Genomic DNA, 57,671 nt, shown 5'->3' on the forward strand with positions numbered 1-57,671 from the left:
TTGCTGCGAAAACAGAAGCACAAACAAAAGTGACAGCGTTACCTGAGGCAGTACAAGCAGAAAAAGATGCGCTACAAGGTCGTTTAAATGACCTGGTTGATATCACTTTACCAACAGTAAATGATCAAAATGAAAATGATATTTCTGATGATATTGATACTTTACTAGCGGGGGTCGAAGCTTTAATAGAAAGTGCTGAAGAAGCTTATACAACGGCTGAAGAGGATTTAGCTGACGCCTTGCAAGACGGTACTGTAACACAGGCAGAGGCTGATAAATTGCAAGAGTCCCTAGAAGCTGCTCAGGCAGCAAAAACTCTTGCACAACAAGCATTAGACAATATTGATCAAACTTCAGACGCGATTGAAGCTGCAAAAGCTCTATTGCAAGAAAGAATAGATGATCTCGTAGATATTGAGGTACCTGAGCCATTTGCAACAGCGAATAATGATGTGCAATTGGTATTGGATATCACACCGACTGTAGATGTTAATGAAACACCAACAGAGCTTAACTCAACAGGATTTACAGTGGGTTCTGTTGGCTTAGGTCCAGTGTTAAATGCAAGTGTGCTTGAAAGCGTATTTAGCTCCTCAGTTTCCCTTTCAGTCGAAGAAGGCACCGAAAGAGATATTAGTTTCTATGCTGATGCTGGTGGTCTTACAGCAGGGACGATGAACTTATTTATGTATAAGTTAAATGAGTCAACTGGTGAATATGAATTAAAAGAAAAAATTGATAATTGGTATCTCGTTGTATTAGGTGGTGTGTCAGAAACGATAAGTCGTTCTTTAGATGAAGGAGAGTGGCTCATTGTATTAGGTAACGGCCAAGGGTTGTCAGCTGCTACGGGGTATACATTAAGATTTGAATCAGATGCTGTACGTGATTTTAATAATCCAGAAGCTGTGACAGGAACAATAAATGGTAATGTGATTACGGATCAGGATTATCAAAATGGTACAGATGTCGTCCCAGAGGGTAGTAAAATCAGCGGAGTTATTCATGGTGAAGATACCATTAATCAATTTACAGATGGTATTGCAACAATTAAAGGGGAGTATGGCACTTTAACTATCTCTGAAAATGGACAATATACATATACAGTAGATCCATTATTTAGAGATTACGGTGAAGTTGATCGTTTTGTATATGAGGTAACGGCACCAAATGGTGAAAAACGCACAGCTGAATTGAATATTGAATTAGTGCGTGTTGCCACAGATGAAAATGCCATCATTGATAATACAGTATTACTTGATGTTACTCCTGATTTAACTGAAACCACAGGCGAAGAATTAGGTATTTCAAATGCAGTCGCATTGAATTTACTTGATCTAGGTATTGCTGGTGATGTGTTGTCTGCAAGTGTAATTGGTACGGAAGGTGTCATGGACTTCACTGTTGAAGACGGTACTTTCCAAGAAATGACCTTTACCGGTTCCGCGGGCGGGGTAACGATACTTTCAACATTTAGTTTGGTTATCTATCGTTTAGATGAGAATACTCAACAGTTGGTTCAAGTACACGAAATTCCAAATTTTGTTCAAGTGCTCATTGGCGGTGGTGTTTCAACCCCGGTAACATTGAGTTTTGGTGAGGGTACTTACGTTGGTATTATCAAGCAAACTAGTGGTGTAAACGTAATTGGAGGAGCTTCAGCTCAAGTTACAGATGTCAATATTTACGATTATGCAAACCCAGAAACGATAACTGGATCAGTTCAAGGTGATGCGACTCAGATTACGACAGATAAATTAATATTGGTAAATAACACTGATGTGGTTGAAGGTGAAGCTTTAGTTGTACAGGGTCAATATGGCTCACTCAATATTAATACTGACGGTACTTATACCTACAATGTTACAGTTCCACAAAGCACAGTGGGTTGGACTCCACCATATGGTGAGATTGATCGTTTTGAGGTTGTAGTGGAACGAGCAGATGGTACAACTTACATTGAAGTTCTCAATATTAAGATTGATACCAATACAGTAGCTAACGATGCAGAAGTTGTAGAAGTTCAAGCTGCAAACTATTCAACGCTCAATGAATCTGTAGAGTCTGGAATTATTGGATCTGCAAGTCGTACACTAGAATTTAAAGTTGAAGAAGGATCTTATATTAGTAGCTTAGATCTCCAAGGGAATATCACTCGTACTTTAACTAATGATAATCCTTCAATGAGTGTTGTGATTAATAAGGTGACTACTCAGCTTGTCAACGGCGTTGAACAACAAGTGCTTGAACAAGTTTATACCGGAAATGTTAGTATTACATGGCCAGCTGGAACAACATTTAATCCTTCGACATCAACGACTTATGCCTCAGAAATTATTTTAGATGATGGCAAAGTGCTCGATGCAGGTGATTATGTTATTTCAATTAACACAACGAGTGGTACATTTAATTCAGTGAATGTATCTAGTGCATCAATTACTGGAATAATGATCAATAATATTACTCCAACTGATACACCATTGCTTGAGGGTGATTTATTTGAAAATGATACAGCTATCGACCAAATTGATATTCTGAAAATTGGATCTAAAGAGCTTTATGTAAATGATCCAGCTAAAGGTGGTCAAGAGTTCACAGTTCAAGGTAAGCACGGTGTCCTTACTGTGTTCAAAGATGGCACCTATGAGTATCAACCATCAGGTTTAAGTGGAGGTCTTGAAACATTCACCTATACAACAGTTTCTAAAGCGGGAACATCACAATCTGCAACACTTGAAATTAATGTTTCGATGACGCTAACTGGAAGTGAGGAGGCAGATACCGTACAAGCATCTGCTTCAATCGATACTTTTACTCTTGGTGAAGGCGCAGATACAGTCCTTTATGATGTGCTCAATCAAGCTCAACATAACGAAAGTCCAGATATTTGGACTGACTTTAATCAAGCTGAAGGTGATCGAGTTGATATTTCTGCTTTATTAAAAGATCAGAATGTTACATCGTCTAACATTGGTGAATTTGTAACGATCAAACAAGATGGTGCAAATACGGTGATTAGTGTTGATACTGATGGGGCTAAAACGAAATATAACCCAACTGAGCTCATTGTTCTGCAAAATACAGATAGCAGTCTTTATGCGATCGATGATCTGTTAAAATATAATCAAATTTAATTAAACAAATGAAAAGAGGTCTTTCGAGACCTCTTTTTATTTTTAAAAAATGTGAAATCAAAAGTAATTGGTATGAAAAAAATAAAATACTAATAATTTGAATAAATTAATTTTTGAAGAACAAAAAATTGTATTTGTTATTTCGTCATTTGAAAAATATTCTAATAAAAAAATTCATTATGGAGACGAGATTGCAACAAAAAAATCATATCTAAGCACCATTTTATAGAGCTTTATGTGTTAGTCATCAGGGGTAGACTTAATCATAAAAAATGTTGTTTAGGATTTATTGATAATAAAAAATGGTAATGATTCAAAAAATTAAATTCCTACTCCAAAGAGATTTTCATCTCTATATTTAGACCTGTTTTTGAACGTTATTAAATAGAATAGAGAAACAAACACTCGCTCCGTTAAAAAAAGTTAACCTTGCTCATTTTTATTTGTGTTTTCAGGTGGCTAGTATGGGGGGAGTAGTAATGTCTAATTTTATAACTCGATATGTGTTGCAGAATTAGGTTATAGAGATCATTTTGCCTGAGTTTGAAGAATAATCCGCTCATTACTCATTATTCACATTGGATTTAAAGGAATGCTTGCATAATTCGATATTCTTAAATTGGTTGAAAACTCAGTGCTTTAACTTTGATTGATTTTGATGCTTAAATAAACATGTGAATATGAAAATTTTAATCTGAAAATTTAACACTGCTATTTGTTTTTATTCTTGAACCATACTAAACCTGCTTGAGTATAAAAAATAAAAGAGCCATATAAGGCTCTTTTATTTTTAGATACAATAGCTTGATCGTCACGCGACACATAAGTTGTCATTTCTCTTTTAATAAATTCAAAAGCTTCGTAATATTTGCGACACATAATGACAATTTTAGCGACACAACCTATGTCATTTTTTGGGATATAGCGACACAACCTGTGTCATTTTACGAAAATAGTTCTTAGACTAAGAAAACTATAACAATTACTTTAATCTATTCATATATCAGGCATTAAGTTAACTACAAAGCTTCCTATAAATATTTTTTATTTCTCGATCATCTATAAAATATGAATTCGAGCATTAAGGAGATACATCTCGTGCATTATTCTCATGGTCAGCTTAGTTATCCAGTCTATGCTTATGCACAGTCGTATGCTCATGGTTATGTAGAAGGGACTCATCAACATGACAGAATCCAGTTACTACATACTCTTTCTGGAGTCATTCATGTTCGAACGTCAGAAGGAATATGGGTCATCCCTCCATCTAAAGGTATTTGGATACCTGAAAACAAAAAACATTCAATCAAGATATTTGGTAATGTGGAAGCCCGAGGAATATTTGTTGATCCCTTTGCCCGTGCTGATTTCAATACGCAATGTAGTGTTGTTGCTATTCCAAAACTTCTGTCAGAACTTATTAATCAGGCTGTACAGATAAAAGAAGAAATCTTACCTCATACTAGAAACGAACGGCTTTTGGAACTCATATTAGATGAGTTACGCTTTTTAGAAGAAATTCCATTTCAGTTGCCAGAAGCAAAGTCAGAGATACTCAAAGAAATTTGTGAAAATATCAAAGCAGATCTCTCCGGAACCAACCATTTAGAGATGGTTGCCGAACAGCATGCTTTTAGCTCTAAAACACTTTCAAGACTTTTCCAGAAAGAACTCAATATGAATTTTAGTGTATGGCTGAAGCAAGCAAAATTGCTGCAAGCCTTGACTGATTTGGAAATGAGAAAGCCAATACTCAATATCGCTTTAGATTTAGGCTATGAGAGTCCTAGTGCTTTCTCCTATATGTTTAAAAGACAAATGGGAATGACGCCTACAGAATATATAAAGAAAAAATCAGATTAGATTTTGTCTTTTTCTAGATGGTATTTGTCTTTAAATCGAAAGAAAGACAAAAAATGATGATTCATGATGATGTGATTAAAGTCATAGGATCACATCATGTTAACTCATCCTCAAAATAAATATCGTCCATTCGATTTTTCCGATTTTACTGATAGAACATGGCCAAGTAAAAAAATTACTCACCCTCCTGTTTGGTGTTCAACCGATTTAAGAGACGGTAATCAGGCATTGGCCAATCCTATGGATCACGATAGGAAACTTAAATTTTTCCAAATGCTTGTTGAATGTGGATTCAAGCAAATTGAGGTTGCGTTCCCTGCGGCATCAGAAACTGATTTTAATTTTGTTCGTTACCTCATCGAACATGATCAGATTCCAAATGATGTTTGTATCCAGGTTATGACTCAAGCCCGACCAGACCTAATTGAAAGAACCTTTGAGTCTCTGATGGGAGCAAAGCAAGCGATTGTTCATGTTTACAATGCCACGGCAGAAGTATTCCGCAGAATTGTCTTTCAAAAGTCTAAACAGGAAATTATTGAACTAGCCGTTGCTTCAACACAACAGGTGAAATCTCTATGTAAGCAATATCCAGCAACTAAATGGACTTATGAATATTCTCCGGAGACTTTTTGCTTTACCGAAATTGAGTTTGCGCTAGAAATTTGTGAAGCCGTAGCTGAAGTTTGGGCTCCAAGTCCTAAAAATCCAATGATTATTAATTTGCCCACTACCGTTGAAGTCAGTACACCTAATATTTTCGCCGATCAGATTGAATTTTTTTGTAAAAATTTTACTAAACGAGAACAGGTTTGTATCAGTGTGCACCCTCATAATGATAGGGGAACAGGCGTTGCAACTGCTGAATTAGCATTACTTGCAGGTGCAGACCGTGTTGAGGGCTGTCTATTTGGTAATGGTGAACGTACAGGGAACGTTGATCTTGTGAATATTGCTTTGAATATGTACACACAAGGCATTTATCCTGAACTTGATTTTTCTGACATCAAGAAAGTGGCAGAGATCGTGAAAGAATGTAATGAACTTCCGATTCACCCAAGGCATCCTTATGTAGGTGAATTAGTATTTACAGCTTTTTCAGGTAGTCATCAGGATGCAATTAAAAAGGGTTTTAAAGCGAGAAATGTTCAAGATCATTCATTTTGGGAAGTTCCATATCTGCCTATAGATCCAGCTGATTTAGGGTGCAGTTATGAGGCTGTAATTCGTGTAAATAGTCAATCTGGTAAAAGTGGTGCCGCTTGGATATTGCAGCAAAATCATGGCATAGATTTACCACTAAAGTTACAAAAAGATTTTAGCCAAATCGTGCAAAAGATGACGGATAACAATAAGAAAGAGTTATCTCATGCTGAAATTTGGACAGTATTTAGAACGGAATATGGTATAAACGCTAATGAAGATAATTTTGAACTTGTAAGTTATCAATCGGATAAAAAAGATGATGTTTATGAAGTCAAACTATCTATTGAGTTACATGGTGAGATTATCAATCTAGTAGGTTGTGGAAATGGATTATTATCTGCCTCAGTCAATGCTTTAAATAAGAAATGGCCTTGTAAAATAACGATTGCTGAGTATTCAGAACATACTTTAGGGAAGCAGAGTAGTAGCCGGTCTATTAGTTATATTCGTTGTATAGACTACAGTGGAAATACGTATTGGGGAATTGCAATTGATACTGATATTGCTTCCGCATCTATCCAAGCACTATTGAATGCATTTTCTAGGTCGTATAAGTTGAATTATTTAGAAAAATTACAATTAATATGACTACAGTGATTAGGCAGGTGACTATATAGTGTTATTTTTTAAAGCAGAGATTTATATTTCTAATCGGTATGTGGTACTAAGGAAAAAAAACATTCACAATAAAATTTTTGAATGATTAAGTTATTGGAAGGAAGTAAGATGATTTAGCATTTTGCTTCCGACCATCCAAAGTCAAAATTGCTTCATGAACTATACTCATCTTACCTAAGAAGAAAGATATCAGATTTATATATTATTACGTGAAGGTTTTTTTAAACATTATATCGCTTGGAGACTCAATCGGTCACCTTCAACTATTTCTAGAGAAATTAAACGTAATCGAGCGAGAAATGGTTACTTCCCTACACATGCTAATACACTCGCTCGAAGACGCCATTGTTCCAATTCTAAAATAATCCCTTGTGAAATATAGGCACAAGTTATCTCTTATCTTCTATGGAGTCCTGAACAGATCACTTCTCGTGTTTCAGTCAGTTTGCATTCAATTTATCGCTTCATTCGGCAGGATAGAAATAAGGGTGGCACACTCTTTCACAACCTACGTTTCAGAAATCAAAGGAAACGAAAGTACGGCTTTCATGAAACCCGTAGATGCATTCATAATAGACCTATTGAGATTGAGCATCGGACTCGCTTTGGTGATCTGGAAATAAACACGATTGTAGGTAAGAACTATCAGCAATCCTTGGTCTCGATTGTAGATCGCAAGACAGGTTATCTATGGCTCAAAAAGTGTAGCTCACGAAAGGCAGAAGAAGTTTGCCAAACAACTATCCGTCTATTTGAGCCGATCAAAGATCATCTCAAAACAATCAACGCAAATAATGGTAAGGAGTTCAGCCTGCATGAGTATACTGCTCAAGAATTAGACATAGACTGGTGTTTTGCTGATCTTTATAATGCTTGGCAACGAGGCACAAATGAAAATACCAATGGTCTAATCAGGCAATACATTAAAAAAGGGAGTGATTTAAATATCTATACGGATGAATACATCTCAGAAATCACTCAACGTTTGAATCATCGGCTAAGAAAAGACTCGGCTTTAAAAGTCCGAGTCAAGTATCATGGCAACAACATGGTGTTGCCCTTCAAATGTTAATCTAAGAATCTTAAAACTTAACCCTGCTATTTATTTTTTTTATTCTTGAACATACTAAACCTGCTTGAGTATAAAGAATAAAAGAGCCATATAAGGCTCTTTTATTTTTAGATACAATAGCGTGATGCATTACCAGCTTAACGCACCACCAGTTTGATAGTCTGTTACGCGAGTTTCGAAGAAATTCTTCTCTTTACGTAAGTCCATCATTTCTGACATCCACTGGAATGGATTGTTCACACCAGCAAATTGCTCAGGTAAACCTAATTGAGCTAAACGACGGTTTGCGATGAACTTCAAGTATTCTTCCATCATTGCAGCATTCATACCCAATACACCGCGTGGCATTGTGTCACGTGCATATTCGATTTCAAGCATCGTACCTTCAAGAATCATTTGAATGATTTCTTCTTGGAACTCAGCAGTCCACAAATGTGGGTTCTCAATCTTGATTTGGTTAATCATATCGATACCAAAGTTCAAGTGCATTGACTCATCACGTAAGATGTACTGGAATTGCTCAGCAACACCATTCATCTTGTTACGACGACCCATTGACAAGATTTGAGAGAAACCACAGTAGAAGAAAATACCTTCAAGAACACAGTAGAATGCGATCAAGTTGCGAAGCAAGATTTGATCTGTTTCAGGGGTGCCAGTTTTGAATGTTGGATCACTTAATTCTTGAGTGTACTTCAAGCCCCATGCAGCTTTACGCGCAACTGATGGAACTTCGCGGTACATGTTGAAGACTTCGCCTTCATCCATACCTAAAGATTCGATGCAATATTGGTAAGCATGCGTGTGAATCGCTTCTTCAAATGATTGACGCAAGATGTATTGACGGCATTCAGGGTTAGTAATGTGTCGGTAAATAGCAAGAACCAAATTATTCGCGACCAACGAATCGGCAGTAGAGAAGAAGCCTAAAGAACGCATCACGATGGTACGCTCATCTTCAGTTAAGCCATCTTCTGACTTCCAAAGTGCGATATCGTGGTTCATGTTAACTTCTTGTGGCATCCAGTGGTTTGCACAACCATCTAGATATTTTTGCCAAGCCCATTCGTATTTGAATGGTACAAGTTGGTTCAAGTCAGCGCGACAGTTGATCATTGCTTTATCATCAACTTGAACACGTTGAGCGCCCATTTCTAACTCTTCAAGACCTGGAGCAACGTCCAAATGTTCTAAGGCGTTAGATGCTCTTGCCAACGGATCGGCTGAATTTGTTGTTCCGTTTGAACTGGTTCGAGCGGGTTGTGCAGCTGCCACACGCGTCGGTTCGTTGCGTGCATCAGATACCACTTGTGGATTAGGCGCTTTTTGCGGTTCGATGGGCGCAGACTGCTGTGCTTGTGCAGTTTGTTTCGGTTCATCATCTTCGAAATCGTCCCAACTGAGGATAGACATATCAATTCTCTCTACGTTGCTTATATCTTTTTATTCAGACATCTCAACGTGAGACATCCTACTATACGCTTATATTGTGTAAGCAAAATTAAGTTTTGCCGATGAATGTACTCAATTTGTTCGTTTGAGTAGATTGAATTTCCGCACTACTTATTTTGCTTACGCTTCTGTTGTTTGCGAATGGCTAAAAATGCATAGACCATCGGCGTGTAAAAGAAAATAAAGGCAAAGATCAATACCGCAAGTCCTAACATATAGTTATGGGTCATATGTGGCATGATGGAATCCTTTTTGTAGATGAATTAGTGTTAATTCTGATAAGCCTAAAAGGTTGATAATTAATATCAACCTTTTAGAGTGTTTTAGTTTTTCATTGCAATAATGATAGCTATAACGATAGGAACAACAATCGTTGAAAAACCTAAAACTATAGACAATATACCTAAAACTAAATCAGGATTAACACTATTCATTATTGACAAGCCTCGCAATCAGGATTGTCAATTGAACATGCCATTGGTACTGGCGCTGCTTGTTCGAAACCTTCTTCTGTCGCGGCTGCTTCAGGCTTAGCTTCTTGAGCAACTGCTGCCACTGGTGCTGCAACTGTCGCAGGTTTAACTGCGTTTAATGCACCTGTGTTAATCGTAGATTTCTCAGCAGATGTCGCACCCAATGCACGAAGGTAATAAGTCGTCTTAAGACCACGTAACCATGCCATCTTATATGTGATGTCCAATTTCTTACCGTTTGCACCAGAGATGTAAAGGTTAAGAGATTGTGCTTGGTCGATCCATTTTTGACGACGTGATGCAGCATCAACAATCCAGCGTGCTTCAACTTCAAATGCTGTCGCGAAAATTGCTTTTAACTCTTCAGGAATACGCGCAATTTTTTGTACTGAACCTTCGAAATGTTTCAGGTCATTGACCATCACAGAATCCCAAAGACCACGTTCTTTTAATGCACGAACGAGGTAAGGGTTGATGACAGTGAACTCGCCAGACAAGTTCGATTTCACATACAAGTTTTGGAATGTTGGCTCAATAGATTGAGATACACCACAAATATTTGAAATGGTTGCAGTCGGTGCAATTGCCATCACGTTCGAGTTACGCATACCATCTTTTTGAACCTTGGCACGTAACGTGTCCCAATCCAAACGTTGTGTGCGATCGACTTCAAACATACGTTCTGGGCGAGATTTCGCAACGAGCTCAAGAGAGTCAATTGGTAAAATACCTTGATCCCACAATGAACCTTTAAATGTTTCATACGTACCACGTTCAACCGCCAAATCGCTTGAAGTTTGAATCGCGTAGTAAGAAATCACTTCCATAGACTCATCTGCAAACTCAACCGCTGCATCAGAACCGTAAGCAATCTTCATTTCGTATAGTGCATCTTGGAAGCCCATGATACCCATACCCACTGGACGGTGTTTCAAGTTTGAATTACGCGCTTGTGGTACTGCATAGTAGTTAATGTCGATGACGTTATCGAGCATACGAACCGCAGTTTTAATCGTGCGAGCAAGTTTCTCACGGTCTAATTGACCACCTTGAACGTGTTGAACAAGGTTGATTGAACCCAAGTTACATACCGCAATTTCATCTTTGCTTGTGTTCAATGTAATTTCAGTACACAAGTTAGAAGAGTGCACCACACCTACGTGTTGTTGCGGTGAACGTAAGTTACATACGTCTTTGAATGTGATCCACGGGTGACCTGTTTCAAATAACATTGATAACATTTTGCGCCATAAGTCTTTCGCACGGACTTTCTTATGAAGCATGTCTGTTTCTTTCGCAATGCTTTCGTAGTAAGCATAACGTTCTGCGAATTCAGCACCCGTTAAATCGTGAAGATCTGGTGTTTCAGACGGGGTGAAGAGTGTCCATTCAGCATCTTCAAATACACGTTGCATGAACAAATCTGGAACCCAGTTTGCAGTGTTCATATCGTGTGTACGACGGCGGTCATCACCCGTGTTTTTACGAAGCTCTAGGAATTCTTCGATATCCAAGTGCCAAGTTTCAAGATATGCACATACCGCACCTTTACGCTTACCACCTTGGTTAACTGCAACGGCTGTATCGTTCGCTACTTTAAGGAATGGAACAACACCTTGCGATTTTCCGTTAGTACCTTTGATGTATGAGTTCAAGGCACGAACTGGTGTCCAGTCATTACCTAAACCGCCTGCCCATTTAGACAACATTGCGTTATCACGCATAGCGCCATAAATATCGAACAAGTCATCATCAATCGTTGTTAAATAACAGCTTGATAACTGAGGACGTAATGTACCTGAGTTAAATAGAGTCGGCGTAGATGCCATGTAATCGAAGCTAGAAAGTAAGTTATAGAATTCGATTGCACGATCTTCACGGTTGTCTTCATTGAGCGACAAGCCCATAGAAACACGCATGAAGAATAATTGTGGTAATTCGAAACGTACGCCATCAGAGTGGATGAAGTAACGATCAAATAATGTTTGAAGACCTAAATATGTAAATTGATTAGAGCGTTCTGGTTTAATCGCAGCCGCTAATTTTACAAGATCAAAATTTAATAATTCTGGAGAAAGAAGCTCTAGCTCAACACCTTTTTTCAAGAAGGTTTCAAGCGCATCATTTTCAAGCGTGTCTTTAGATAGGCCAAGAAACTCAAGACCGGTTGCAACTAAGTTGTCACGCAACAAACGTGCAGTGACATACGTATAGTTTGGTTCTTGTTCAATACGTGTACGTGTCGCCATCATCATCGTTGTAGAGATGTCTGATGCTTTAACACCGTTGTATAGGTTTTTTACAGTTTCATCGATGATCGCTTGAACATCAATGCCTTCTAAGCCTTCGCTAGCTTTTTCAATCTTCGCTTGTAAACGACTCAAATCTAATGGTTGGAGCTGACCATTTTGACCTGTGATCTGAAGAGTAGGGTGATGATGAGCACCTAACTCTTTACGCGCTTCAGCACGTTGTTCACGATAGATCACGTATGCACGTGCCACTTTTTGTTCACCTGTGCGCATTAAAGCTAATTCAACTTGATCTTGAATTTCTTCAATATGAATCGTGCCACCTGAAGGTAAACGACGCTTAAACGTGTTCATCACCATCTCAGTCAGCTGAGTAATACGATCGTGAATTCTGCTCGAATCTGCACTTGGTTGACCTTCAACAGCCAAAAATGCTTTACCAATTGCTACAGAGATTTTATCTGCATCAAAAGTGGCAACATCACCAGTGCGTTTAATCACTTGAAGTTGACCAGGGGTTGTATTAGCGCTCATTTCAGCGTCGCTCCATTCTCATCATTTTTATGCTTATGGACCATTTGAATCGGATACAAACTCAAAAAATGAGCTATCGCGATATTTGAGGGTAAACACAAGACTTAGTGGTTTAATGTAAATTAAGACACAAGATACGGTAAATTTCAGGGTAGATCAATATTGACATTTTGATAATTTTTTTTCTGAGTTTAACACTCAAATTTCCCTATACTTTTTCCATGTTCAGCCATTTTGTTATGTAGTCAGCGTCACAGGGTGCTAAGCATAACAGAGACTTTTTAGAGTGCTTATAGATAAGTTTGTGGATAACTCTGAAAGTGCAAATTGCTTCTCGAAAATAATTTTTTTGAAATATTTTGTTTAAAATATCATCAAATTGATTTGTGTTTGAAAGTTTAAAGTTGATTGAAAATATTGATCGACTTGGCAAAACTATCTATTTATCAATAGTTAATAAAAAGATAACAAAAGACTACGCTCGTGTATCAGTTTCGTGAACAGGCTCTTGTTTACAATGTAAACGTGTGTATATTGCAAAACATATCGATGTAAATCTGTGAAGTTTAATCAGCAGATATCGTAACAATATAGGGGCATTCTATGAGCCAAGAAGAAAAGTTACCAAAGATTTTGATCGTTGAAGATGACGAGCGTCTTGCGCGTTTAACGCAAGAGTATTTAATTCGTAATGGATTAGAAGTTGGGGTAGAACCAGACGGTAATCGTGCAATCCGTCGTATTATCGCAGAGCAACCGGATATGGTGGTGCTGGATGTTATGCTTCCTGGTGCTGATGGTCTAACTGTTTGTCGTGAGGTTCGTCCACATTATCATCAACCGATTTTAATGTTGACTGCTCGTACTGAAGACATGGATCAAGTATTGGGTCTTGAAATGGGTGCAGACGATTATGTTGCGAAACCAGTTCAGCCACGCGTTCTATTAGCGCGTATTCGTGCTTTGCTTCGTCGTACAGACAAAACACCAGAGGATGAAGTTGCTCAACGTATCGAATTTGATGATTTAGTGATTGATAATGGTGGTCGTTCTGTAACCTTAAACGGTGAGCTTGTAGATTTCACAAGTGCAGAATATGACTTATTATGGTTGTTGGCATCTAATGCTGGTCGTATCCTTTCACGTGAAGACATTTTTGAGCGTCTACGTGGTATTGAATATGATGGTCAAGACCGCTCAATTGATGTTCGTATTTCTCGTATCCGTCCAAAAATTGGTGATGATCCTGAAAATCCTAAACGTATTAAAACCGTGCGTAGTAAAGGATATTTATTCGTTAAAGAAACCAACGGGATGTAATCACATCCCCGCGGTAATGCCCTCACTCCTCAGAAGGTCATACCTTAGTGTCTAAACACAGTATATTCCTGCGTATCTACGCAGGTCTCGTCATTTTGGTGGTGCTGGTTGCCATATTTGGTTATTTGCTTGTGCAAATCATCAACTATCAACGCGCGCAGGAATACCGTGAGTCATTGACTGATGGGATTTCGTACGTCATTAGCGAGGGTGTTTCAAGACAACAAACCATGCAACAAAGAATGGATTGGATATCAGATGCATCTGATTTGCTCGAACTTCCAATCTATTATCTAGAATCTGATAAAGTCGAACTTTCACGCACCGAAAAATATCGTTTAGAAAAGCGCAAAGCAGTGGTGCGGTATGACGCCAAAGAAAGTATTGCTTATGTCATTATTGGTTTAATAGATGACCCTGAGCATTTACTTTATGTGAAAGTGGATAATATTGGTGAGCGTCAAATGAAGGCCTTGCCAATCTTTGTATGGGAATACTTGGTTTATTATCCAGGGCAGGAAAGGGAATATCTTGCAAAAATTAAGCAACACTTTTCTTATGATTTAAGCATTCAAAATCTGTCTGATCTCAATTTAGATTCCGAGCAAATTGGTCGTTTACGTGCGGATCAAGGGGTTATCCTGTATCAGGATAGCGCTAGCATTCGTGGTACTACGATTTCTGTCATTTCTCCAATGACGAATTCGTCTGGTGATGTCTTGGTGATGGGACCAGTGCCAATGTTCAATTGGATGCCATTCCAATTGGCGGCAGGGATTACTTTGCTGAGTATGTTTATTTTGTCGCTTGGTGTGTATGGTCTGATTGTCCCAATGCAACGCAAGTTGAAGCAAGTTAACTCAGCCTTAAATGTTATGCAAAAAGGGGATATGTCCGTTCGCGTTCCTGTCGAAGGATATGATGAGTTAGCACATTTGGCAGCCAGCTATAACAGTATGTCAGATCATATACAGCGTTTGATCGAAGCTCAGCGAGAGTTAATGAGAGCTGTATCACATGAGCTGCGAACGCCAGTCGCACGTATTCGCTTTGGTATGGAAATGTTGGTTGATGAAGAGGATTATGAGTATCGTCAGCAACAAGTAGAAATGATTGATAAAGACATTGAGGCTTTAAACACGCTCATTGATGAAATTATGACCTATGCTAAACTTGAGCAAGGCATGCCCTCTATTGATTTTAAGGAAATTCGACTATACGAAGTGCTTGAGCAAGTCGCTATTGAAACTAAAGCATTAAAAACCAATAAAAATATTCAATTACACTTGCCATCACAAGCTTTGGTGGTGGATGCGGAACGCCGTTATTTGCATCGTGTAGTACAAAACTTAGTCGGAAATGCGATCCGATACTGCGATGATACAGTGCTGATCACTGGTGGAATTGATGCTCAGGGAATGGCGTATATTTCAGTTGAAGATGATGGTCCGGGGATTCCAGAAGAGGATCGTAAGCGAGTGTTTGAAGCTTTTGCTCGCTTGGATGATAGTCGTACACGTGCTTCAGGTGGATATGGTTTAGGCTTGTCTATTGTAAGTCGAATCGCTTATTGGTTTGGCGGTACGATTCAAGTAGATCAAAGTCCTAAAATGGGTGGTGCACGATTCACCATGCAGTGGCCAGCCAAAAGATTTAAAAAGAAGAAGATTGTTCAAACCAGTCAAACGTCAGAGTAAAGCGAGAATTAAAAAAAGCGCGATTAAGCGCTTTTCTTATAATTTTTATTGCCTTTTATTGATAATTATTGGCATTGGGTTCAATAATGCGTTTTCCTTCCTTAAGTGCATTTAAGGCATCGGCATTGAAATCGATCAGTAAACTGTTATTGGTTGCATCAACATGATAATTGCTTATCAGTTTTTGATCGCCGTGAAGGGTCTCAACTGTATATTCATCTGCGATGTTGAGAATAGCATCAAGATTAGTGGTTGTAGAGGCGAGGTCTTGGCGGAAAATTTGATAAATATCGCGTAAATCAAAAATAGCATTCGTTGCATCAGGATGTTTTTTGATATAGCTGTCTAAATGATGGACGATCAACTGAGCAAATAAAAAATAGTTAGGTTTGTGTGTGAATTCTAGACTCATAGATCTTCTCCTTATTATTTAATTGAGCATATAACGAAAATCAGCACGATTTGTATAAAGTTAATTAAAACATTGTAAGCAATTAAAATTTAAAACTTTTAAAATAGAATAAATCAAAATTAATTGAGCCATATTGGTGCAAAAAAAGCTGACCTAACACGAATGGTAAAACTAAAAAAGTGATAGTGTGTGGATTGACGCCTCTTGAATTTTTTGAATGATTATTCGGAAAAAATAATCAGTTGTATCACCTTGATAACTTTCTACGATTAAATAAGGTTTTATTGACTTTAATCACCATGAAATCTGGAAAAAGGGCAAAATTCATCCTAAAGACTTAGAGGGATTGGCTAGCAACAGAAATCATAAATCAGGTACAATTGGCGGGATTAATTTTGTGTTTGGTGTATTTGAAGGCCAATACATACATTCTTTGTTAATAAATAGGCCTGCCAGGAGTTATCCCCGCATGAGTGCCATTACTCCATACGATTGGGCAATAATTGCCTTCGTGATCGGCGTTACATTTTTATGCGTCTTTATGCTCACTGTCCCGCTACTCCTAGGGGGTAAATCGTGGGGACGTGCTAAGCAAGAGCAGTTCGAGTCAGGCGTAGTTAGTGCTGGTGGAGCACGAATTCGTCTATCTGCAAAATTCTATTTGGTTGCAATCTTCTTCGTTGTGTTTGACTTAGAAGCGCTCTATCTCTATGCATGGGCTGCGTCAGTTCGTGAAGTGGGTTGGATCGGTTTTGCAGCAGCAGCTGTATTTATTTTAGTTTTACTCGTTGGCTTGATTTATGAGTTGTCTACTGGTGCATTAAATTGGGCGCCATCTGATAAGCGTAAAGCAGCAGGGATTAAACCTAAAATTGGTTCGCCAAATATGGATCTCGCAGAAATTACTCGCTTCAACTCAATTGAGGAGTTGGTGGTTGACCCTACAGGTCAAATTCCAGCGCAATCATCTGGTCGTGTAAAAGCTTCGCCAACGACTACATCATCTGATAAGGAGTAATACGGGATGAAATATACATTAACCCGTGCGAATCCGGATGCTGATCAGTATCCACTTCAAGAGCGTATCGTTGTAGAAGATCCGCTTCTACAAGAAGAAGTGAATAAGAATGTGTTCATGACTCGTTTAGAGGATTTGGCGCATACAGCAGTAAACTGGGGTCGTAAAAACTCAGTTTGGCCGTTCAACTTTGGTACATCTTGCTGCTACGTAGAGTATGCAACGACTTTAACAGGCGTGCATGACTTGTCACGTTTTGGTGCCGAAGTAATTCGTGCTTCACCACGTCAAGCGGACTTGATGATTGTTGCGGGTACATGCTTCGTCAAGATGGCACCTGTAATTCAACGCCTTTATGAGCAAATGTTAGAACCTAAATGGGTGATCTCAATGGGTGCATGCGCAAACTCTGGCGGTATGTATGACATTTACTCGGTTGTACAAGGTGTCGATAAAATCATTCCAGTGGATGTGTATATTCCAGGTTGCCCACCGCGTCCTGAAGCATTAATCCAAGCGTTGATGTTATTGCAAGACCAAATTCAATTAGAGCGTCGTCCGCTTTCTGCGGTGATCGGTGATGATCTTAAGCCAGTTTATAAGCCAAAGATGCAGCCTGAACGTGACCGTAAGAATGCTGAACGTATTGCAGTAAAACACTTACGCTCTATGGATGAAATTAAATAATCTTAACGGCAAATAATATTGATGCACCCGCTTGGGTGTAATTGTCGTTTTGGTTGAATGAATTTGTATTAAATAGGAAGCCAAGCCAATGGCTGAAACTGACATTGCTATGCCAGAATCAACTCCAGTTGATTCACGCCCAGCATTTGCAATTGTAGAAGAGCTCAAAACCAAGTTTGGTGAGAATTTCTACGTGCAAACGACTTTTGAAGACTTTCCAACAGTCTGGGTTGAGCGCTCACGTGTACAAGACGTATTAATGTTCTTGCGTACAGTGTCACGTCCTTACGTGATGTTGTTTGACTTGTCAGCGGTAGATGAGCGTTTACGTACTCACCGCGATGGGTTACCTGCGTCTGACTTCACTGTGTTCTATCACTTGTTGTCACTAGAGCGTAATACGGATATTCGTATTAAAGTTGCGTTGAATGAGTCTGATCTCAATATTCCAACAGCAACCAACATTTGGCCAAATGCCAACTGGTACGAACGTGAAGCTTACGATATGTTCGGCATTAACTTCGAAGGGCATCCAATGCTCCGTCGTATTTTATTGCCAACGTATTGGGAAGGTCATCCGTTGCGTAAAGAATATTCTGCACGTGCGACTGAATACACACCTTATCGTCAGAACCAAGCGAAACAAGATTTCGAACAAGAGCATTTACGTTTTGTACCTGAAGATTGGGGTCTAAAACGCGGTAATGCTGATGAAGACTTCATGTTCTTGAACTTGGGTCCTAACCATCCATCTGCGCATGGTGCATTCCGTGTGATCTTGCAGTTAGATGGCGAAGAAGTGAAAGACTGTGTGCCTGATATCGGTTATCACCACCGTGGTGTGGAAAAGATGGCTGAACGTCAAACTTGGCATTCATTCATTCCGTATACTGACCGTGTTGACTACTTAGGTGGTTGTGCGCAAAACATGCCTTATGTGATGGGTGTGGAGCAGATGGCAGGGATCACTGTGCCAGAACGTGCGCAATGTATTCGTGTCATGATGTCGGAACTATTCCGTATCAATAACCACTTGCTTTATATCGGTACAGCGATTCAGGATGCCGGCGGTATGACCCCAGTATTCTATATGTTCGCCGATCGTCAAAAGATCTATGACGCGATTGAAGCAATCACGGGTTACCGTATGCACCCAGCATGGTTCCGTATCGGTGGTACTGCACACGATCTTCCAAACAACTGGCAACATTTGATCCGTGAAATTTTGGATTGGATGCCTAAACGTTTGAAGGAATATCATACTGCAGCACTTAAAAACTCGGTATTTGAAGGTCGTACCCGTAATGTTGCGCAATACGATGCAAAATCTGCATTGGCATGGGGTGTAACAGGTACAGGTTTACGTGCAACAGGTATTGATTTTGACGTACGTAAATATCGTCCATATAGCGGTTATGAAAATTACGACTTCGAAGTGCCTGTAGAATACGAAGGCGATGCATATGCACGTGTGATCGTTCACTACCGTGAAATCGAACAATCTTTAAAAATCATCAAGCAGTGCTTGGATAACATGCCATCTGGTCCTTATAAAGCGGATCACCCATTGGCTGTTCCACCACCGAAAGATAAGACACTACAAGACATTGAAACTTTGATTACGCACTTCTTAAGCGTGTCATGGGGTCCTGTCATGCCAGCAGGTGAAGCATCTGTTATGGCGGAAGTGGTAAAAGGTGCATCGAACTACTACTTGACTTCAGACAAGTCAACGATGAGTTACCGTACCCGTATTCGTACACCAACCTTCACGCACTTACAGCAAATTCCTTCTGTAATTAACGGCAGTCTTGTATCTGACTTAATCATTTATTTAGCGACGATTGATGTCGTAATGGCTGACGTGGATCGCTAAGGGGTACGCATTATGATGATTTTGACTGATAAAAAGCCACGTGTGAATGTCGAAGGGATTTTAACTGCGGAAGAAATCCACGAAATCGAGCATCACATTGGTCATTACCCATACCCACGTGCGGCATGTTTAGATGCACTTAAATGTGTTCAACGTCGTAATGGTTGGGTGGATGATGCGCAAATGAATGCGATTGCGCAGATGTTGTCAATGAGCCTTGCTGATTTGGAAGGTGTGGCAACATTCTATAACCGTATTTACCGCCAGCCAGTAGGTCGCAACGTAATTTTGCTTTGTGATTCTATTGCTTGCTTCTTGATGGGTGCGGAAACTTTAGCAGAAGCATTCCAACGCGAACTCGGGATTTCATTTGGTCAAACGACAGCTGATGGTCGTTTTACTTTGCTCCCGATTTGCTGTTTAGGAAACTGTGATAAGGGTCCAACCTTGATGATTAATGAAGATACTCACGGTCTAGTAGAAGTTTCTTCAGTGAAACAGTTATTGGAGAAGTATGTATGAATACTGAACCAAAACCGATTTATGGCGACGGTAACCCAGAAACTCACCCATTAACATGGCGTTTGAGCAAGCAAGAATTTGTTCATAGTGTAGAAGACTATGAGTCTCTTGAAGGGTATGAAGGCTTTAAAAAAGCACTCACAATGCCGCCTAAAGATGTATTGGAAATCATTAAAGCAGCGACTGTGAAAGGTCGTGGTGGTGCTGGTTTCCCTGCAGGGATTAAATGGTCACTCATGGCGCCAAATGACAATTCAGGTCCTCGTTACTTGATTTGTAATGCCGATGAGATGGAACCAGGTACATTCAAAGACCGTTTGTTGATGGAAAAACTTCCTCATCAATTGATCGAAGGGATGTTAATTGCAGGTTATACACTTGAAGCAACCCATGGTTATATTTTTATCCGTGGTGAATACATCGAAGCTGCGAAATATTTGAACCAAGCTTTAGAGCAAATTCGTGCCAAAGGTTACTTGGGTGAAAACATCCTTGGTTCTGGCTGGAACTTTGAACTACATGTGCACACTGGTGCGGGTCGTTATATCTGTGGTGAAGAAACTGCATTGATCAACTCGCTTGAAGGTCGCCGTGCAAATCCACGTACAAAACCACCATTCCCACAAGTTGCAGGTGCTTGGGGTCGTCCTACGATTGTTAACAACGTAGAGACCTACAATAACTTACCTGCAATTATGCTGCGTGGTCCTGAGTGGTATATCAATTTATCTGCAGGTAAGTCGAAAGATCCAGGCACTAAAATTTATGGTGCATCAGGTAAAGTGAAATTCCCTGGTCTTTGGGAGCTTCCATTCGGTACAACTGCACGTGAAGTGATTGAAGAACATGCGGGTGGTATGCGTGATGGCTTAAAGCTTAAAGCATGGTTACCAGGTGGTGCATCAACTGACTTTTTGGCAGCTGAACACATCGATCTTCCAATGGATGCGGAAAGCATCATGAAAGCAGGTTCGCGTTTAGGTACGTGTTTGCTCATGGTGGTTGATGAAACTCAATGTATGGTTTCAGCAACACGTAACTTAGAAGAATTCTTTGCGCGTGAATCATGTGGTTTCTGTACACCATGTCGTGATGGTTTACCTTGGGCAGTGAAAGCGCTTAAAGCACTTGAAGATGGTACAGGCAAGAAAGAAGACATCGATCATTTGCAAGAGCTTACACGTAAGCTTTGGATTGGTAAGACTTTCTGTGCTCACGCTCCTGGTGCTATGGAACCACTCATGGGTGCACTCAAATATTTCCGTGGCGAATTTGAAGCAAAAGTGGTGAATGCCGCTGCTCAAGTTAGCAACGTAGAACAAGCTTAAGGAATTCGACTATGGCTACAATTCATGTCGATGGCAAATCGTATGAAGTCAATGGCTCAGAGAACTTGCTACAAGCATGCTTGTCTTTGGGTATTGATATCCCGTACTTTTGTTGGCATCCATCCTTAGGTTCTGTCGGTTCTTGCCGTCAATGTGCTGTAACTCAATACGCGAATCCAGAAGATACTCGCGGTCGTTTAGTTATGTCATGTATGACACCTGCAGCTGACAATACCTACATCTCGATTGAAGACAAAGAAGCAAAAGATTTCCGTGCATCTATTGTTGAATTCTTGATGACGAACCACCCACATGACTGTCCAGTCTGTGAGGAAGGTGGTCATTGTCACCTTCAAGATATGACTGTGATGACACAACATGACCGTCGTCGTTACCGTTTCACGAAACGTACGCATTACAACCAAGAACTTGGTTCGTTTATTGCGCACGAGATGAACCGTTGTATCGCATGTTACCGTTGTGTTCGTTACTATAAAGACTACGCAGGTGGCACAGACTTCGGTGTGTATGCAAACGCTTCACGTGTTTATTTTGGTCGTCCAGAATCAGGTACTTTAGAATCTGAGTTCTCGGGTAACTTAACTGAAGTATGTCCGACGGGCGTATTCACAGACAAAACACACTCTGCACGTTATAACCGTAAATGGGACATGCAGTATGCGCCAAGCGTCTGCCAAGGCTGTTCTTCAGGTTGTAACATCTCTCCGGGTGAGCGTTATGGTGAATTACGCCGTGTAGAAAACCGTTTTAACGGTGAAGTCAACCAATACTTCCTGTGCGATAAAGGCCGTTTCGGTACGGGTTATGTGAACCGTGAAGACCGTCCACGTCAACCGCAATTCCGTTCAGGTAGCAATGTAGAGACTGTTTCAGTTGATACAGCGTTAGACACCGTGATTGAGAAAATCCAAGGCAAAAAAGTATTGGGTATTGGTTCTCCACGTGCATCTCTTGAGTCTAACTTTGCGCTTCGTGAATTGGTTGGACAAGCAAACTATTCAACAGGTATGTCTCAAAAAGAGCAAAACTTGGTTGAACTTGCTGCATCAATTATGCAAACCGAGGGTGTATATAACCCAGGTATGCGTGAAATTGAAAGTTACGATGCTGTCTTAATTCTCGGTGAAGATTTAACTCAAACTGCACCACGTATGGCATTGTCTGTACGTCAAGCTGCGAAAAACAAAGCCAAAGAAATGGCTGCAGAACGCCGTACACAAGAATGGTTGGCTGAGCCAGTACAACGTATTGCTCAAGACGAAAAATCACCAATTTATATCTTGGCTGCGACTCAAACACGTTTATCTGACGTAGCTACTGGTGAAGTCGTTGCTTCTCCAAATGATATCGCACGTTTAGGTTTTGCTGTTGCTGCGGCGGTTAAAGGTGAAAGTATTACCGGTTTAGAAGAAGATGCAAAAGCATTTGCTCAAACCATTGCTGACACTTTAAAAGCTGCAAAAAAACCATTGATTATCTCTGGTACAAGCTTGCAAGAAGCTGCAATTATGGAAGCTGCTGCACAAGTTGCACAGAATCTGGGTAATGCGGGTCTAACTTTGACTGTTCCTGAAGTGAACTCAATGGGCTTAGCAATCTTTGGCGGTAACAGCCTTGAGCAAGCATTTGCACAAGACTATGACACTGTCGTGATTGTAGAAAACGACCTTTATCGTCGTTTACCTGCAGTGCAAGTAGATGCTGCTTTGTCTGGTAAAGACGTGATCGTGCTTGACCATTCAGAAACTGAAACGGTGAAAAGAGCGAATATCGTTCTTTCTGCAGCGAGCTTTGCTGAAGGTGACGGTACTGTGGTATCTCAAGAAGGCCGTGCACAACGTTTCTATCAAGTATATGACCCAAGTTACTACAAACCAGAACTTGCGATCAAAGAATCTTGGCGTTGGTTACATGCCATTGAAACTGGCGTGAAAGGCAAAGCAATTTCTTGGACTGTGCTTGATGATGTCATCGAATCAGTTGCCAAGAATGTACCTGCGCTTGAAGCGATTCAAGATGTAGCACCAGATGCAGGATTCCGTGTCCATGGTCTTAAAGTGGCACGTGAACCACGTCGTTACTCTGGTCGTACTTCACTTCGTGCGCCGTTATCTGTCCATGAGCCTAAACAACCAACTGATCAAGACTCTGCATTAACATTCTCTATGGAAGGTTATGTCGGGAACCAAACGCCGTCAGCGTTAGTTCCATTTGCATGGTCAGCAGGTTGGAACTCGCCACAAGCTTGGAATAAGTTCCAAGAATCAGTGGGCGGTTCTTTAAAAGGTGGTGATTCAGGTATTCGTTTATTTGATCGCCTTGCGAAATTACCAGCACGCACATACGTTGCACCAGCACCAGTTCTTGTAAATGCTGAGAGTTTCCGCCTTGTTCCAATGCATCATATTTTTGGTTCTGGTGAATTCACAGTGAAAACACCTGCAATGGAGTCTCGTATTCCAGAAGCGGTATTTGCAGTGGGTGAGCAAGATGCAGCGCGCTTGAATGTGAAAGACGGCCAAAACATTACTGTGAAAGCAGGTGAGGCTTCGATCGTTCTTCCTGTTCAAGTCATTGAATATTTACCTACAGGTTATATTGGTTACCCAATTGGTCTCGCGCCAACGGTATCGTTAGCTGAGCCTGTATCAGTCGCGGTAGGAGCATAATTCATGGAACAAGAATTAATCCGTCAAACGCCGCTTTGGGCTGAGAACTGGCCAATTGCCTACTCTGTAGTTCAAGCGATTGTGATCTTGCTCGTTGTAGTTTTGATTGCTGCGTTGATGTCTTTCATTGAGCGTCGTTTACTTGGCTTATGGCAAGACCGTTACGGTCCAAACCGTGTAGGTCCTGGGGGGATGTTCCAGATTGTTGCCGACATGCTGAAAATCATGTTCAAAGAAGACTGGACACCAAAGTTTGCAGATAAATTGACTTTCCGTTTAGCTCCAGCAGTTGCAATGGCAACTGCGGTGTTATCGTTCATGGTTATCCCTGTATCACCTTATTTAGGTGTTGCAGACATGAGTATCGGTCTATTGTTCTTTATGGCAATGGCGGGTATTGCAGTGTATGCAGTTTTATTTGGTGGTTGGTCATCAAACAATAAATATGCATTACTCGGTGGTCTTCGTTCAGCAGCTCAAACGATCTCTTATGAGGTCTTTTTAGGTATTTCCTTGATGGGTGTGGTTGCAATTGCAGGCTCATTCAACATGCGTGAAATCGTAGAAGCTCAAAAAGATGTATGGTTTGTCATTCCACAATTCTTAGGTTTCCTCATCTTCGTGGTTGCAGGTGTTGCGGTAACGCATCGTCACCCATTTGACCAACCAGAAGCGGAACAAGAATTGGCGGAAGGTTACCATGTCGAATATGGTGGTATGAAATGGGGGATGTTCTTCGTTGCGGAATACGTCAACGTTGTCCTGATCTCAGCTTTGATCGTAACCTTATTCTTCGGTGGTTGGTTAGCACCATTTGGTCTAGATTTCCTACCTCCAGCATTTTGGTTCATGATTAAAACAGCATTCTTTGTGATGATGTTTGTCTTGGCACGTGGTTCATTAATGCGTCCACGTTATGACCAAGTGATGAACTTTGGTTGGAAGATTTGTTTGCCTTTAGCGTTGGTCAACTTGTTGGTGACTGGTGCTGTGATTCTGATGAATCAGGCCTAGGACAGCAGGGAGAACATTATGTATAAAATTCTAGCTGGGTTTGGGTCAATTGTACGTTCGTTGTGGATGGTATTTAGCCACGCAACACGTAAACGTGACACTATTTTATACCCTGAAGTTAAAGCTGAAGAAATCGTTCCACCACGATTCCGTGGCCGTATCGTATTGACACGTGACCCAGATGGTGAAGAGCGTTGTGTAGCTTGTAACTTGTGTGCTGTAGCTTGCCCTGTTGGCTGTATTTCATTACAGAAAGCTGAAAAAGAAGATGGTCGTTGGTATCCGGAATTTTTCCGTATCAACTTCTCTCGTTGTATTTTCTGCGGTATGTGTGAAGAAGCATGTCCTACAACTGCTATTCAGATGACACCTGATTTCGAACTCAGTGAATACGTTCGTCAAGACTTAGTTTATGAGAAAGAAAACTTGCTCATTTCTGGTCCTGGTAAATATCCAGACTATAACTTCTACCGTGTAACTGGTATGGCTGTAGCTGGTAAAGACAAAGGTCAGGCTCAGCGTGAAAGCGCACCTGTCGATGTACGGAGCTTATTACCATGATGTGGCCATTTTATTTGATGGCACTTGTGGCCATCGTTTCTACGGTTCGTGTTGTGACTAATGCGAATCCAGTACACGCACTTTTAAGCTTAATCGTTTCGTTACTTGCAGTTGCTGGTATGTTCATGATCGTTGGTGCACCATTTGCAGGTGCACTTGAGATTATTGTTTACGCTGGTGCAATTATGGTTCTTTTCGTCTTCGTTGTGATGATGTTGAACCTTGGTTCTCAAACTGTTGATCAAGAACGTAAATGGTTAACATCTGATGCTTGGGCTTACCCTGCATTGATGAGCTTTTTAATGGGTCTGGTTTTAGTTTGGACAATGACTTCAGAGCACAGCATTTCTGGTCCTTTAATGGGTACAGAAGTTGTAGGCCCTAAAGAAGTTGGTCAAGCACTCTTTACACAATATTTATTATTGGTTGAAGTTGCCGCAATGTTATTGCTTGCTGCGTTAGTCGCTGCATTCCACTTAGGCAAACGTGAACCAAGTGCAGAAGAGGAAAAAGAATAATGGGTAATATCCCTTTAGAGCATGGTTTGATTGTTGCAACCATTCTTTTTGCACTCGGTTTCTACGGTGTAATGGTGCGACGCAACCTTCTATTTATGTTAATGAGCCTTGAGATCATGATGAATGCAGCAGCGCTTGCATTCGTCCTCGCTGGTAGTGCATGGGTGCAACCAGATGGTCAGATCATGTTTATCTTGATCTTAACGCTTGCTGCGGCAGAGGCGTGTATCGGGCTTGCGATCGTCCTTCAGTTCTATCATCGCTTCCATCATTTGGATGTAGATGCTGCTAGTGAGATGCGCGGATGAGTTTATTAGCATTAACCATATTATTTCCGCTCATTGGTTTTATCCTTTTAGCGGCAGGGCGTAATAAGCTTCCTGAAATTGTAGCTGCCATTATTGGTGTGGGTTCAGTTGGTCTTTCTGCACTATGTGCATTATTGGCTGGTATGAATTTCATCAACAGCGGTGAAACATCTCAAGTGACTCACCTTTGGACTTGGTTCAGTGTGGGTGGTTTTGAACCAGGCATTAGCTTGCACTTAGATGGTTTATCTTTACTTATGCTTGGCATGATTACGGGTGTGGGTTTCTTAATTCATATCTTTGCATCATGGTATATGCGTGGTGAAGAAGATTTTGCACGTTTCTTTTCTTACTTCAACTTATTCGTAGCAAGCATGTTATTGCTTGTGTTGGGTGATAACCTTGCGTTGTTATTCTTAGGTTGGGAAGGTGTTGGTCTGTGCTCATACTTGCTGATTGGTTATTACTACCAAAATCCAGCAAATGGTGCTGCTGCAATTAAAGCATTCACCGTGACACGTATAGGTGACGTTTTTTTACTCATCGCATTGTTCTTAATTTTCCAACAATTTGGAACATTGAATATTGCTGAAATCGTTGCTGCTGCGCCTGTGGTAATGACACAAAGCTCATCGTTAACCATTTGGACTGCATTAATGTTGTTCTTGGGTGCTGCAGGTAAATCTGCGCAAATCCCATTACAAACATGGTTAGCAGACGCGATGGCGGGTCCTACACCAGTATCTGCATTAATCCATGCTGCAACAATGGTAACAGCAGGTGTTTACCTATGCTGCCGTATGTTCTCTGTATTTGAAATGGCACCAGAAGTCATGGTGTTTATCTCAATCACAGGTGCGGTAACATTATTAGTTGCAGGTTTTGCTGCACTGGTTCAAACAGACATCAAACGTATTCTTGCTTACTCTACAATGAGTCAGCTCGGTTATATGTTTATGGCTGTAGGTGCTGAAGCATACCAAGCAGGCTTGTTCCACATGTTGACTCACGCATTTTTCAAAGCGTTGTTGTTCTTGTCATCGGGTGCGGTGATTCTTGCATACCATCACGAACAAAACATTTTCAAAATGGGTGGTTTGTTCAAGCGTAATAAATTCTTATTTGCTTGTTTCGCGATCGGTGGCGGTGCCTTAGCAGCGATTCCATTCTTAACGATTGGTTTCTTCTCAAAAGACGCAATCTTGGCGGCTGTGTGGACACAAAGCCATATCGCAGGCTTACCTGTATTCAATACATTGTATTGGGTCGGTGTTGCTGGTGCATTCTTAACATCAATCTATACTTTCCGTTTAATTTGGATTGTGTTCTTTGGCGAAGAGAAAACGCCTTATCACGAAATCAAAGGTGCAACTTACTGGGCTCCTTTAGCGATTCTCGCTGTCCTTTCTACAGGTTTGGCAATCGTACTTAAAGCGCCAGTCATGAGTATTCTTGATGCAGCACAAATCCCTGCATTTGTTATTCCTGAAGCGCTAGAAGCTGGTGCGCATGGTGCAGAATATGTCGCTATTGCAATCGCACTTGCTGGTTTAGCGGTTGGTGTTGTCTTATTTGCTTTTGCTTATAAAGCAGTTCAAGGTTTTGCTCGCACTTCATTGGGTGCTGGACTTGCAAATATCTGTCGTAATGCGCTTGGTTTCGATGCGTTATATGACCTCGTGTTTGTAAAACCTTACTTATTTATTGCAAAAATGATTGGTCGTGACCCGATTGATGGCGTATGGCTTGTATTGCCAGCGATTGTTAAAGGTGGTCATAGCTTCACTAGTTCACGTCAAACAGGTTCTTTGCGTGAGTACGCATCGAGCATGGCGTTCGGTATCGTGGTGATTATCATGATTCTGATCGTGACTCAGATCGTGGGGAAATAAGATGGAAAACATCAATAACTGGTATTTACCCGCGCTGATCCTCATTCCGTTCATTGCTGGTTTTATTTGTTGGGTCGTTGATAAATTAGATCAACACCTACCACGTTATATTGCACTTGTGGGTATGCTCATTACTTTGGGCATGACCGTTGCTTTATGGCAATCAGGTACCTACAGCTACCAAATTGGTGAAACTGTACCGACTTGGTCTGCAGAGTTCTATGTACCTTGGATTCAAACCCTTGGCATTAACATCCACTTAGCGGTGGATGGTCTTTCACTTCTCATGGTCGGTTTAACTGCTTTACTAGGTGTATTGGCGGTTGGCTGTTCTTGGGGTGAAATTCAGAAGAACGTTGGTTTCTTCCACTTAAACCTTTTATGGTCTTTAGGTGGCGTGATCGGTGTATTCTTGGCTGTTGATTTGTTCTTGTTCTTCTTCTTCTGGGAGATGATGCTCGTTCCAATCTACTTCTTGATTGCACTCTGGGGCCACAAAGGTGCTTCTGGTAAATCTCGTGTTTACGCTGCGACTAAATTCTTTATTTACACGCAGGTGGCTGGTCTGATCATGTTGATTGGTATCTTAGGTCTTGTGATCTACGGTTTCATGATGACAGATACAATCAGCTTCAGTTATAACCATTTACTCGCTGTTGCGAATACATTGGATGCTAACCCACAAACGTCATCAATTGCCTTTGCATTTATGATTTGTTTGTTTATTGGTTTTGCAGTCAAACTTCCTGTTTTCCCCTTGCATGGTTGGTTACCAGACGCGCACGCACAAGCACCTACAGCAGGTTCTGTAGACCTTGCGGGTATCTTAATTAAGACAGCGGCTTACGGTTTACTTCGTTTCGTCATTCCATTCTTCCCAGTAGCTTCAGCGCAGTTTGCTGATGTAGCAATCATTTTCGGTTTAATTGGTATCTTCTACGGTGCTTGGTGTGCTTTCCAGCAAACCGATATGAAACGTTTGTTGGCGTATACGTCGATTTCACACATGGGCTTTGTTTTACTTGCAATCTACGCAGGTAACATCCTGACCTTCCAAGGTCTGATGGTCATGATGTTGGCTCACGGTTTATCGTCAGCAGCATTATTCATTATGTGTGGTCAAGTGTATGAGCGTCTTCACACACGTGATTTACGCTTGATGGGTGGTATTCGTGGTCAATTCCAGTATTTACCATTCTTCTTGATGTTCTTTATTGCTGCGCTTGTAGGTATCCCTGGCTTAGGTAACTTCATTGGTGAGTTCCTCATCTTGATGGGTGCATTTGCTCAATTCCCTACATTCACGATTATTGCTGCGATCAGCTTAGTATTTGCGGGTCTATATGGTTTAATCCTGATTCATAAAGCGTTATTTGGTGTGCCAAACGAAGAGCAAAAACAACACTATGCGAACCCATTAAAAGATCTTAATGCGCGTGAGCTTGGTATTTTGTTAATTTGTGCGTTCGGTCTGTTATGGCTTGGTTTGTATCCACAAAGCTTCCTTGATATTTCAGAATCAAGTTTGGCTTGGATTGCGAATAGCTACATTCCAGTACAAGAAGTAGTTGAAGTGGTTGAACAAGCCACAACTCAACTCGAAAATGTGGAGATGCAATAAGTCATGAACTTCACACTATCATTTTCTGAGCTAATGCCATTAGCTCCTGTGATGATTGTTGCTTTAACAGCAATCATCGTAATGATTTTGACTGCAATCAAACGTAATCATAATTTGATTGCGACAGTATCTGTTATCGGTCTTAACCTTGCATTGTTGAATATTCTATTCACGTTGTTTACAGGTTCTCAGATCTCACCAAATGTCATGAACCTATTTATGGTTGATGCTTTTGGTCTGTTCTATCAAGTGATTATTTTGATTGCTGCATTGGCTTGTTGCACACTGTCACATGCATATATCGAAACCTATAAAGATAATCGTGAAGAACTTTATCTATTAATGTTGATCTCTGTTTCAGGGGCAATGTTAATGGTAACAAGTTCACACTTTGCATCATTCTTCATTAGCTTAGAGTTAATGTCGATTCCAGTGTACGGTCTGATTGCTTATACCTACCAGCGCGGTAAGTCACTCGAAGCGGGTATTAAATATCTTGTACTTTCAGCAACTGCTTCTGCAATGTTGTTGATGGGTATGGCTTATGTTTACTCAGTTCTAGGTTCATTATCATTTGCGGGTCAAGTGGATGATATGTTCTGGGCGTTAACTAAGTCTCAAGATCCTCAATTGATGATGGCGCTGCAATCTTATATTCCTCAATTTGGTGAGAAACTTACCACTGTATTTGGAATCTTAGGTCTTGGTTTAATCATCGCAGCTGTTGCATTTAAATTGTCTTTAGCGCCATTCCATAAATGGACGCCAGATGTGTATGCAGGTGCTCCAGCACCAATTGCAACATTCCTTGCTACTGTAGCTAAAGTTGCAATGATTGGTTTATTCGTACGTTACTTACTGTCTTCAGGTGTAATTGGTATCGAATCGATCAAAACGATTTTGATCGTCATTGCAGTGTTATCAATCTTGATTGGTAACATGCTTGCAGTGAAACAAGTGAACTTAAAACGTATTTTGGCATACTCGTCAATTGCGCATTTTGGTTACTTATTCCTTGCTGTTGTTACGACATCTTTCTTAAGCTTAACGTCAGTAAGTTTATATGTATTAACGTATGTATTAACGACGATTGGTGCGTTTGGTGCTGTAGCGTTGATGTCTAGCCCATACAACAACAATGACGAAGCAGAATCACTTGCAGACTACCGTGGTCTATTCTGGCGTCGTCCAGTATTGACGGCAACACTGACTGTGATGATGCTATCTCTTGCAGGTATTCCGTTAACTGCAGGCTTCATCGGTAAATTCATGCTGATCATGACAGTTGTGTCTGAAGCACATTGGTTCTTCGCTGCGATGATCATTGTGGGTTCTGGTATTGGTCTATACTATTACCTACGTGTCATGATCGTCATGTATATGACGCCACCAGACACTCCACGTATTGATGCTGATAAACATTGGGGTCAAAAAGTGGGTGGTATTATGGTATTGCTTGCTGCGCTTGCAGTGCTTGTAATCGGTGTATATCCAGATCCAGTCATTGCGATGGCAAATCAAGCACAATTGATCGCGCCATTACATATCGTTCTTCAATAGTTGATCGATTAATCTAAAAAAACTATTGTTGTTAACAAAAAAAGCCCTCATTCATTGAGGGCTTTTCTTATTTCTTATATTAAAAACATTTATAATAGACAGAATTTACATTTATGCTTCAGGTGTTCTCCCGTGCCAATCCAAGAAATTCGTCATCCGCTCATTCGTCATAAATTAGGTTTATTACGCCGTGCAGATATCAGCACGAAGAACTTCCGTGAGTTAGCGCAAGAAGTCACAATGTTACTGACTTACGAAGCAACCAAAGATTTACCTGTTGTAGATCACGAAATTAATGGCTGGAATGGCCCGGTGACAACACAGCGTATTGCAGGTAAAAAAATTACTGTTGTACCAATTTTACGTGCTGGCATTGGTATGCTTGATGGTTTCTTAAATCTTATTCCAAGTGCAAAAGTTTCTGTTCTTGGTTTAGAGCGTGATGAGGAAACATTAGAAGCACGTACATACTATAAGAAATTGGTACCTGACGTACAAAACCGTATAGCGATGATTATTGATCCAATGCTTGCGACTGGATCATCATTGGTTGCTGCTATTGATGTCCTTAAAGCGAGTGGTTGTAAAGATATCCGAGTGATGGTTTTGGTTGCAGCACCAGAAGGCATTAAACGTGTGGAAGAAGCACATCCTGATGTTGTCATTTTTACCGCAGCTGTAGACAACGGTTTAAACGAGAATGGTTATATCGTTCCGGGTCTTGGGGATGCTGGCGATAAAATTTTTGGTTCTGTACAAAAAGATTAAAATTTGATTAAATTATAGAGGAGGCTAAGGCCTCCTTTTTTATTAAGATTTTGATTCAACGATAAATTTAAAAAACTAATTACTAAGAATCAATCTTTTTTATGCTGGGGAAATAACATGTTTTACAGGGGTGTTTTACATTCGTACGACCCTGCATTGAAAGCAGGAATTATCAAAATCAATGATCATGATTTTGATGTACATTTCGTATTGAATGACATGGCAAATTCCAGTATCGCGCCTCAAATTGGTGAGCGTGTGAAATGTATCGTGGTCGATAAAGACGACCAACGTCATGCAAAATTTATCGTGCGGTTAGACAATAAACATGCACGCGTCGAACAACCCTTGAATCAACTTTTTTATCGTGCGCACGAAGATTTAGAAGGTGAGTCTAAGAAGTTTGAACAAGAGCTAGATGAGCTGATCGAAAAGCGTCTTGCAGATCAGGAAAGTACGCTTGACTCACAAACACAAATCCAAGATTTTGAACTAAATTTTAATACACTGAGTAAAGAATCAATCGTGTTGGATGGTTCTGGTGCTGAACATCATGCAGATCAAGTTTCAGATCCAGTATCTAAAATTTCCTTAGGTGAACCTCTTGAGGAAGAGCAAATTAAAGAAATGCTCGAATCAAAGCCAAGTCGCCGTGTGCCAGTCTTAGATGAGTCAGCTGTCGTACCACTTACGAAAGTTCAACCTTTGAATGAGAGTGCGCCTGAAGAGAACGTAGATGATCATCTACCCGAGCCAACCCATGCAAAAGGGCGCCCACCAAAAGTTGTACGTAAAGAACTCCCTGATGTTAAAACGCATTTTCAATTAAAATTTAATGCGCAAAAATTCATTACGAGTTCGCGTGTTGATGAATTCGGAGCTGATAAAAAATCAAAGAAAAAAGCCAAGAAGATAAAAGATCCAAACAAGCAATTTAATCCATGGATATTTGCAAGTATTGTCCCTATTTTAGTGTTCATTAATCTGGGTGTTTGGGGATTTCAAAAATATGAGCAATACAGAGAAGAGCAAGACGCAAAAGCAAAAATTTATGCGGTAGAACAAGAACACATTATCAAAGAACAAAAGAAAGAAGCTGAGAAATAAAAAAAGCTCCAATGAGGAGCTTGTTTTATTAAGCATCACAGAATTTCATAAAGGCTTTTAAACCAGGTCCCTGATATTTTTGACGGTGTACTAACATAAATAAAGGACGTGTGAGTTGCCAGAACGGCGTTTCTAAAATCACCAGTTGCTCTTTTTCTCTTAATGGTTCAATGGCTAATTTTGAAATACATGACATGCCTAAACCACCAGCAACAATTTTCAAAATAGCTTCATTATGACCCAAAGTTAAACGAATATTGGCATTCGGTAAGTCTTGCAGGATTGCGTTGTCAAAGACTTCACGAGTCCCTGAACCTTCTTCACGTAAAATCCATTCAGCCTGTTTAAAGTCTTCAATGGTCAGAGGGCGGTCTAATTTCGCCAAAGGATGGTCTGGTGAGCAACACACAGCAAGCTCATCATCACGCCAGTGGATCGATTGTAATTGAGGTAAGTGACATGAACCTTCAATAAGGGCTAAATCAAGTTGGAATTGATTAACAGCTTCAATCATTTGACGCGTATTGCCCACTTGAAGTTGCAAATGTGCTTGTGGTTGTAATTGAAGAAAATCAGCCATTAAATCAGGCATCAAATAATCACTAATGGTCAAAGTCGCCCCAATACGGAGATCAATACTTTGAAGCTCGCCTTTTGCCGCTTGTTCAAATGATTCACATCGACCTAAAATTTCAAGCGCCTGTGGAAGTAAAAAACGACCCAAGTCATTCAGTTGTAATCGTTTTCCTAAGCGATCAAATAATGGTGCACCGAGACCATCTTCAAGATCTGCTAACGCCATACTTGCAGCACTTTGTGTGAGTCGTACAGCATCACTTGCTTTAGTTACCGTACCCTCTTGAGCGACAGCTACGAAAACAGCCAGTTGGCGTAATGTCATGCGCATGAATGAAGCCTTAATGTGAAAAAATATTAATAAATTATATTGTCATGCTACCATGAGCGCAGTCTGTCATGCCACGTAGAAATTATGTCAATTGAAAAATTTAGCGTAGAAAAAGTCCTTTCTGTACATCGTTGGACCAACACTTTATTTAGCTTTACCATGACGCGTCCCGCACATTTTAAATTTACCGCAGGGCAGTTCGCGCGTATTGGTTTGAAAGTTGGCGATGATTTGGTGGTACGTGCGTATTCTGTCGTTTCATCGCCTTTTGATGAAACCTTAGAATTCTTTTCAATTGTTGTACCAGATGGTGCTTTTACATCAAATTTACAACATCTCAAAGTTGGTGATGAACTTTATTTGGAAAAGATTCCTTATGGATTTTTGACGTTAGCACGTTACCAGTTACCTATGCCAAATGACCTGTGGTTATTGGCGACAGGCACGGGGCTCGCACCATTTATTTGTATGTTGCAAGACTTTGAAGTATGGCAAAAATATAAAAATATTCATTTGGTTTACAGTGTGAGAACAGCAAGTGAATTGGCTTACGTAGACCGAATTCAGGAAGTCGCGGATACCTTTGGTGAAGGTCATACAGGATTTAAATTTGTGCCAATTATTACACGTGATCCAAATGCACCATTGCATGATCGATTGCCAGTATTGATCGAAAATAGAGCGTTAGAGAAAACCGTTGGTCTCGATTTTAATCCGCAAACGTCACATATCATGCTGTGTGGGAATCCCCAAATGGTTGAAGATACAAAAGAGGCACTGAAAGCCCGTGGCCTGACCATGAATCGCCGTGGTGAAGGAAATATTGCAGTAGAGAACTATTGGTAAGTCCTAATCACCCTCTCTCTTTGGGTGAGGGAATTATGGCAAAAAACCTCCATCTCGGAGGTTTTTTTTCTAAATTACATAGGAATACTATGCGACATACTTAATGGACAAACATATCCATAAATTCACGAATCTCTTGAATCGCAGTATCTACATCACTCGTGAGCCAAGTCGGTTCAAATAAACCTGCATAATGCTCCAAACGATCGTGTGGAACCACTAAACGAATTGGGCATTCTTCTTCGAGTAAACGCCAAGGAATAATGGGTACTTCATTATCTAAGAAGCAAGCGATGTTACGAATGTCGATGATCATGCCGTTGACACATTCAGGAAAGGGCATCACCGAAAACTCTTCAGTGCGACGGCGGAAATACTCTAAGTCACCCCACTTCAGCACATAGCTTGGTTTCGTAAACTCAATAATTCCAATCAAATGCCCATCACGGGTATGATGCAAAGAACAGGCATGAGTGACATCTGTGTCTAAATCTAAAGAGACACTTTGTCGGCGATAGGTCATACAGATCGACAATAAAAATGAGGAGGGTGCATATTATACTCTATTTTGCATCACAGCTCATGTGCTTTGATCAGTACGAATTGATAATGTTTTTTCACACAAAACAACATGATAGATTGCTAGTATAAAAAATCATCAAAATACATAAGAGGGGCATCATGGTAGATCAATCCAATCATCCGACCCATAATGATCAAAAGAAGAAAAGTAAGATCCCAGTGTATATTCTGATTATCGTTGGTATTTTTTTAGCAGCCTTCATTTTCTATATGCTCGCTGATCGTGAACCAACACCAGGTCAAATTCCTGCTGATACGAGTATTCCTGCAACTCAAGATAATGCAGATACAGCAACGGCAACAGATTCAGCAGTGGATAATACCGTTACTGCGGTCGCAAACGATCAATAAACCACTACACTTTTCATGTTTAAACCCAGCTTAGGCTGGGTTTTTTCTTGATTTGCAACAATGTGTTGTATTTATGATGCTTTGAGTTGATTAAAAAATATTCGAAATTTATGGTGTGATGACGCGATCGAAAAATGATCTAGGGAAAAGAATTAAATCAATCGTAATTCAGAACACTTAACATAAGAAGAGGCGTAACCAATGAATGATGAATATAACGGCTTCACTCGAAATGGGGGCTTTGATGCAATGTATTATTGGGAGCAATTCCAACCAATTATTGCTGCAGTGGCCATTTTACTCATAGGATGGATCATCGCTTTAATCGTTGCCGCAGGGGTTAAGAAGGTACTTGCAAAATTAAATACCAATCAAAAATTGAGTAACGCGACAGGACATCGCTCAAATATAGAAAATATCATCTCCAGAGTCGTTTTCTGGCTGATCCTCATTATTGCTGTTATCGGTTCACTCAACGTTTTAAACCTGACCAGTGTGAGTGGTCCGTTTAGTAATATGGTTCAACAATTCTTACTATTTATCCCACAATTATTGGCTGCAGTAGCAGTTGGTTTTATTGGGTGGATCGTAGCAAATTTGGTCAAAGTTGGATTAACTCGACTACTCAGTCGTACACAATTGGATGAAAAGCTCAGTCAAGACGTTGGTGTGAGCTCATTTAGCCAAAATATCAGTGAAATTGTTTACTGGCTCATTTTATTGCTGTTCTTACCGATCGTGCTGTCTATTTTGGGCTTAAATGGTTTGTTATATCCAGTTCAGAATATGGTGACTGAAGCCGTTGCATACTTGCCGAATATCTTTATGGCAGGTGTGATTTTATTTGTTGGTTACATTTTGGCAAAAATTGTACGCGGTATTGTCGAAGGACTACTTTCAAGTTTGAATGTTCAACAGCAAGCTGAAAAAATCGGAATTTTTAAAAATTCCAATCTGCCTAAGCTATTAGGATCATTTGTATTTGCCTTAGTAATCATTACTTCACTGATTATTGCGTTTGAGGCTTTGGGTGTAGACGCGATTTCACAACCAGCAACAGCAATGTTGTATGAAATTATGAATGCAATTCCGCATATCATCGCAGCAGGTTTAATCCTGATCATTGCTTATGTGGTCTCACGTTTCGTATCTAATCTTGTGGTTGAAGTAATCGCTGGGACAGGTATTGATAACATTCCTCAAAAGCTCGATATGCAACGCTTTTTGGGTCAAACCAAAATATCAAAAGTTGTCGGTCATTTGATTGTATTCTTCACCATGCTCTTTGCGGTGTCTGAAGCTGCGAATCGTTTGGGCTTCGATCAAATTAGTGATTTGATTGCGATGTTCATTTATTTCGGAGCGAATGTACTTTTAGGTGCAGTTATCCTCGTCATTGGTTTCTGGTTAGCAAATCTTGTTGCCAATGTGGTGAAGCGTGGTGAGACCAATAGCGCACATTGGTTAGCGAATCTTGTCCGAGTACTGATCATTGGTTTAGTCGTGGCAATGGGCTTGCGTGCAATGGGAATCGCTGACTCAATCGTAAACTTAGCCTTTGGATTAACACTTGGAGCGGTTGCTGTCGCTTTTGCGCTTGCTTTTGGTCTAGGTGGTCGCCAACCTGCAGAGCGATTGTTGACTGACTTAATCGATAAAGCGAAATCTGACGCGAATAAGCCAAGACCAAATCAGCCTGAACAAGTCACTCCACCACTTACTGAGCAAATGGATGCTTCAACTGTTGCGGAAGAATATCAAGACGAAGACATTCCACCCACGCAAATTGATGTAGAGGCACCAACTCAACCATTGAATAATCCTTATGGATCTACAGGAGAGTCGGATCAAAATACACCATCAAAAAATGACCCTAAATAACATGTAAATTTGTGTCGGGATCAGTCAGCATGGTTTGGCTGATCCTCATGAAAAAGAGTAAAAATTATGAGTAAGAAATTTAATAAATTATTCGCCCCAATAGTGATTGCGGGTATCACCGTGGGTTTTTTAGCAAGCGCTTACCGCTTTGTTTTTGCAAATTCAAAAGCTACTGAAAACAACAGACTCAATACACCATCTATTGATGATGCAGTAACAGATCCAACCACACAAATGCTTGATTCAACTGATACCAACGCCCAAAGACCCTCATAAATTTCTTCCTTTAGAAAAGATAAATCAATAATGAAGCATTCGATTGATCAATAGGGACGATATTCAAAGAGGGCAAAGGATGCCCCCTTTAATGAAAAAATGAACAATACTCGTTGTTAATTAGACATACTCAGATGCGGCATGTGCAGATGACCAAGCCCATTGAAAGTTAAATCCACCTAAATGGCCAGTTACATCGAGTATTTCACCGACGAAGAAAAGTCCTTTTTGCTTTTTACTTTCCATTGTTTTTGAGGAAACTTCAGTGGTATCAACTCCACCTAAAGTCACCTCAGCCGTACGGTATCCTTCAGTCCCAGAAGGTTTAACTTCAAATGCATGAAGGCGCTGGGCAATCATCTCTAACTTCTCATCACTGATATTACCGATTGATATTTCAGCTTGATCCCTCCAAATCAACTGTTGCAATTCAACTACGACACTCTTGGGTAAGTGTTCAGCGAGTAAGGTGCGGAGTAACACTTTAGGTTGATTTTGTTTTCTAGTTTTAAAAAAATCCAAGAGATCAAGACTCGGTAAAAAGTCGACTTTAAAACTTTGACCCACATCCCAATAGTTTGAGAGCTGTAAAGAACTTGGACCACTTAAACCACGGTGCGTAAACAAGAGTGCTTCAGTAAAGCTATTGAGATGATTGCTTAATGTCGCTTCAACAGCATTGCCACTGAGTCGTGTCGTCACTTCTTTGAAACCATCAGAAAAAGTAAAGGGGACTAGACCTGCACGAGTCGGATAAACATAGTGTCCAAATTGTTTAGCAATCTCATAGCCAATGCCTGAGCCTCCAAGCGTCGGAATTGAGAGACCACCAGATGCGACCACGACAGATTCAACTTCAAAATAACCTAAATTGGTTGCTACTTGAAAACCGTGCTCCTCAAGGGCATTGACGGCTTTCACCTCGCAACTGGTTTTGATGTCGACTAGACCAGTTTTGTCACATTCAGCAAGTAACATGGCTAAGATTTCTTTCGCGCCGTTGAGGGTAAAGAGCTGACCGTGTTTACGTTCTTCGTATTCAATGCCATATTCGCAGACCAAGCCAATGAAATCCCAATTGGTATAACGAGTGAGTGCTGAGATAACAAAATGCGGGTTATGTGAAATATAGTTGTCAGGCTCAACATACAGATTGGTAAAGTTACATTTACCGCCACCTGACATGAGAATTTTTTTCCCTACTTTATTGGCTTTTTCAACCACCACGACACGACGCCCACGTTGAGCAGCCATATATGCGGTCATTAAACCAGATGCACCCGCACCTATTACTAAAACATCGTATTGCTTGGAAGACATGAAAATAATCAAAAAACGAAACAGCGCAATTATAACGGTAAATTAAGATGAACTGAGCATTATCGGATTAATTCAAGCGAACAGAAGCAGAAGCAAGATCAACTAAATCGTTCGACCTTGAAGCCCGCCCGAATGAATGACTAAAACTTTAGCGTTTTTGGGGAAATAGTTTTGTTGTATAAGATCATGAATGCCAAACATCATTTTTCCTGTATAGACTTGTTCAAGTGGAATACGGTATTCATATTCAAACTTTTCAATAAATTGAATCAGTTCAGGTCGAGTTTTGGCATAGCCTCCGAAGCAATAATCATCAGTGATATGCCAGTTGTTTTTACCCGTCAGTAGTTTTACTTCATCATTCAGAAAATTGCCTTTTAATGCAGAAAATCCAATAATTCTTTGACGGTTTAAACTGCGCTCAATCAATCCTGAAATCGTACCGCCTGTTCCGACAGCACAACAAATGAAGTCAAAGGTCTGATCAGCATCTTTTAAAATTTGTTGAGTGCCCTGAATGGCAAGCGAGTTGGTGCCACCTTCTGGAATTAAATAACTTTCAGGAAAGCGTTGCGCTAAGTGAGCTAAAAACTCAGGATCATTTTTGTGTCGATATGCTTCTCGTGAGATAAAATGCAGCGCCATACCAAAACGTTCTGCGGTGGCTAGGGTGTGATTGCGGGCTGAGTTTTTGAGTTCTTCACCACGAATGATCCCAATAGACTGAAAGCCAAATTGATGCGCAGCAAACGCTGTGGCGGCAATATGATTTGAATAAGCCCCACCAAAGGTCATTACATTTTGAAAGCCTTGACGTTTTGCCTCAATAAAATTGTATTTCAGTTTATAAAACTTATTTCCAGAGATATGTGGATGAATTTGGTCTAAACGGCGAACTGTGATGTTTAAACCATTTAAAGAAATTTCCTGATCTTGAACCTGTTGGGCAATCGTATCAAACATAGTGCGAGCATTTGGTTTTTTAACAGTATAGCGGATTTCGAATCTTAGCTCTTACTCGGAGAAATTGAAAAACAGTGAAAAAAATATGTTTAAAAAATAATCAGAAGTGCTAATCTGAAAGAAAACGGAATTTTGGGAGGGTGGCATGAAGCAATCTCTATCCATTTTATTATTGGGTTTGTTTGTTTTAACGGCCTTAGGCTGTGAGCAGGATTTTCTAAACAAACCAAAAACTGAAGCACGAAGTATGATTATTGCTGGCGTACCTGTACAAGAATGGGACTATCGTCTGTCTCCGCACGAAACTGCATATAATGAAGCACTGTCAGATGATGATTAGCATGACTTGGCTATTTTTATAAAATCAATTGTATTTAATTTATACAGTAAACTAATTCGCTAAAAATAATGAAATAAATAGTGAATAATTTTAATATTTAAAAAAATCACTCAAATAATTAGGGAAATATTCATAAGGCTTCCAAGTAGAATAACGCGATAAATCAATCATCTACTATGGAATTAATGTGGAATCAATTTGGATTTTAGGTTCGATTGCAGCAGCACTTTTACTGGGCGCAATGAGTCCGGGGCCGACTTCAATCTATGTCGCTAAAAATTCAATCGCTATTTCGCGTAAACATGGTTTATTTACTGCACTGGGAACTGGTCTCGGTGCTGCAATTTTTGGTTTATTGGCAGTATTAGGTTTACAGGCATTCTTACTTGCAGTGCCTTCAGCATATTTGGCTTTGAAAATCTGCGGTGGATTATATTTATTGTTTTTGGCTTATAAAATCATTAAACATGCCAAAGATCCAATCGAAGCTGATCATTCTGCATCGCATCCGATGAGTTTACGACGTGCATTTACCACAGGCTTAATTACTCAATTGTCGAATCCTAAAATTGCCATTGTACTTGCCAGTATTTTCACAGCTTTATTACCCAAAGAGATTCCGTTGTATTTTTACTTTGTGTTACCAATGCTGTGCTTTTTTATCGATGCTGGTTGGTGCTCGTTGGTGGCGGTTGCTTTATCAGCAGAAAAGCCACGTGCGGTGTATTTAAAATTTAAGAAAGTATTTGATCGTGGTGCGGGCATTGTGATGTCTGTACTCGGATTGAAGTTGATTTTTGGTGTGAGGTAGATCACATTTTTAATATTGTCTAACAATTTTTATGATCTGACCTGAATTCACATTTGCCAGTCCTGATCAGCTATAAAGAACTGAGGAGAGGTTGTTTAGGGTGTAAACATCTCTCATTGTTTGTGAGTTTGTTATGTATTCTCTCCTCAGTAGTCATTCAAAAAATAAAAGTCTACAACAAAAGTTCTACTATCAATTGGGTCAAATGGCCAAAAACCTTTTGGGTGCAGTAGAGCCAGAAGAACAAGCACTGTTACCACGCGAATATAATTTAGACGCGCATGTTTTTCATCGTCAATTCGCGAGTACGCATTATGGAATTATGATTCCAGATTTGCCTGAGCCTTTTCGATATCTGTCCTATGCTTCTGTCATTGGTGATGTCGGTGCAAAGATAACGCATTTACCCAAGTCGATATCGGGTCTGAGTCCTGAAAATACCGCTACTTTGGTCCATGGAACAGCCTTATCGACAGATGAAGAAGCCTTTCGCATTTATAATATTCAAGACGAAATTGTATTCCATCAAAAGCCATTTAAGGTTGAGTTTGGTCGAGAATCTTTCCTTGCTGAAATTGAAGGGAGTTATCATCTAGTATCTGAACGTGATGATCTGCAAGTTGATCTTTGGTTAACCCCAACGCCTGCCATTACGTGGTTTGCACATAGCATGTTATATCAGCACTTTAGTGTATTGATGCAATATGACGGTCATTTGACCCAACATGGAAAACGTGTTGAAGTTAAAGGACTATGTACACTGGAACATTGGAAAGCAGTCTCAAGCTCAATGTTGCCGAGTCCCATTAAACCGACCACAGGATTGGTGCCGTTAGACAGTTTTAGTTATCAAGTCATCAACATAGATGATGAGTCACAATTGGTCTTGGCCTATATCGGTTTTGCAGGTGAACCTACTTATACTGCCGTGTCTTATCGCCATATTGATGGTACCTCTATCCAATATGATGGTGAGGTTGCTTTTCAAGTGATTGCATTAAAGCCTGATCCGAAAATAACACCTGACGGTTTTGAAATGGAGGTGCCTCAGTCTTTTAGATGGATTGCACATCATCAAGGTGAGAAAGTGTTAGATATTCTTGCGGTGGCAGATACGGAATATTGTTATGGTTTAGCCGCAGGTTATGTGAGTTCTTATCAGTGGAGTGGTTTGCTGAATGGAACTGAACGTAAGGGGCGAGGTTATGTTGAATATATCGACCGAAGACAGAACGTAAATTTAGACACCTAATTTTTGATTTAAATACGCCCTTAAAAAAAGCCTCTAAACGTATTAGAGGCTTTTTAAAATCTTATTTCTTACATTCAGGCTGTGAACGGTCAATTACTTGTGTACCTTCTACACGATAACCAATTTGACCAACAATGAATGCTTGATTCAATTGAGTGATCACCACATCAGAAAGAGCCACAGCGCAACGGTTTTTTTCAATAGCACGATCTACAGCAGTTTTAAAGTTTGGAACCCCTAAAGGGAACAAGACAACTGGGACCTTATCTTCACCTGTTACACGTTCACCTTTCACAAACTGATTTGAGTTAAGATTGTAGTTTTTAGTTGAAGCAACTGTCATATCAGCCATACGAACTGAACAGCCTGTCGCCAATACTGAAGTTGCTGCGATAATTGAAATTAATAATTTTTTCATTAGTTTACCCCCGTTTTTAAGCGAGGGAACTTTAAATAAAAATACTTGAAATTTCAACCATTACGTGACCTTAGTTTAATCTTTAAAGTGAACCGGTATCCATTGGTAGCTTTGTCCATCTTTGGAATAAATGTGCCCAAGCCCCGGGAATGGTAAATGCGGTGCCGCAATCAGCTGTCCGTCTTTAGCATATTCAGCAAAGTGTTTTAAGCGTGTTTCTACGGCTGCTTTTGGATCAATATCGAATTCGATAGCAGTTTCGGGTTTGTCGAACTGCAAAGTATGAGAATGCACAATATCACCAATAAATACCACGTCTTGCTCAGGAGTTTTGAGTTTAAAGCTGTAATGTCCTGGGGTGTGACCAAAAGATGGTTTAAATTGCACATTACCAAAAGCTAAAGATTTGTCAGAAAAAACTTTAATTTTTTGGGCTTTTTCATACGGTGCAAGAGCAGCTTTAATCTTTTCTACTGTACCTAGGAAACCAGCTTGTTTCTCTTTTGGTAGTTTTTTAACCGTATTTAGACTCATCCAGTAATCGTATTCAGTTTTGGCAATATGCAGGGTGGCGTTTGGATAATTCGCTACGCCATTGTTTGAAATACCGCAAACATGGTCAGGGTGTAAGTGAGTGAGGAAGATACCATTCACTTGCGTAGGCTGATAGCCCGATGCTTTGAGGTTGTTATAGATTGAACCTAAATGTGCGCCAAAGCAGCTAGCAGCTCCGCTGTCGACCATGAGTAGTTGGTTGCCTGTATTGATGAGAAAGGCGTTGACTGAGGTTTGTATGCCTTTGTCGTTCACCGCAGCGTATTTCTTTAGGATTTCAGTTTTATCAAAGTCGCTTAAGCCTTTAAACATAGATGGATTGAGATAGTTTGTACCATCGAGTAGGGCGGTGATTTGGGTGTTGCCGATTTGGTGATGGTAGTAGCCAGCGACTTGTTTTTGCGCTGGGATGGGGGGCGATTCAACTGCTTGGGTGGCGATGGCTGTGGTGCTTAGACTTAAAGTAAAGGATAAAGTTCTGAATAGTTTCATAATTCCCTCTTGTTATCTTTAAGATGTTGCTAATAAAATTGTTAAATTAATGTATGAGAATCATCAAGAAATCAATATATTTCGACTCTTAACTGCTATTATATAGCTCTTAACGTAAGGCTCTACTATTTTTATTGGTTCAAAAATATGACGAAATTTAAAAGACTAAAAATTAGAAATTTTAAATCAATAAAGGAAATAGATTTTAAATTCGATCAATTGAATATTTTAATTGGGATGAATGGAGCTGGAAAAAGTACTCTTCTGCAAGCACTAGATTTCATTTCACAAATTATGAAAGGTAGTGTTTCGACTTGGCTTGAAAGTCGTGAGTGGAAATCTGCTGACCTAAACTGTAAGTTGTTAAAAGAGTCTAATATTGATATCGAAGTCGAAATTGAGTTAAAAAGCAATGAAACTCTATTTTGGCAAGCAAGTTTTAATAGAAGTAACCTAAAATGTACTACGGAACGAATTTCTATTAACGAAAATGATGCCTATCAAATTAAGTCTAAAGGTGAACTCCATATTCCTGCATATAAGAAAAGTGGCAGTGATGAGATAAACATTTTGAAATATCAAACTGTTGTCGAATACGAAGGTTCTTTACTTTCAAAATTAAAATTAGTACCTCCAACATTTAACTTTGTATTCAATGAACAGTTACTAGAATTTCGTGAGTTTTTACAAAATATTAAGAGTTTAGAATTGCTAGCTCCAAATTTAATGAGAAAAAGTACTAGAAATAATGAAGACAATCATGTTGGTATAGGTGGTGAAAAATTATCTTCATATCTTTTTAAATTAGATGATAATCAGAAAGAAAATTTATTGGATTTTTTGAAAGATATTTATCCAAATACTTGTAGTTTTGCTGTTAAAAATCAGAATTCAGGTTGGAAAAAATTAATCATTTCAGAAACTAATTCTACTAGTACCATTGAACACCAAGCTAGGCATATTAATGATGGTTTGTTAAGAATTTTAGCAATCCTTGCTCAACTAGAATCTTTACCTAGTTTTCTTATGCTTGATGAAATTGAAAATGGGATAAATCAAGAAATTATCGAAAAATTAGTCAATATAATTTTAGACTCAAAAACACAACTTTTAATCACTACACATAGTCCTTTAGTTTTAAATTACCTTCCTGATGATATTGCAATAAAATCAATAAACTTCGTTTACAGAAGTACTGATGGGAGCACTCATTACAAACGTATCTTTGAAATTCCTAACCTCAAACAAAAATTAGAGATTATGGGCGTTGGTGATGCAGTATTGGATACTAACCTTATTGAGTTAACAAACAGTTTAAATTCTGAAAATTAAAATGATTATATTACTGAGTGGAGAGGGTCCGACGGATCTTGGACATTGTAACTTAAGTATTCCCCAATGTTCTAATGACACAGATGGAAACTTTATTAGTGGTGTATTGACATATATTATTAATGGTATTTTTTCTTCAAAAATGGGTTATTCACTTTTTGATGTGCCTAATTCGTTACATTTTGTTCATAAAACTTATTTATGTGAAAAAGTTAAGAGTGAGTCTGGCGGTAGGAAAATGATGCCTATGCGTGGAGTCAATAAAGCAACAGAAACTAGCTTTTATTATAATAATGCCAGAGCATTAGGCTTGGTTGCATCAGAATTAAGCAATCAAAGTGAATGTCCCGTTATTGCTATATTATTTAGAGACAGTGATGGTACAAGAAGCACACCAGGGAATGATTGGGATAATAAATATAAATCAATGATTAATGGATTCAGTGCATCGGGATATGATTGCGGCGTGCCAATGTTAGCTAAGCCAAAGTCTGAAGCGTGGTTATTAGCTGCTTGTAAGGACGAGCCTTATCAACATTGTCATTTACTTGAAGATGAATCTGGTAATGACAGTTCATCTAACCCACTTAAAGATCAACTTGCTATAAAAATCGGAGGACATTCATCTCAATTATTGATAGATTGGCTTCAAGAAAATTCATACGATCATGAAGCTGTTGCAAATCAAATGCCTAGTTTCCGAGCTTTTTATAATAGGTTCTTGGAAGTATTAGGAATATGCTGCACTCGTTAAGTAAAAGCTTTGAAAACTTATTCATTACTCAATATTAATAAAAAGCCCCTACAACGTAGAGGCTTTTTCTAATTTTAATTAAAAAATTAAGACACTTTATCACCTGGTTTCGCACCAGATTCAGGTGAAATCACCCAAACACCATCGCCATTACCCGCAGCTAACACCATACCATTTGAAATACCAAAACGCATCTTACGTGGAGCAAGGTTTGCCACCATCACCACCAATTTGCCTTTTAAGTCTTCAGGTTTGTAGAACTCACGAATACCGCTAAATACGTTACGTGGCTCAGCTTCACCAACATTTAAAGTGAGTTGTAAAAGCTTGTCAGAACCTTCAACGTGAGCGGCTTCAAGAACTTCAGCCACACGTAGGTCAACTTTCATAAAGTCTTCGATGCCAATGATTTCAGCTTCACCCACTTTCGGTTCAGCTTTCTTCTCTTTGGCTTTTTCTTTTTTCTTTTCAGCTTTTGGTGCTTCAGCAGGTGCAGCTAAAGAATCTTTAGATGCATCGACCATAGCAGCAACCGCTTTCGGGTCTACACGTTGCATCAATGGTTGGAACAATGCAATTTCATGTGCAACCAAAATTTGCTTACGAGATTCAAAGTTAAAGCTGTCTAATTGTAGGAACGCTTGAACTTGCTCTGCCAAAGTTGGCAATACAGGCGCAAGGTACACCGCCAATTGACGGAATAGGTTAATACCCACTGAACACACATCATGAACTTGTTGTTCTACACCTTCAATCTTCGCTAAAGCCCAAGGCTTTTTCTCATCGATGTATTGGTTGGCTTTATCTGCAAGCGCCATGATTTCACGAATGGCAGTTGAGAATTCACGTGATTCGTATGCTTGCGCAATTGAATCACCAGCATCAATAAAGCTTTGAACCAATTCAGGCTCTGCACATGTAGCAGACAATTTATTGTTAAATTTCGTGTTAATGAATTTCGCACAACGACTTGCGATGTTCACCACTTTACCAACAAGGTCAGAATTCACTTTTTGAACGAAATCATCAAGGTTCAAGTCAGAATCTTCAACTTTGTCAGAAAGTTTAGACGCAAAGTAGTAACGTAAATATTCAGGGTTTAAATGCTCTAAATACGTTTCCGCTTTAATGAACGTACCACGAGATTTTGACATCTTCTGACCGTTTACAGTCAAGAAACCGTTTACGAATAGGCTTGTCGGTGTACGGTAGTTGGCACCTTCAAGCATTGCAGGCCAGAACAATGCGTGGAAATACACGATGTCTTTACCAATGAAGTGATACACCTCATTTTTAGAATCTTTTTTCCAATAGTCATCAAAGCTTAAGTCAGGACGTTTAGTTTTGATGTAATTTTCAAAGCTCGACATATAGCCGATTGGCGCATCCACCCAAACATAGAAGTATTTGTTTGGGGCATCAGGGATTTCAAAACCGAAGTAAGGCGCATCACGAGAAATATCCCAATCCGACAAACCTGCTTCAAACCATTCATCTAACTTGTTGGCAATCGACACAGGTAAACGACCTTCGTCACGTGTCCATTTTTGTAGGTATTCACCAAAGTTCGGTAGTTTAAAGAAGTAGTGATCTGAAGATTTCTCAACAGGAGTCGCACCGCTTAAAGTCGATTTTGGATTGAGTAATTCAGTTGCGTTGTAGGTTGTGCCGCAGACTTCGCATGAGTCGCCGTATTGATCTTCCGCTTTACATTTCGGGCAGGTGCCTTTAATAAAACGGTCTGATAAGAACATGCCTTTTTCAGGGTCAAACAATTGCGTTACAGGGCGCACCGCAATATTGCCTGCTTCACGGTTCTTAATATAAATCTCAGAAGCGCGAGCTTGGTTTTCAGCGCTGTTGGTTGAATCGTAATGATCGAAATCAACCTTGAAGCCGGCAAAGTCACGCTCATGTTCTTTTTGTACATTGGCAATTTGCTGTTCTGGAGTAATACCGTTGGCTTCAGCACGTAGCATAATTGCTGTGCCGTGAGCATCGTCCGCGCAGACATAAGTCACGTTATGACCCATTGCACGCATCGCACGTACCCAAATATCTGCTTGGATATAACCGAGTAAGTGACCCATATGGATCGGGCCATTGGCGTATGGAAGGGCGTTAGTGACTAAGATATTACGCACGGATCTGACTCTCTCATTCGTATTTTATGCAATGGGCGATAATTTTACATGAGATAGGCGAGACTTGCATGAGCCTTTTGATGAATTCTTATTTATTAACAAAGTTAGAGCACGTGGAAAGGCTACTTTGTTACAGACTTATCAGGGATAATAGATATCCTGCTATTCACCTGAGTGTTTGACCATGTATGACGATTTTGATGATTATGAAGATGAGCAACCTGTAAAACGCATCAAATCGAATGTGCAGGGCTTACCAACTCTGGGTAAGCAAATTCTTAATCAGGCACAGGATTATCTTGATCAAATCTCGCAAGGCGAACATACACTTTTAGTCAATCATTTACGTGAACTTGCCCAGCAAGATGAATATTTTAATGTGCTTGCCGATCAGTTGGATCAACCTGTCGGTTCGAAAGTTGCCAATGATGCGTTAAACTTGATGCACTTTTGGCAACAAATTCATGCTTATGAAGATGTGCAAAGTTTTAACTTACTTGATGTTATTAACACTGAAGCTTTTCAAAAAGATGTGTTGACCGCTTTCGATGCTATGCAGATCGATGAGCAGAATAAAGCCTTGCGTCGTCCTGTGATTATCGAAGCTTTTAAAATGTATAAACTCGGCTGTTATGCAGGTTGTGTGCCTTTACTCTATGCACAGTTGGAAGGGCTGTTGACAGATGTGCTGATTCAACAAGCATTCTTAAAACAAAACGGCACCAAGTTTGTCGATGTTTATAAAATTGTACCGGGTTTGAAAGGCAATGAAATTAAGAGCCTTTGGCATAAATCTAAGATAGCCATTGAGCTTAATCCATACTTTGCAGAACTCGCGGCTTATAAAATGGATTCAAGCTCGAATGTGACCGCGACACGTCATAATATTTTGCATGGCACGGATGTCGAGCATTTCACACAAGCACGAAGCTTTATTTTATTTATTTGGTTGTTTTCTGCATTGAACTTTATGTCGAGTATTCGCTCCTAAATTCATCATTTTAAACTCAAAAGTTACAGCGTAGTGTTGTTCTACATCATCATGTGAGAAATTGTAGTGATTTGAAACATTTACGATGAGCACTGCAAATCTTCGATATAACTTAGATTCACTATCAAAGCGATAAAGAGGATTGAAGATGTCGAATAATAAAATTGATGACTTAAAAAACAAAGCTTCAGAACTCGGCGATGATCTGAAATTGAAGGCGAAAGAAGCTGAGCTGAAAGGCGAGAAAGCATTGGATCAAGTGAAGCATGGTGCAGCAGAAGCCAAGCTTGAAGGTGAAAAAAAACTGAATGATCTTAAACATGATACGCAGCAAAATTCTTCTGAAGCGCATTCAACTTTAGATGATTTAAAACATAAAGCGGTAGATTTAAAAGAGCAAGCAGCAGATAAATTGCATGAACTGAAAGATCAAGCGAGTGAAAAATTTGCGGATCTTAAAGCAAAAGCATCAGAGAAAATTGATCAACTGAAAAAGTAAATTGATCACAAAAAAGCTCATCATCAGATGAGCTTTTTTTTAATTTTTTCTAATCCATTCGATTTTTCTAATTTCATTATTCACCACAGTAAAGGTGTAAATCAGATCATGAAATTCGTAGGTATAGCTATAAGCCGTAAAACGATTTTTTCCTTCTTTCCATTCATAATGTTGTGTTGAAGTCGGCGTCTGCTTCATGTGTGAGCTTAATTTTGCATAAGAGTCACCTAAGCTGATGATTTGTCCTGAAGGAGTACGAAAACTTCGGGATTCATTGGCGGCATAGCCTAAAATTGGTAGAAGGAGCATTGTGCTCATTAAGGCAGTTATTGAGCATGTTTTTAATTTAAGTTTCAGATTTCTTTGTTTTAAAGACATATCGAAGTGTTATCTTGGTTTTATATTCTTTTCAATTTTAATTTGAAAAATTCTCTATTGTGTTGCTATTTGTTGAAAGCATGAATCACTTGCAACATGAATCAAGGCGTTTAACAGTGAAATCAAGTTTATAGCCTTTATCAATGACAGCATTCGCAATACGCCAATAAAAATAATAAAAAAGCTGACTAATTTAGTTGGAATTCGACTAACATATTTCTAATCAAACGGGGATCAATATATTGTTGCTTAACCTTGTTGATATTTCTCGTTAAACTATTCCTTTATCAGTTTCTGTCCAGACTTGGAGTACGGTATGTCGTGGCTTTCTTCACTCAAATCTGTTTTTTCACCCTCAAAGGAGGTGAATGAAGAGGCTGTACAACACGTATTACAACACTACGTTTTGCCGAATTCTGACAATTTTTTGAAAGATCGAATCACACAGGTCAATGTTGAAGGTGATGTACTGCAAATTACCATTAATACCGTGCCAAGTGAAAAAGATCAGTTACAGCAAATTCACGATGAACTCGCTGATGCTTTGGAAAAGTGTGGGATTAAAGAGCTGAATATGCATGTCATTCAGCAGAAAACAGGAAGTCATGCTCAACAACAAGGTGGTTGTGGGCACAACCATGCAGCAGGTGAAAGCTGTTCAAGCAAAAAAGCCGAAGCCCCAAAATCCAATCTGCCTCCTGTTGTAGATGCATCTGCAAGCCAAGATGCGGTAAAACAAGCGAATGCGAATTACCAACCTCAACAAGAAGAAGCCCCGATTCAAAAAGCTGCACCACAGCAACGTGATGTACCTAAGCATCCACGTATCCAGAACGTGATTTTAGTTTCGTCAGGTAAGGGTGGTGTAGGGAAATCAACCACTACGGTAAATTTAGCTCTGGCATTACAAAAGCTCGGGCTGAAAGTAGGTGTGTTGGATGCAGATATCTATGGTCCAAGTATCCCAACGATGCTTGGCAATGCCGGTAAAACCCCAATGATCGAGGCAGAACATTTTGTACCGTTGGATGCTTTTGGTATGGCGGTGTTGTCGATTGGTCATCTGACAGGAGATCACAATACTCCTGTGGCTTGGCGTGGTCCAAAAGCAACAGGCGCATTGATGCAACTGTTCAACCAAACCCTTTGGCCTGATCTTGATGTATTAATGATCGACATGCCACCAGGAACAGGGGATATTCAATTAACTCTGGCACAACGTATTCCAGTGACCGGTGCAGTGATCGTGACGACACCACAAAATGTCGCATTGATGGATGCGACCAAAGGTATTGAATTGTTTAACCGTGTTCAAATTCCTGTGATGGGCGTGGTGGAAAATATGTCGACACATATTTGTTCAAACTGTGGCCATGAAGAGCAAATCTTTGGTACTGGTGGTGGCGATAAGTTATCGGAACAATACGATATTCCATTACTTGGACGTTTACCATTGAATGCGAAAATCCGAGAGCATGCCGATGAAGGTAAACCATCTGTATTGATTGGTGATGATGCAGCAGATAGTTATATTGAAATTGCACAGAAGATTGCAGCTGCATTGCCTAAAGCTGAAAGAGATCAAAGTCGGATTTTCTAACTATTTGAAAAGACTCAATGTTAAACCTGTCTAAGTCTTACTTAGGCAGGTTTTTTTGTTGACCGTTCGTCGTTTTAGGATTATTTACTCTAATTTTTCTACCTAAAATATTTTGTGAAATTTCACGTTATATGGGTATAGAAATGCGTTCAATCACTGCAATGAAGATGGTTATGATTTCTCTCATTCTGTCAACGACAGCTTCTGCTGCTATTATTCCTTATGTTGATTATCCTAAAGAATTCCAAAAGAAATCTTTAAATATTCAGGTTCAAGAAGCTGAACAACAGTCAAATTAATACTTGAACTTAGCATCACAGCGTGAATGGACTGTGATGCTGAATTTCATCGATGAAGAACGTGCTATAAGCATTTTTGCAAGAGTGCATCATGTTTTTCGTTTCGATTACATTGTGTGACTTCAGAGTTATAATTTAAATGACAAACTAACCTGATGAAAAATATTACAAAAAAAATTGTGTTTCATTCTTGAGAAATTTTCACACAAATAATATTTTGCCAATTGAAATAATCCTGATTAATCTGAGCGCATTATCAGCGAGGTCATCCTATGATTTCATGGCTCTTTATTGCGTTGGTTACCACGATTTTATTCACACCCGGACCAACCAATACTTTACTTGCATCTTCAGGTATACAGGTAGGTATTAAAAAGTCATTTCGCTTAATACCCGCGGAAGCATTAGGCTATCTTATTGCCATCACTGCATGGGGATTTTTAATTGGTCGTGTCACCACTCATTTGCCAATTTTGCCAGTGATATTAAAATTATTTAGTTCATTCTATATTATCTATCTGGCCATCAAATTATGGCGCACTGCCAACGTAGAGCATCAGTTGAATCAGCCCACCATCAAAGCTTCTGAATTATTCTGTGCAACTTTACTAAATCCTAAAGCTTTGCTTTTTGCCTCGGCTATTTTCCCTGCAATTGTTTGGGTGAGTGTAGATTATTATATTGCGCACATGTTGATGTTTATTTTATTGATCCTACCCATCGCTTTTATTTGGACACTCATTGGGTCGCTGTTAGCCAATAATAAAATTAAGTGGGTAAACCAGTCCAATATGCAAAAAACAGCATCCTTAGTCCTGATGAGTTTCTCAATTCCAATGAGTTATTCGGCATTGTTAAGTCTTTAAGATGATTCACCGCAGCAGACTGAACAGGAATACAAATCGTGGGTTATTTCCATTGACGGGGTTTTCAGTTAAAGTACAGCGCAGTAATTGAATATGTATTCTGGGAATAAATAAATGGCTATTAAGTCTGATCGTTGGATTCGCGAAATGAGCGAAAAACACGGCATGATTGAACCGTATGCAGAAAACCAAGTTCGTTTAGATGAAAATGGTCAAAAACTCATTTCATATGGCGTTTCAAGCTATGGTTATGATGTTCGTTGTGCGCGTGAGTTCAAAGTGTTCACAAACGTTCACTCTGCTATTGTTGACCCAAAAAATTTCGATGACAAAAGTTTTATCGATATCGAAGCTGACGTGTGTATTATTCCACCTAACTCATTTGCGCTTGCTCGTACAGTAGAATACTTCCGTATCCCACGTAATGTCTTGACGGTGTGTTTAGGTAAATCAACCTATGCGCGTTGCGGTATTATTGTAAACGTGACGCCACTTGAGCCTGAGTGGGAAGGTCATGTGACCTTGGAATTTTCAAATACAACCAATTTACCTGCACGTATTTATGCTGGTGAAGGTGTTGCTCAAATGTTGTTCTTTGAGTCAGATGAAGTGTGCGAAACATCTTATAAAGATCGTGGTGGAAAATATCAAGGTCAAACAGGTGTAACTTTACCTAAAACCTAAGTATTGAATTGTAAGACTTCATGCAAAAAGCAAACTCAATGAGTTTGCTTTTTTTATAAGTATTTGAAAAATTGAATTTATTCATTTATCGGAAAAAATGCCAACCCAATCGCAATTTTTTGCAAATTCTACTTCATTTATATACTATAAACTGTGATGTAATCTTAATATTAAAAGAGAAGCATGGAATTCTTCTCTGAACAATTAAAAATATAAATATGGTGCAAGGCATCGTATACGGGAAGGTCGAGATGGCACTTAATTATACGAACATATTTAATCAGACTTTACTTGCAAGTTTAATGACGCTTACTACGGTTTCGGTCTATGCATTGCAGCCTCTTTCGGATGAAAATTTAAGTGCGACGACTGGTGAGGGTGTCGCCATGATTCCTCAAGATGCTTATTTTGTTTTTCAAGGGGAAAATTCAACTGCGGCAGATTTAATGAATCGCCAAAAAGATACCGGATATATTCATCTCATTCCAGTGGGTCCTTTAACGGATGCGGCATTGGATACCAATAAAAATGGAACAGTAGGGTCAGAAGATCATTCCGTGGGTAAGGCTGATTTGTTCGTGTATGGTCTCGCATTATCTAAATCTGATAATAATCACAATACGCGCTTAGCTGCGACAGATAAAGATGCACGTATAGGATCATGGGGAACAGCAACCAATCCATGGCTACTTCGAGTCGGTACTGAAAATCAGGTTCCAAATTTTGATTTAAATAAAACATGTATAAGTAATGATCCTAGCTGTCAGGTTCCATTCTTGACGCTTGAAGCTCCATTAATGGACACAGTTCGTCCTACGGATGCAGCCAATGGTCTTGATGCTTACAGATTGAAGATGGCCATGTGGGCGGATGCTTTTGTTCTTGATCCATCTCGTAAAGAAGGGGATCCACTACTTTACCAATTGGGTGAAAAAGCAGGAACGAGTAATGCGGATCGTGCTAATCGACTTCGTTTACAGGCCATTTGGAATAATTTTTCCATTAATGGAAGTAATATAAAAATCTTTCAAACTTTAAATGGTGCAAGTAACCAAGCAGGCATGAGTGCATTTTATAACAACACCTTGGGTGTTGCTGGACTTGTGCGTTTGAACTCAGGTGATGGTCAAAATCTGACGACGGGGAATAAAACAGCCAATATTCTTAGACTGAGTACGCGTGAAACATCAGACACTCCTAATTTACAAACCCCTGCCATCAACAATACTCTGGCACCAGTATTTGATGCCAATGAGGGTATCTTTATTCATAATTTGAATGCCAATATCGTATTGGGTTCACTCTATCAGCCTTTGATTCTAGGCTCTGATGGTAAAAACTTTAGTTTGGAACTCACGCGTATTCCAAATAAACCTGAAATTTATAAAAAAATATACACAGATTATAGCAATCCAAACTCGACAGAATATGCGGGCTCAACCTGTAACTTTTATAAATGTGGTAACAATGGTTTGAATGGCTATCAAGGGACGAATGCAACACATAGCAGTATCACTATTGGAAGTACTTCTTATAACGCTGCGAATAATACTTTAAGTGCTTATAAAGGATCAGATGCAGTAGGTATAAGTTTTGGTGCAGTCAATCCAATTCTCCAAACGCCTAATGCCGCATTGCCAGCATCAAATTTTAAAAATATGGGTTCTGCGGTCATTGATGGTGTTCTTATTCAGCATATGAAAATCACCACAAAAGGATTATAGGAGAGCATTCATGAAAAATTCATTAGTCGCTGTCCTATTCAGTGTTATAGCATCAATGACTTATGCACTTGAGCCCATGTCAGATGAAGCTTTAAAAAATGTTGAAGGACAAGCTGGAGCTGATCTCTCATTAAAACTTTCTTTAAACCAAAAGTTAGTGACTGAGAATAATGTTCAACGATATGTGTTTGATGATGCACTGTGTAAGGATGTGGAATATTGTCGTCTCGCGCTTGCTGTCAATAATCGCTATATCAAAGATGGTCAAGCAAGTAGTACAGATGGTTTTAAATTATGGCTTGTTTTTAAAGGGATTCAGGGCACTCTAAATATTCAAAAGATTGGCTTGGATGGTGTAGATCTCAGCTATAAAAATGATTCTGGTACTGATCAGCTTAAAGCAGCGATGCAACTGAGCTTTGATGCATCTAAGCCAATTCAAATTCGTAATTTTGGTTTTGATGCTTTGGCTTTTGGTCAGGATAAATTTACCAGCAATGCCACCACTGAGGGTGTAGGAACAAGTCCTGCTGACTATGGTTACCTGCAAGTGACACGTTATGATTCATTTAACGCTCCTCGTTCTGCATATGACCATGGGCGAGAAACTGGTTTTATGGGTTTAAAAATGAATGGTAATTTAGCTGTTCAGGGTAAAGTCATGATGTTTGGTTGTGACGGCAGTCACCAGCGTTGTTGAAATTAAACATGCATAAGGAAATGTGATGAACAATAAAAAATATTATCACAGCTCATTGCTGGTTATGAATGCATTAAGCCTGAGTATCTTGCTTACAAGTGGTCATGCCATGGCTTTAGAAGTGATGCATGATGAAGCTTTGCGAAATGTAAATGGTCAAGATGGTGTGCATATCTCGACAACATTGACTGAAGCCAATATGGAACAGGTCTATTGGCAAGATCAAGCAGGTCGTGGCAGTAGTGGAGCAACCAATAATACATTGCAGGCAACAGCAGATAATGTCTCTATTCGAAAAAGTAATGTATCTAATCAAACATTAGGGGCAGATATTAAAATTAATGCTGGAAGCAATGCGAACCAAGTAGGTTTAGACTTCAATGCCAGTGTGACACCTGCTTTAGTGACCATGAATAATCTCAGAATTTGTGATAACGAGAGTTCAAGCCGTTGTAGTTTTTCAATGGGTCAATTGGCTTTACAAACCACTTCGAATACTGATTTATCGCTTAGAACGATTCACGGATTATTCAGCAAAGAGAATCTTAGCGAAATCGCACTAGGGATTAAAAATGCCAATATCTATTTAGGGCAGACTGACGCACGAAACCAACTCAACCAACTTGTTTTAAACAACTTCAATTTCAACTTCAAAGCACGTGGTGCCATGTTTGTGGATGAAGTTGAGGGATTGAGAATGCAGTCGAATACACGTACAGGGTCGACAGATAATGTTGCCGGTATGAGTAGTACCCCTAATGATAATTTGGGTTATGTGGATTTAAACCGTGTTGCAAATTCGGCTTCAAAAAAAGCAGGATTTATTAACACAGGAACCTATGGCAATGGTAAGTCAGGTGCTGAGGGTGAAACAACAAACTCAGGTCTAAATATTGAAGTAATGTTGAATAAGAACGTGAGTTCAAATGATCCATATGCTTTAAATAGCAATACGAATAATCCCCAAGGAGCTAAAGGTCTCATCCGTGTAGGTGCCAGCGGGCGAATGGTCAATTCATCGTTGCAATTTCGTGGTACAAAAGGCAATGAAAGTGTTTTAGGAAATGCCAATAGTCCAACGGCTTCATCAAGTAATAGTGTGATTGGTGATTCTGGAATTGGATTCCGTATGAAAGCTGACTTTACCAAAGACAATGATTCAATGCTCGGAAGTGATGGACAAGCAACGACTTTAGAAATTGG

Annotated in this window: 51 protein-coding genes and 1 pseudogene (1 of these 52 running past the window's edge); 40 read left to right on the plus strand and 12 right to left on the minus strand. The window is 39.7% G+C overall.

Annotated features, from left to right (window positions below):
* The 5 genes from AC1M89_RS12325 to AC1M89_RS12345 all read left to right on the plus strand — a co-directional run.
* Positions 1–3,134: BapA/Bap/LapF family large adhesin (locus AC1M89_RS12325; protein ID WP_481614268.1), on the plus strand; the 3,134-nt coding region annotated here is incomplete at its 5' end.
* A 1,098-nt stretch (positions 3,135–4,232) separates the two neighbouring features.
* On the plus strand, positions 4,233–4,997 hold the full coding sequence (locus AC1M89_RS12330) for an AraC family transcriptional regulator (RefSeq protein ID WP_481596346.1): 765 nt from the start codon (positions 4,233–4,235) through the stop codon (positions 4,995–4,997).
* Between the two features lie 96 nt (positions 4,998–5,093).
* Positions 5,094–6,791 (plus strand): 2-isopropylmalate synthase, encoded by a 1,698-nt coding sequence (gene leuA, locus AC1M89_RS12335; RefSeq protein WP_481596345.1) that lies wholly within the window; start codon positions 5,094–5,096, stop codon positions 6,789–6,791.
* Between the two features lie 229 nt (positions 6,792–7,020).
* Entirely contained in the window at positions 7,021–7,203 is a 183-nt protein-coding gene (locus tag AC1M89_RS12340; protein WP_481609038.1) for a helix-turn-helix domain-containing protein, read from the plus strand.
* Positions 7,204–7,266: 63 nt separating this feature from the next.
* Complete coding sequence (locus tag AC1M89_RS12345; RefSeq protein ID WP_481596344.1) at positions 7,267–7,893, plus strand: IS30 family transposase; 627 nt, start codon at positions 7,267–7,269, stop codon at positions 7,891–7,893.
* Positions 7,894–8,022: 129 nt separating this feature from the next.
* Here AC1M89_RS12345 and AC1M89_RS12350 read toward each other — a convergent pair whose 3' ends face one another.
* The 3 genes from AC1M89_RS12350 to AC1M89_RS12360 all read right to left on the minus strand — a co-directional run bounded on the left by AC1M89_RS12350 (position 8,023) and on the right by AC1M89_RS12360 (position 12,604).
* A complete protein-coding gene (locus tag AC1M89_RS12350; protein ID WP_035267248.1) occupies positions 8,023–9,306 on the minus strand; it encodes a ribonucleotide-diphosphate reductase subunit beta in 1,284 nt (427 codons plus the stop codon).
* 146 nt (positions 9,307–9,452) lie between these two features.
* Complete coding sequence (locus AC1M89_RS12355) at positions 9,453–9,584, minus strand: YhgE/Pip domain-containing protein (RefSeq protein WP_081403264.1); 132 nt, start codon at positions 9,582–9,584, stop codon at positions 9,453–9,455.
* Positions 9,585–9,778: 194 nt separating this feature from the next.
* A complete protein-coding gene (locus AC1M89_RS12360) occupies positions 9,779–12,604 on the minus strand; it encodes a ribonucleoside-diphosphate reductase subunit alpha (protein ID WP_179999432.1) in 2,826 nt (941 codons plus the stop codon).
* A 603-nt stretch (positions 12,605–13,207) separates the two neighbouring features.
* Between AC1M89_RS12360 and bfmR the strand changes: the two genes are divergently transcribed.
* Together bfmR and bfmS are read left to right on the plus strand one after the other, a co-directional pair.
* On the plus strand, positions 13,208–13,924 hold the full coding sequence (bfmR, locus tag AC1M89_RS12365; RefSeq protein WP_035267251.1) for a response regulator transcription factor BfmR: 717 nt from the start codon (positions 13,208–13,210) through the stop codon (positions 13,922–13,924).
* A gap of 47 nt (positions 13,925–13,971) precedes the next feature.
* Complete coding sequence (gene bfmS, locus AC1M89_RS12370) at positions 13,972–15,621, plus strand: sensor histidine kinase BfmS (protein ID WP_035267252.1); 1,650 nt, start codon at positions 13,972–13,974, stop codon at positions 15,619–15,621.
* 55 nt (positions 15,622–15,676) lie between these two features.
* Here bfmS and AC1M89_RS12375 read toward each other — a convergent pair whose 3' ends face one another.
* On the minus strand, positions 15,677–16,033 hold the full coding sequence (locus AC1M89_RS12375; protein ID WP_481590469.1) for a hypothetical protein: 357 nt from the start codon (positions 16,031–16,033) through the stop codon (positions 15,677–15,679).
* A gap of 469 nt (positions 16,034–16,502) precedes the next feature.
* Here AC1M89_RS12375 and ndhC point away from each other — a divergent pair, with 469 nt between their 5' ends.
* From ndhC to AC1M89_RS12450, 15 genes are all read left to right on the plus strand, one after another.
* The gene (gene ndhC, locus AC1M89_RS12380) at positions 16,503–17,051 is read left to right on the plus strand and encodes an NADH-quinone oxidoreductase subunit A (RefSeq protein ID WP_035267255.1); all 549 of its coding nucleotides are present in this window, start codon (positions 16,503–16,505) and stop codon (positions 17,049–17,051) included.
* 6 nt (positions 17,052–17,057) lie between these two features.
* On the plus strand, positions 17,058–17,738 hold the full coding sequence (locus AC1M89_RS12385; RefSeq protein WP_035267257.1) for a NuoB/complex I 20 kDa subunit family protein: 681 nt from the start codon (positions 17,058–17,060) through the stop codon (positions 17,736–17,738).
* Positions 17,739–17,826: 88 nt separating this feature from the next.
* The gene (nuoC, locus tag AC1M89_RS12390) at positions 17,827–19,614 is read left to right on the plus strand and encodes an NADH-quinone oxidoreductase subunit C/D (RefSeq protein ID WP_035267259.1); all 1,788 of its coding nucleotides are present in this window, start codon (positions 17,827–17,829) and stop codon (positions 19,612–19,614) included.
* Positions 19,615–19,626: 12 nt separating this feature from the next.
* Positions 19,627–20,136, plus strand: coding sequence for an NADH-quinone oxidoreductase subunit NuoE (gene nuoE, locus AC1M89_RS12395; RefSeq protein WP_035267260.1), 510 nt, complete (start codon positions 19,627–19,629; stop codon positions 20,134–20,136).
* Positions 20,133–21,464 (plus strand): NADH-quinone oxidoreductase subunit NuoF, encoded by a 1,332-nt coding sequence (gene nuoF / locus AC1M89_RS12400; protein WP_035267262.1) that lies wholly within the window; start codon positions 20,133–20,135, stop codon positions 21,462–21,464. The genes nuoE and nuoF overlap by 4 nt, the downstream gene beginning before the upstream one ends.
* An 11-nt stretch (positions 21,465–21,475) precedes the next feature.
* Complete coding sequence (nuoG, locus tag AC1M89_RS12405) at positions 21,476–24,154, plus strand: NADH-quinone oxidoreductase subunit NuoG (RefSeq protein ID WP_035267264.1); 2,679 nt, start codon at positions 21,476–21,478, stop codon at positions 24,152–24,154.
* A 3-nt stretch (positions 24,155–24,157) separates the two neighbouring features.
* The gene (gene nuoH, locus AC1M89_RS12410) at positions 24,158–25,168 is read left to right on the plus strand and encodes an NADH-quinone oxidoreductase subunit NuoH (RefSeq protein ID WP_035267266.1); all 1,011 of its coding nucleotides are present in this window, start codon (positions 24,158–24,160) and stop codon (positions 25,166–25,168) included.
* Between the two features lie 18 nt (positions 25,169–25,186).
* Positions 25,187–25,729 (plus strand): NADH-quinone oxidoreductase subunit NuoI, encoded by a 543-nt coding sequence (gene nuoI, locus AC1M89_RS12415; RefSeq protein ID WP_035267267.1) that lies wholly within the window; start codon positions 25,187–25,189, stop codon positions 25,727–25,729.
* Positions 25,729–26,247 carry an NADH-quinone oxidoreductase subunit J gene (gene nuoJ, locus AC1M89_RS12420; RefSeq protein WP_481609039.1) on the plus strand — a complete coding sequence of 173 codons (519 nt, stop codon included), beginning with the start codon at positions 25,729–25,731 and terminating at the stop codon, positions 26,245–26,247. Before nuoI ends, nuoJ begins: the two co-directional genes overlap by 1 nt.
* Positions 26,247–26,555: an NADH-quinone oxidoreductase subunit NuoK gene (gene nuoK / locus AC1M89_RS12425; protein WP_004695395.1), complete on the plus strand. Its 309-nt coding sequence runs from the start codon at positions 26,247–26,249 to the stop codon at positions 26,553–26,555. The genes nuoJ and nuoK overlap by 1 nt, the downstream gene beginning before the upstream one ends.
* Entirely contained in the window at positions 26,552–28,447 is a 1,896-nt protein-coding gene (nuoL, locus tag AC1M89_RS12430) for an NADH-quinone oxidoreductase subunit L (protein WP_092766949.1), read from the plus strand. Before nuoK ends, nuoL begins: the two co-directional genes overlap by 4 nt.
* 1 nt (position 28,448) lies before the next feature.
* Positions 28,449–30,068 (plus strand): NADH-quinone oxidoreductase subunit M, encoded by a 1,620-nt coding sequence (gene nuoM / locus AC1M89_RS12435; protein WP_092766950.1) that lies wholly within the window; start codon positions 28,449–28,451, stop codon positions 30,066–30,068.
* Positions 30,069–30,071: 3 nt separating this feature from the next.
* Positions 30,072–31,628: an NADH-quinone oxidoreductase subunit NuoN gene (gene nuoN, locus AC1M89_RS12440; RefSeq protein WP_481589068.1), complete on the plus strand. Its 1,557-nt coding sequence runs from the start codon at positions 30,072–30,074 to the stop codon at positions 31,626–31,628.
* A 132-nt stretch (positions 31,629–31,760) separates the two neighbouring features.
* Positions 31,761–32,396 carry a uracil phosphoribosyltransferase gene (gene upp / locus AC1M89_RS12445; protein WP_035267277.1) on the plus strand — a complete coding sequence of 212 codons (636 nt, stop codon included), beginning with the start codon at positions 31,761–31,763 and terminating at the stop codon, positions 32,394–32,396.
* Between the two features lie 117 nt (positions 32,397–32,513).
* Positions 32,514–33,503 (plus strand): hypothetical protein, encoded by a 990-nt coding sequence (locus AC1M89_RS12450; RefSeq protein ID WP_481591595.1) that lies wholly within the window; start codon positions 32,514–32,516, stop codon positions 33,501–33,503.
* Positions 33,504–33,531: 28 nt separating this feature from the next.
* Here AC1M89_RS12450 and gigC read toward each other — a convergent pair whose 3' ends face one another.
* Positions 33,532–34,410 (minus strand): LysR family transcriptional regulator GigC, encoded by an 879-nt coding sequence (gene gigC, locus AC1M89_RS12455; protein ID WP_180028048.1) that lies wholly within the window; start codon positions 34,408–34,410, stop codon positions 33,532–33,534.
* A gap of 84 nt (positions 34,411–34,494) precedes the next feature.
* On the opposite strand from gigC, the gene AC1M89_RS12460 reads away from it, so the two are divergent.
* The gene (locus AC1M89_RS12460; protein WP_481614269.1) at positions 34,495–35,256 is read left to right on the plus strand and encodes a ferredoxin--NADP reductase; all 762 of its coding nucleotides are present in this window, start codon (positions 34,495–34,497) and stop codon (positions 35,254–35,256) included.
* 100 nt (positions 35,257–35,356) lie between these two features.
* Here AC1M89_RS12460 and AC1M89_RS12465 read toward each other — a convergent pair whose 3' ends face one another.
* The gene (locus AC1M89_RS12465; protein WP_481591597.1) at positions 35,357–35,779 is read right to left on the minus strand and encodes a hypothetical protein; all 423 of its coding nucleotides are present in this window, start codon (positions 35,777–35,779) and stop codon (positions 35,357–35,359) included.
* Between the two features lie 158 nt (positions 35,780–35,937).
* On the opposite strand from AC1M89_RS12465, the gene AC1M89_RS12470 reads away from it, so the two are divergent.
* The 3 genes from AC1M89_RS12470 (at position 35,938) to AC1M89_RS12480 (ending at position 38,346) form a co-directional block, all read left to right on the plus strand.
* The gene (locus AC1M89_RS12470; RefSeq protein ID WP_481596341.1) at positions 35,938–36,189 is read left to right on the plus strand and encodes a hypothetical protein; all 252 of its coding nucleotides are present in this window, start codon (positions 35,938–35,940) and stop codon (positions 36,187–36,189) included.
* Positions 36,190–36,390: 201 nt separating this feature from the next.
* Entirely contained in the window at positions 36,391–38,070 is a 1,680-nt protein-coding gene (locus AC1M89_RS12475) for a mechanosensitive ion channel (protein ID WP_481608993.1), read from the plus strand.
* A gap of 66 nt (positions 38,071–38,136) precedes the next feature.
* Positions 38,137–38,346 (plus strand): hypothetical protein, encoded by a 210-nt coding sequence (locus AC1M89_RS12480; protein ID WP_092766956.1) that lies wholly within the window; start codon positions 38,137–38,139, stop codon positions 38,344–38,346.
* A 120-nt stretch (positions 38,347–38,466) separates the two neighbouring features.
* Here the strand turns inward: AC1M89_RS12480 and AC1M89_RS12485 are convergent, their stop codons facing one another.
* Both AC1M89_RS12485 and AC1M89_RS12490 read right to left on the minus strand, forming a co-directional pair.
* A complete protein-coding gene (locus AC1M89_RS12485; RefSeq protein WP_481614270.1) occupies positions 38,467–39,666 on the minus strand; it encodes a BaiN/RdsA family NAD(P)/FAD-dependent oxidoreductase in 1,200 nt (399 codons plus the stop codon).
* Between the two features lie 102 nt (positions 39,667–39,768).
* Positions 39,769–40,629 (minus strand): 1-aminocyclopropane-1-carboxylate deaminase/D-cysteine desulfhydrase, encoded by an 861-nt coding sequence (locus tag AC1M89_RS12490; RefSeq protein ID WP_481596338.1) that lies wholly within the window; start codon positions 40,627–40,629, stop codon positions 39,769–39,771.
* 145 nt (positions 40,630–40,774) lie between these two features.
* Here AC1M89_RS12490 and AC1M89_RS12495 point away from each other — a divergent pair, with 145 nt between their 5' ends.
* The 3 genes from AC1M89_RS12495 (at position 40,775) to AC1M89_RS12505 (ending at position 43,032) form a co-directional block, all read left to right on the plus strand.
* Positions 40,775–40,969, plus strand: coding sequence for an NF038215 family lipoprotein (locus tag AC1M89_RS12495; protein WP_481596337.1), 195 nt, complete (start codon positions 40,775–40,777; stop codon positions 40,967–40,969).
* A 187-nt stretch (positions 40,970–41,156) separates the two neighbouring features.
* Complete coding sequence (locus AC1M89_RS12500) at positions 41,157–41,780, plus strand: LysE family translocator (RefSeq protein WP_481596336.1); 624 nt, start codon at positions 41,157–41,159, stop codon at positions 41,778–41,780.
* 133 nt (positions 41,781–41,913) lie between these two features.
* Entirely contained in the window at positions 41,914–43,032 is a 1,119-nt protein-coding gene (locus AC1M89_RS12505) for a DUF6670 family protein (protein WP_481596335.1), read from the plus strand.
* A 61-nt stretch (positions 43,033–43,093) separates the two neighbouring features.
* Here the strand turns inward: AC1M89_RS12505 and AC1M89_RS12510 are convergent, their stop codons facing one another.
* Positions 43,094–43,450, minus strand: coding sequence for a hypothetical protein (locus tag AC1M89_RS12510; RefSeq protein WP_035267298.1), 357 nt, complete (start codon positions 43,448–43,450; stop codon positions 43,094–43,096).
* 75 nt (positions 43,451–43,525) lie between these two features.
* Complete coding sequence (locus tag AC1M89_RS12515; RefSeq protein ID WP_481614271.1) at positions 43,526–44,497, minus strand: MBL fold metallo-hydrolase; 972 nt, start codon at positions 44,495–44,497, stop codon at positions 43,526–43,528.
* Positions 44,498–44,644: 147 nt separating this feature from the next.
* Here AC1M89_RS12515 and AC1M89_RS12520 point away from each other — a divergent pair, with 147 nt between their 5' ends.
* The gene (locus AC1M89_RS12520; RefSeq protein ID WP_481614272.1) at positions 44,645–45,829 is read left to right on the plus strand and encodes an AAA family ATPase; all 1,185 of its coding nucleotides are present in this window, start codon (positions 44,645–44,647) and stop codon (positions 45,827–45,829) included.
* A gap of 1 nt (position 45,830) precedes the next feature.
* On the plus strand, positions 45,831–46,583 hold the full coding sequence (locus AC1M89_RS12525; RefSeq protein WP_481614273.1) for a hypothetical protein: 753 nt from the start codon (positions 45,831–45,833) through the stop codon (positions 46,581–46,583).
* An 86-nt stretch (positions 46,584–46,669) separates the two neighbouring features.
* On the opposite strand, the gene metG is transcribed toward AC1M89_RS12525, so the two are convergent.
* Entirely contained in the window at positions 46,670–48,727 is a 2,058-nt protein-coding gene (gene metG, locus AC1M89_RS12530; RefSeq protein ID WP_481614274.1) for a methionine--tRNA ligase, read from the minus strand.
* 184 nt (positions 48,728–48,911) lie between these two features.
* On the opposite strand from metG, the gene AC1M89_RS12535 reads away from it, so the two are divergent.
* Both AC1M89_RS12535 and AC1M89_RS12540 read left to right on the plus strand, forming a co-directional pair.
* Positions 48,912–49,718, plus strand: coding sequence for a hypothetical protein (locus AC1M89_RS12535; RefSeq protein WP_481589080.1), 807 nt, complete (start codon positions 48,912–48,914; stop codon positions 49,716–49,718).
* A gap of 148 nt (positions 49,719–49,866) precedes the next feature.
* Entirely contained in the window at positions 49,867–50,217 is a 351-nt protein-coding gene (locus AC1M89_RS12540; RefSeq protein ID WP_481589081.1) for a hypothetical protein, read from the plus strand.
* A 39-nt stretch (positions 50,218–50,256) separates the two neighbouring features.
* On the opposite strand, the gene AC1M89_RS12545 is transcribed toward AC1M89_RS12540, so the two are convergent.
* The gene (locus AC1M89_RS12545) at positions 50,257–50,526 is read right to left on the minus strand and encodes a hypothetical protein (protein ID WP_051586621.1); all 270 of its coding nucleotides are present in this window, start codon (positions 50,524–50,526) and stop codon (positions 50,257–50,259) included.
* Positions 50,527–50,911: 385 nt separating this feature from the next.
* Here AC1M89_RS12545 and apbC point away from each other — a divergent pair, with 385 nt between their 5' ends.
* The 7 genes and pseudogenes from apbC to AC1M89_RS12580 all read left to right on the plus strand — a co-directional run.
* Positions 50,912–52,195 carry an iron-sulfur cluster carrier protein ApbC gene (gene apbC, locus AC1M89_RS12550; protein WP_481587283.1) on the plus strand — a complete coding sequence of 428 codons (1,284 nt, stop codon included), beginning with the start codon at positions 50,912–50,914 and terminating at the stop codon, positions 52,193–52,195.
* 143 nt (positions 52,196–52,338) lie between these two features.
* Positions 52,339–52,494 (plus strand): hypothetical protein, encoded by a 156-nt coding sequence (locus tag AC1M89_RS12555; protein WP_155756999.1) that lies wholly within the window; start codon positions 52,339–52,341, stop codon positions 52,492–52,494.
* A 272-nt stretch (positions 52,495–52,766) separates the two neighbouring features.
* Positions 52,767–53,360: a LysE family translocator gene (locus AC1M89_RS12560; protein WP_180028060.1), complete on the plus strand. Its 594-nt coding sequence runs from the start codon at positions 52,767–52,769 to the stop codon at positions 53,358–53,360.
* Between the two features lie 114 nt (positions 53,361–53,474).
* A complete protein-coding gene (dcd, locus tag AC1M89_RS12565; protein WP_004694514.1) occupies positions 53,475–54,044 on the plus strand; it encodes a dCTP deaminase in 570 nt (189 codons plus the stop codon).
* 218 nt (positions 54,045–54,262) lie between these two features.
* Positions 54,263–55,672: pseudogene (locus tag AC1M89_RS12570) on the plus strand (hypothetical protein); the annotation flags it as partial.
* A gap of 106 nt (positions 55,673–55,778) precedes the next feature.
* Positions 55,779–56,468, plus strand: a complete 690-nt coding sequence (locus AC1M89_RS12575; protein WP_481608999.1) for a hypothetical protein — start codon at positions 55,779–55,781, stop codon at positions 56,466–56,468.
* Positions 56,469–56,493: 25 nt separating this feature from the next.
* Positions 56,494–57,671, plus strand: partial view of a DUF6160 family protein gene (locus tag AC1M89_RS12580; RefSeq protein WP_481614275.1) — the beginning only. 1,291 nt of this gene lie beyond the right edge of the window; 1,178 of the gene's 2,469 nt are visible here — the first part of the coding sequence; it begins with the start codon at positions 56,494–56,496; the stop codon falls past the right edge of the window.

The organism is Acinetobacter sp. ANC_7635 (genome assembly GCF_056779945.1).

Excerpts from the sequence above, each read along its gene's own strand:
- AC1M89_RS12350 (WP_035267248.1), bottom strand. The coding sequence starts at position 9,306 with ATGTCTATCCTCAGTTGGGACGATTTCGAAGATGATGAACCGAAACAA.
- nuoM (WP_092766950.1), top strand. The coding sequence starts at position 28,449 with ATGGAAAACATCAATAACTGGTATTTACCCGCGCTGATCCTCATTCCG.
- ndhC (WP_035267255.1), top strand. The coding sequence starts at position 16,503 with ATGAGTGCCATTACTCCATACGATTGGGCAATAATTGCCTTCGTGATC.
- AC1M89_RS12555 (WP_155756999.1), top strand. The coding sequence starts at position 52,339 with ATGCGTTCAATCACTGCAATGAAGATGGTTATGATTTCTCTCATTCTG.
- nuoF (WP_035267262.1), top strand. The coding sequence starts at position 20,133 with ATGAATACTGAACCAAAACCGATTTATGGCGACGGTAACCCAGAAACT.
- AC1M89_RS12470 (WP_481596341.1), top strand. The coding sequence starts at position 35,938 with ATGGTAGATCAATCCAATCATCCGACCCATAATGATCAAAAGAAGAAA.
- nuoK (WP_004695395.1), top strand. The coding sequence starts at position 26,247 with ATGGGTAATATCCCTTTAGAGCATGGTTTGATTGTTGCAACCATTCTT.
- nuoN (WP_481589068.1), top strand. The coding sequence starts at position 30,072 with ATGAACTTCACACTATCATTTTCTGAGCTAATGCCATTAGCTCCTGTG.
- apbC (WP_481587283.1), top strand. The coding sequence starts at position 50,912 with ATGTCGTGGCTTTCTTCACTCAAATCTGTTTTTTCACCCTCAAAGGAG.
- AC1M89_RS12375 (WP_481590469.1), bottom strand. The coding sequence starts at position 16,033 with ATGAGTCTAGAATTCACACACAAACCTAACTATTTTTTATTTGCTCAG.
- AC1M89_RS12360 (WP_179999432.1), bottom strand. The coding sequence starts at position 12,604 with ATGAGCGCTAATACAACCCCTGGTCAACTTCAAGTGATTAAACGCACT.
- AC1M89_RS12385 (WP_035267257.1), top strand. The coding sequence starts at position 17,058 with ATGAAATATACATTAACCCGTGCGAATCCGGATGCTGATCAGTATCCA.
- AC1M89_RS12450 (WP_481591595.1), top strand. The coding sequence starts at position 32,514 with ATGTTTTACAGGGGTGTTTTACATTCGTACGACCCTGCATTGAAAGCA.
- nuoI (WP_035267267.1), top strand. The coding sequence starts at position 25,187 with ATGTATAAAATTCTAGCTGGGTTTGGGTCAATTGTACGTTCGTTGTGG.
- AC1M89_RS12460 (WP_481614269.1), top strand. The coding sequence starts at position 34,495 with ATGTCAATTGAAAAATTTAGCGTAGAAAAAGTCCTTTCTGTACATCGT.
- nuoC (WP_035267259.1), top strand. The coding sequence starts at position 17,827 with ATGGCTGAAACTGACATTGCTATGCCAGAATCAACTCCAGTTGATTCA.
- AC1M89_RS12540 (WP_481589081.1), top strand. The coding sequence starts at position 49,867 with ATGTCGAATAATAAAATTGATGACTTAAAAAACAAAGCTTCAGAACTC.
- nuoL (WP_092766949.1), top strand. The coding sequence starts at position 26,552 with ATGAGTTTATTAGCATTAACCATATTATTTCCGCTCATTGGTTTTATC.
- dcd (WP_004694514.1), top strand. The coding sequence starts at position 53,475 with ATGGCTATTAAGTCTGATCGTTGGATTCGCGAAATGAGCGAAAAACAC.
- AC1M89_RS12480 (WP_092766956.1), top strand. The coding sequence starts at position 38,137 with ATGAGTAAGAAATTTAATAAATTATTCGCCCCAATAGTGATTGCGGGT.
- AC1M89_RS12465 (WP_481591597.1), bottom strand. The coding sequence starts at position 35,779 with ATGACCTATCGCCGACAAAGTGTCTCTTTAGATTTAGACACAGATGTC.
- gigC (WP_180028048.1), bottom strand. The coding sequence starts at position 34,410 with ATGCGCATGACATTACGCCAACTGGCTGTTTTCGTAGCTGTCGCTCAA.
- AC1M89_RS12560 (WP_180028060.1), top strand. The coding sequence starts at position 52,767 with ATGATTTCATGGCTCTTTATTGCGTTGGTTACCACGATTTTATTCACA.
- AC1M89_RS12490 (WP_481596338.1), bottom strand. The coding sequence starts at position 40,629 with ATGTTTGATACGATTGCCCAACAGGTTCAAGATCAGGAAATTTCTTTA.
- AC1M89_RS12510 (WP_035267298.1), bottom strand. The coding sequence starts at position 43,450 with ATGAAAAAATTATTAATTTCAATTATCGCAGCAACTTCAGTATTGGCG.
- AC1M89_RS12495 (WP_481596337.1), top strand. The coding sequence starts at position 40,775 with ATGAAGCAATCTCTATCCATTTTATTATTGGGTTTGTTTGTTTTAACG.
- AC1M89_RS12525 (WP_481614273.1), top strand. The coding sequence starts at position 45,831 with ATGATTATATTACTGAGTGGAGAGGGTCCGACGGATCTTGGACATTGT.
- nuoG (WP_035267264.1), top strand. The coding sequence starts at position 21,476 with ATGGCTACAATTCATGTCGATGGCAAATCGTATGAAGTCAATGGCTCA.
- nuoJ (WP_481609039.1), top strand. The coding sequence starts at position 25,729 with ATGTGGCCATTTTATTTGATGGCACTTGTGGCCATCGTTTCTACGGTT.
- AC1M89_RS12545 (WP_051586621.1), bottom strand. The coding sequence starts at position 50,526 with ATGCTCCTTCTACCAATTTTAGGCTATGCCGCCAATGAATCCCGAAGT.
- leuA (WP_481596345.1), top strand. The coding sequence starts at position 5,094 with ATGTTAACTCATCCTCAAAATAAATATCGTCCATTCGATTTTTCCGAT.
- AC1M89_RS12485 (WP_481614270.1), bottom strand. The coding sequence starts at position 39,666 with ATGTCTTCCAAGCAATACGATGTTTTAGTAATAGGTGCGGGTGCATCT.
- AC1M89_RS12520 (WP_481614272.1), top strand. The coding sequence starts at position 44,645 with ATGACGAAATTTAAAAGACTAAAAATTAGAAATTTTAAATCAATAAAG.
- nuoE (WP_035267260.1), top strand. The coding sequence starts at position 19,627 with ATGATGATTTTGACTGATAAAAAGCCACGTGTGAATGTCGAAGGGATT.
- AC1M89_RS12575 (WP_481608999.1), top strand. The coding sequence starts at position 55,779 with ATGAAAAATTCATTAGTCGCTGTCCTATTCAGTGTTATAGCATCAATG.
- bfmR (WP_035267251.1), top strand. The coding sequence starts at position 13,208 with ATGAGCCAAGAAGAAAAGTTACCAAAGATTTTGATCGTTGAAGATGAC.
- nuoH (WP_035267266.1), top strand. The coding sequence starts at position 24,158 with ATGGAACAAGAATTAATCCGTCAAACGCCGCTTTGGGCTGAGAACTGG.
- AC1M89_RS12535 (WP_481589080.1), top strand. The coding sequence starts at position 48,912 with ATGTATGACGATTTTGATGATTATGAAGATGAGCAACCTGTAAAACGC.
- AC1M89_RS12355 (WP_081403264.1), bottom strand. The coding sequence starts at position 9,584 with ATGCCACATATGACCCATAACTATATGTTAGGACTTGCGGTATTGATC.
- AC1M89_RS12515 (WP_481614271.1), bottom strand. The coding sequence starts at position 44,497 with ATGAAACTATTCAGAACTTTATCCTTTACTTTAAGTCTAAGCACCACA.
- AC1M89_RS12475 (WP_481608993.1), top strand. The coding sequence starts at position 36,391 with ATGAATGATGAATATAACGGCTTCACTCGAAATGGGGGCTTTGATGCA.
- AC1M89_RS12505 (WP_481596335.1), top strand. The coding sequence starts at position 41,914 with ATGTATTCTCTCCTCAGTAGTCATTCAAAAAATAAAAGTCTACAACAA.